Annotated in this window: 54 protein-coding genes, 1 pseudogene and 1 riboswitch (1 of these 56 cut by a window edge); of the genes and pseudogenes, 38 read left to right on the plus strand and 17 right to left on the minus strand. The window is 52.0% G+C overall.

Annotated features, from left to right (window positions below; genetic code table 11):
- From E6C74_RS17320 to hemN, 5 genes are all read left to right on the plus strand, one after another.
- Positions 1 to 149, plus strand: partial view of a c-type cytochrome gene (locus E6C74_RS17320; RefSeq protein ID WP_136487308.1) — the 3' portion only. 469 nt of this gene lie to the left of the window's left edge; 149 of the gene's 618 nt are visible here — the last part of the coding sequence; the start codon falls outside the window, past its left edge; it ends in the stop codon at positions 147 to 149.
- A gap of 724 nt (positions 150 to 873) precedes the next feature.
- The gene (locus E6C74_RS17325) at positions 874 to 1,512 is read left to right on the plus strand and encodes a class I SAM-dependent methyltransferase (protein ID WP_136487309.1); all 639 of its coding nucleotides are present in this window, start codon (positions 874 to 876) and stop codon (positions 1,510 to 1,512) included.
- Positions 1,512 to 2,081: a Der GTPase-activating protein YihI gene (gene yihI, locus E6C74_RS17330; RefSeq protein ID WP_136487310.1), complete on the plus strand. Its 570-nt coding sequence runs from the start codon at positions 1,512 to 1,514 to the stop codon at positions 2,079 to 2,081. The genes E6C74_RS17325 and yihI overlap by 1 nt, the downstream gene beginning before the upstream one ends.
- A gap of 9 nt (positions 2,082 to 2,090) precedes the next feature.
- On the plus strand, positions 2,091 to 2,579 hold the full coding sequence (locus E6C74_RS17335) for a DUF2489 domain-containing protein (protein ID WP_136487311.1): 489 nt from the start codon (positions 2,091 to 2,093) through the stop codon (positions 2,577 to 2,579).
- Between the two features lie 139 nt (positions 2,580 to 2,718).
- On the plus strand, positions 2,719 to 4,107 hold the full coding sequence (hemN, locus tag E6C74_RS17340; protein WP_136487312.1) for an oxygen-independent coproporphyrinogen III oxidase: 1,389 nt from the start codon (positions 2,719 to 2,721) through the stop codon (positions 4,105 to 4,107).
- A gap of 119 nt (positions 4,108 to 4,226) precedes the next feature.
- On the opposite strand, the gene E6C74_RS17345 is transcribed toward hemN, so the two are convergent.
- Genes E6C74_RS17345 through hemC form a run of 4 tightly spaced genes read right to left on the minus strand, consistent with a single transcriptional unit; the run spans position 4,227 to position 8,300 of the window.
- Positions 4,227 to 5,408: a heme biosynthesis HemY N-terminal domain-containing protein gene (locus E6C74_RS17345; protein ID WP_136487313.1), complete on the minus strand. Its 1,182-nt coding sequence runs from the start codon at positions 5,406 to 5,408 to the stop codon at positions 4,227 to 4,229.
- Positions 5,408 to 6,610 carry a uroporphyrinogen-III C-methyltransferase gene (locus E6C74_RS17350; protein WP_136487314.1) on the minus strand — a complete coding sequence of 401 codons (1,203 nt, stop codon included), beginning with the start codon at positions 6,608 to 6,610 and terminating at the stop codon, positions 5,408 to 5,410. The genes E6C74_RS17345 and E6C74_RS17350 overlap by 1 nt, the downstream gene beginning before the upstream one ends.
- A gap of 18 nt (positions 6,611 to 6,628) precedes the next feature.
- Positions 6,629 to 7,357 (minus strand): uroporphyrinogen-III synthase, encoded by a 729-nt coding sequence (locus E6C74_RS17355; protein WP_136487315.1) that lies wholly within the window; start codon positions 7,355 to 7,357, stop codon positions 6,629 to 6,631.
- Positions 7,358 to 7,361: 4 nt separating this feature from the next.
- Positions 7,362 to 8,300, minus strand: coding sequence for a hydroxymethylbilane synthase (gene hemC, locus E6C74_RS17360; RefSeq protein ID WP_136487316.1), 939 nt, complete (start codon positions 8,298 to 8,300; stop codon positions 7,362 to 7,364).
- 352 nt (positions 8,301 to 8,652) lie between these two features.
- Here hemC and E6C74_RS17365 point away from each other — a divergent pair, with 352 nt between their 5' ends.
- Positions 8,653 to 11,181, plus strand: a complete 2,529-nt coding sequence (locus tag E6C74_RS17365) for a class I adenylate cyclase (protein ID WP_136487360.1) — start codon at positions 8,653 to 8,655, stop codon at positions 11,179 to 11,181.
- Positions 11,182 to 11,237: 56 nt separating this feature from the next.
- On the opposite strand, the gene cyaY is transcribed toward E6C74_RS17365, so the two are convergent.
- Positions 11,238 to 11,552 carry an iron donor protein CyaY gene (gene cyaY / locus E6C74_RS17370; protein WP_136487317.1) on the minus strand — a complete coding sequence of 105 codons (315 nt, stop codon included), beginning with the start codon at positions 11,550 to 11,552 and terminating at the stop codon, positions 11,238 to 11,240.
- On the opposite strand from cyaY, the gene E6C74_RS17375 reads away from it, so the two are divergent.
- The 7 genes from E6C74_RS17375 to E6C74_RS17405 all read left to right on the plus strand — a co-directional run bounded on the left by E6C74_RS17375 (position 11,532) and on the right by E6C74_RS17405 (position 18,809).
- Entirely contained in the window at positions 11,532 to 11,744 is a 213-nt protein-coding gene (locus tag E6C74_RS17375; protein ID WP_168797051.1) for a lipoprotein, read from the plus strand. The two genes, cyaY and E6C74_RS17375, sit on opposite strands and share 21 nt — an antisense overlap.
- Positions 11,745 to 11,774: 30 nt before the next feature.
- Entirely contained in the window at positions 11,775 to 13,028 is a 1,254-nt protein-coding gene (gene lysA, locus E6C74_RS17380) for a diaminopimelate decarboxylase (RefSeq protein ID WP_136487319.1), read from the plus strand.
- A gap of 11 nt (positions 13,029 to 13,039) precedes the next feature.
- On the plus strand, positions 13,040 to 13,870 hold the full coding sequence (dapF, locus tag E6C74_RS17385; protein ID WP_136487320.1) for a diaminopimelate epimerase: 831 nt from the start codon (positions 13,040 to 13,042) through the stop codon (positions 13,868 to 13,870).
- Between the two features lie 12 nt (positions 13,871 to 13,882).
- Complete coding sequence (locus E6C74_RS17390) at positions 13,883 to 14,587, plus strand: DUF484 family protein (RefSeq protein WP_136487321.1); 705 nt, start codon at positions 13,883 to 13,885, stop codon at positions 14,585 to 14,587.
- Positions 14,559 to 15,488, plus strand: a complete 930-nt coding sequence (gene xerC / locus E6C74_RS17395) for a tyrosine recombinase XerC (protein WP_136487322.1) — start codon at positions 14,559 to 14,561, stop codon at positions 15,486 to 15,488. Before E6C74_RS17390 ends, xerC begins: the two co-directional genes overlap by 29 nt.
- A gap of 3 nt (positions 15,489 to 15,491) precedes the next feature.
- A complete protein-coding gene (gene yigB, locus E6C74_RS17400; protein ID WP_136487323.1) occupies positions 15,492 to 16,211 on the plus strand; it encodes a 5-amino-6-(5-phospho-D-ribitylamino)uracil phosphatase YigB in 720 nt (239 codons plus the stop codon).
- 108 nt (positions 16,212 to 16,319) lie between these two features.
- Positions 16,320 to 18,809, plus strand: a complete 2,490-nt coding sequence (locus tag E6C74_RS17405; protein ID WP_136487324.1) for an EAL domain-containing protein — start codon at positions 16,320 to 16,322, stop codon at positions 18,807 to 18,809.
- A gap of 78 nt (positions 18,810 to 18,887) precedes the next feature.
- Here E6C74_RS17405 and E6C74_RS17410 read toward each other — a convergent pair whose 3' ends face one another.
- Together E6C74_RS17410 and E6C74_RS17415 are read right to left on the minus strand one after the other, a co-directional pair.
- Positions 18,888 to 19,493 carry a DTW domain-containing protein gene (locus tag E6C74_RS17410; RefSeq protein WP_136487325.1) on the minus strand — a complete coding sequence of 202 codons (606 nt, stop codon included), beginning with the start codon at positions 19,491 to 19,493 and terminating at the stop codon, positions 18,888 to 18,890.
- Complete coding sequence (locus E6C74_RS17415) at positions 19,490 to 21,019, minus strand: hypothetical protein (RefSeq protein WP_136487326.1); 1,530 nt, start codon at positions 21,017 to 21,019, stop codon at positions 19,490 to 19,492. Before E6C74_RS17415 ends, E6C74_RS17410 begins: the two co-directional genes overlap by 4 nt.
- Before the next feature lie 41 nt (positions 21,020 to 21,060).
- On the opposite strand from E6C74_RS17415, the gene E6C74_RS17420 reads away from it, so the two are divergent.
- The gene (locus E6C74_RS17420; RefSeq protein ID WP_136487327.1) at positions 21,061 to 21,525 is read left to right on the plus strand and encodes an EVE domain-containing protein; all 465 of its coding nucleotides are present in this window, start codon (positions 21,061 to 21,063) and stop codon (positions 21,523 to 21,525) included.
- 124 nt (positions 21,526 to 21,649) lie between these two features.
- Here E6C74_RS17420 and E6C74_RS17425 read toward each other — a convergent pair whose 3' ends face one another.
- Both E6C74_RS17425 and E6C74_RS17430 read right to left on the minus strand, forming a co-directional pair.
- The gene (locus E6C74_RS17425) at positions 21,650 to 22,477 is read right to left on the minus strand and encodes a Cof-type HAD-IIB family hydrolase (protein WP_136487328.1); all 828 of its coding nucleotides are present in this window, start codon (positions 22,475 to 22,477) and stop codon (positions 21,650 to 21,652) included.
- A 138-nt stretch (positions 22,478 to 22,615) separates the two neighbouring features.
- The gene (locus E6C74_RS17430) at positions 22,616 to 23,602 is read right to left on the minus strand and encodes an alpha/beta fold hydrolase (protein WP_136487329.1); all 987 of its coding nucleotides are present in this window, start codon (positions 23,600 to 23,602) and stop codon (positions 22,616 to 22,618) included.
- A 260-nt stretch (positions 23,603 to 23,862) separates the two neighbouring features.
- Here E6C74_RS17430 and E6C74_RS17435 point away from each other — a divergent pair, with 260 nt between their 5' ends.
- Both E6C74_RS17435 and E6C74_RS17440 read left to right on the plus strand, forming a co-directional pair.
- Positions 23,863 to 24,198, plus strand: coding sequence for a metalloregulator ArsR/SmtB family transcription factor (locus E6C74_RS17435; RefSeq protein WP_136487330.1), 336 nt, complete (start codon positions 23,863 to 23,865; stop codon positions 24,196 to 24,198).
- A 122-nt stretch (positions 24,199 to 24,320) separates the two neighbouring features.
- A complete protein-coding gene (locus E6C74_RS17440; protein ID WP_136487331.1) occupies positions 24,321 to 24,815 on the plus strand; it encodes a dual specificity protein phosphatase family protein in 495 nt (164 codons plus the stop codon).
- Between the two features lie 238 nt (positions 24,816 to 25,053).
- Here E6C74_RS17440 and E6C74_RS17445 read toward each other — a convergent pair whose 3' ends face one another.
- Positions 25,054 to 25,524, minus strand: a complete 471-nt coding sequence (locus E6C74_RS17445) for a Dps family protein (protein WP_136487332.1) — start codon at positions 25,522 to 25,524, stop codon at positions 25,054 to 25,056.
- A 225-nt stretch (positions 25,525 to 25,749) separates the two neighbouring features.
- Between E6C74_RS17445 and E6C74_RS17450 the strand changes: the two genes are divergently transcribed.
- The 5 genes from E6C74_RS17450 to E6C74_RS17475 all read left to right on the plus strand — a co-directional run bounded on the left by E6C74_RS17450 (position 25,750) and on the right by E6C74_RS17475 (position 29,833).
- Positions 25,750 to 26,763, plus strand: coding sequence for an acyltransferase family protein (locus tag E6C74_RS17450; RefSeq protein ID WP_136487333.1), 1,014 nt, complete (start codon positions 25,750 to 25,752; stop codon positions 26,761 to 26,763).
- A 158-nt stretch (positions 26,764 to 26,921) separates the two neighbouring features.
- Positions 26,922 to 27,290, plus strand: coding sequence for a DUF4145 domain-containing protein (locus E6C74_RS17455; RefSeq protein WP_136487334.1), 369 nt, complete (start codon positions 26,922 to 26,924; stop codon positions 27,288 to 27,290).
- Positions 27,291 to 28,307: 1,017 nt separating this feature from the next.
- Positions 28,308 to 28,847 carry a lysoplasmalogenase gene (locus E6C74_RS17465; RefSeq protein ID WP_136487361.1) on the plus strand — a complete coding sequence of 180 codons (540 nt, stop codon included), beginning with the start codon at positions 28,308 to 28,310 and terminating at the stop codon, positions 28,845 to 28,847.
- Between the two features lie 69 nt (positions 28,848 to 28,916).
- A complete protein-coding gene (locus tag E6C74_RS17470; protein WP_136487335.1) occupies positions 28,917 to 29,153 on the plus strand; it encodes a YecH family metal-binding protein in 237 nt (78 codons plus the stop codon).
- A 92-nt stretch (positions 29,154 to 29,245) separates the two neighbouring features.
- Positions 29,246 to 29,833, plus strand: a complete 588-nt coding sequence (locus E6C74_RS17475; protein WP_136487336.1) for a YhgN family NAAT transporter — start codon at positions 29,246 to 29,248, stop codon at positions 29,831 to 29,833.
- 30 nt (positions 29,834 to 29,863) lie between these two features.
- On the opposite strand, the gene E6C74_RS17480 is transcribed toward E6C74_RS17475, so the two are convergent.
- Positions 29,864 to 30,130: a DUF1145 domain-containing protein gene (locus E6C74_RS17480; protein WP_136487337.1), complete on the minus strand. Its 267-nt coding sequence runs from the start codon at positions 30,128 to 30,130 to the stop codon at positions 29,864 to 29,866.
- On the minus strand, positions 30,127 to 30,726 hold the full coding sequence (gene rsmD, locus E6C74_RS17485; RefSeq protein WP_136487338.1) for a 16S rRNA (guanine(966)-N(2))-methyltransferase RsmD: 600 nt from the start codon (positions 30,724 to 30,726) through the stop codon (positions 30,127 to 30,129). Before rsmD ends, E6C74_RS17480 begins: the two co-directional genes overlap by 4 nt.
- Positions 30,727 to 30,991: 265 nt before the next feature.
- Between rsmD and ftsY the strand changes: the two genes are divergently transcribed.
- From ftsY to glpG, 6 genes are all read left to right on the plus strand, one after another.
- Complete coding sequence (gene ftsY, locus E6C74_RS17490) at positions 30,992 to 32,209, plus strand: signal recognition particle-docking protein FtsY (RefSeq protein WP_136487339.1); 1,218 nt, start codon at positions 30,992 to 30,994, stop codon at positions 32,207 to 32,209.
- A 63-nt stretch (positions 32,210 to 32,272) separates the two neighbouring features.
- Entirely contained in the window at positions 32,273 to 32,947 is a 675-nt protein-coding gene (gene ftsE / locus E6C74_RS17495; protein ID WP_136487340.1) for a cell division ATP-binding protein FtsE, read from the plus strand.
- A complete protein-coding gene (gene ftsX / locus E6C74_RS17500) occupies positions 32,937 to 33,920 on the plus strand; it encodes a permease-like cell division protein FtsX (protein WP_136487341.1) in 984 nt (327 codons plus the stop codon). Before ftsE ends, ftsX begins: the two co-directional genes overlap by 11 nt.
- Positions 33,921 to 34,088: 168 nt before the next feature.
- Positions 34,089 to 34,946 carry an RNA polymerase sigma factor RpoH gene (gene rpoH / locus E6C74_RS17505; RefSeq protein WP_136487342.1) on the plus strand — a complete coding sequence of 286 codons (858 nt, stop codon included), beginning with the start codon at positions 34,089 to 34,091 and terminating at the stop codon, positions 34,944 to 34,946.
- Between the two features lie 392 nt (positions 34,947 to 35,338).
- Positions 35,339 to 35,659, plus strand: a complete 321-nt coding sequence (gene glpE, locus E6C74_RS17515) for a thiosulfate sulfurtransferase GlpE (RefSeq protein WP_136487343.1) — start codon at positions 35,339 to 35,341, stop codon at positions 35,657 to 35,659.
- 3 nt (positions 35,660 to 35,662) lie between these two features.
- Positions 35,663 to 36,508 carry a rhomboid family intramembrane serine protease GlpG gene (glpG, locus tag E6C74_RS17520; RefSeq protein ID WP_136487344.1) on the plus strand — a complete coding sequence of 282 codons (846 nt, stop codon included), beginning with the start codon at positions 35,663 to 35,665 and terminating at the stop codon, positions 36,506 to 36,508.
- A gap of 13 nt (positions 36,509 to 36,521) precedes the next feature.
- Here the strand turns inward: glpG and E6C74_RS17525 are convergent, their stop codons facing one another.
- Positions 36,522 to 36,929, minus strand: a complete 408-nt coding sequence (locus E6C74_RS17525) for a flagellar basal body-associated protein FliL (RefSeq protein WP_136487345.1) — start codon at positions 36,927 to 36,929, stop codon at positions 36,522 to 36,524.
- A gap of 165 nt (positions 36,930 to 37,094) precedes the next feature.
- Between E6C74_RS17525 and E6C74_RS17530 the strand changes: the two genes are divergently transcribed.
- Both E6C74_RS17530 and ubiA read left to right on the plus strand, forming a co-directional pair.
- Positions 37,095 to 37,628, plus strand: a complete 534-nt coding sequence (locus E6C74_RS17530) for a chorismate lyase (protein WP_136487346.1) — start codon at positions 37,095 to 37,097, stop codon at positions 37,626 to 37,628.
- Entirely contained in the window at positions 37,629 to 38,483 is an 855-nt protein-coding gene (gene ubiA, locus E6C74_RS17535) for a 4-hydroxybenzoate octaprenyltransferase (RefSeq protein WP_136487347.1), read from the plus strand.
- Between the two features lie 112 nt (positions 38,484 to 38,595).
- On the opposite strand, the gene plsB is transcribed toward ubiA, so the two are convergent.
- A complete protein-coding gene (gene plsB, locus E6C74_RS17540; RefSeq protein ID WP_136487348.1) occupies positions 38,596 to 41,019 on the minus strand; it encodes a glycerol-3-phosphate 1-O-acyltransferase PlsB in 2,424 nt (807 codons plus the stop codon).
- 217 nt (positions 41,020 to 41,236) lie between these two features.
- Between plsB and E6C74_RS17545 the strand changes: the two genes are divergently transcribed.
- From E6C74_RS17545 to dinF, 4 genes are all read left to right on the plus strand, one after another.
- Entirely contained in the window at positions 41,237 to 41,599 is a 363-nt protein-coding gene (locus E6C74_RS17545) for a diacylglycerol kinase (protein WP_136487349.1), read from the plus strand.
- A 93-nt stretch (positions 41,600 to 41,692) separates the two neighbouring features.
- The gene (gene lexA / locus E6C74_RS17555; RefSeq protein WP_136487350.1) at positions 41,693 to 42,319 is read left to right on the plus strand and encodes a transcriptional repressor LexA; all 627 of its coding nucleotides are present in this window, start codon (positions 41,693 to 41,695) and stop codon (positions 42,317 to 42,319) included.
- Positions 42,320 to 42,398: 79 nt separating this feature from the next.
- Positions 42,399 to 43,217 carry a class I SAM-dependent methyltransferase gene (locus E6C74_RS17560; protein ID WP_168797052.1) on the plus strand — a complete coding sequence of 273 codons (819 nt, stop codon included), beginning with the start codon at positions 42,399 to 42,401 and terminating at the stop codon, positions 43,215 to 43,217.
- Between the two features lie 151 nt (positions 43,218 to 43,368).
- Complete coding sequence (gene dinF, locus E6C74_RS17565) at positions 43,369 to 44,676, plus strand: MATE family efflux transporter DinF (RefSeq protein ID WP_136487363.1); 1,308 nt, start codon at positions 43,369 to 43,371, stop codon at positions 44,674 to 44,676.
- A gap of 74 nt (positions 44,677 to 44,750) precedes the next feature.
- On the opposite strand, the gene sthA is transcribed toward dinF, so the two are convergent.
- Positions 44,751 to 46,151 (minus strand): Si-specific NAD(P)(+) transhydrogenase, encoded by a 1,401-nt coding sequence (gene sthA, locus E6C74_RS17570; RefSeq protein WP_136487352.1) that lies wholly within the window; start codon positions 46,149 to 46,151, stop codon positions 44,751 to 44,753.
- A gap of 287 nt (positions 46,152 to 46,438) precedes the next feature.
- On the opposite strand from sthA, the gene fabR reads away from it, so the two are divergent.
- Together fabR and E6C74_RS17580 are read left to right on the plus strand one after the other, a co-directional pair.
- Positions 46,439 to 47,080 (plus strand): HTH-type transcriptional repressor FabR, encoded by a 642-nt coding sequence (gene fabR / locus E6C74_RS17575; RefSeq protein ID WP_136487353.1) that lies wholly within the window; start codon positions 46,439 to 46,441, stop codon positions 47,078 to 47,080.
- Positions 47,080 to 47,451: a YijD family membrane protein gene (locus E6C74_RS17580; protein WP_136487354.1), complete on the plus strand. Its 372-nt coding sequence runs from the start codon at positions 47,080 to 47,082 to the stop codon at positions 47,449 to 47,451. The genes fabR and E6C74_RS17580 overlap by 1 nt, the downstream gene beginning before the upstream one ends.
- A 72-nt stretch (positions 47,452 to 47,523) precedes the next feature.
- Here the strand turns inward: E6C74_RS17580 and trmA are convergent, their stop codons facing one another.
- The gene (gene trmA / locus E6C74_RS17585) at positions 47,524 to 48,633 is read right to left on the minus strand and encodes a tRNA (uridine(54)-C5)-methyltransferase TrmA (RefSeq protein WP_136487355.1); all 1,110 of its coding nucleotides are present in this window, start codon (positions 48,631 to 48,633) and stop codon (positions 47,524 to 47,526) included.
- A 187-nt stretch (positions 48,634 to 48,820) separates the two neighbouring features.
- A riboswitch (cobalamin riboswitch) is annotated at positions 48,821 to 49,016 on the plus strand.
- Positions 49,017 to 49,064: 48 nt separating this feature from the next.
- On the opposite strand from trmA, the gene E6C74_RS17590 reads away from it, so the two are divergent.
- The 3 genes and pseudogenes from E6C74_RS17590 to murI all read left to right on the plus strand — a co-directional run bounded on the left by E6C74_RS17590 (position 49,065) and on the right by murI (position 52,024).
- Complete coding sequence (locus tag E6C74_RS17590) at positions 49,065 to 50,834, plus strand: TonB-dependent receptor (RefSeq protein ID WP_136487356.1); 1,770 nt, start codon at positions 49,065 to 49,067, stop codon at positions 50,832 to 50,834.
- Between the two features lie 150 nt (positions 50,835 to 50,984).
- A pseudogene (locus E6C74_RS17595) lies at positions 50,985 to 51,167 on the plus strand (hypothetical protein); the annotation flags it as partial.
- A 47-nt stretch (positions 51,168 to 51,214) separates the two neighbouring features.
- Complete coding sequence (gene murI / locus E6C74_RS17600; protein WP_136487358.1) at positions 51,215 to 52,024, plus strand: glutamate racemase; 810 nt, start codon at positions 51,215 to 51,217, stop codon at positions 52,022 to 52,024.
- On the opposite strand, the gene E6C74_RS17605 is transcribed toward murI, so the two are convergent.
- Entirely contained in the window at positions 51,978 to 52,439 is a 462-nt protein-coding gene (locus E6C74_RS17605) for an RNA-binding protein (RefSeq protein ID WP_136487359.1), read from the minus strand. The two genes, murI and E6C74_RS17605, sit on opposite strands and share 47 nt — an antisense overlap.
- Positions 52,440 to 52,929: the final 490 nt, after the last annotated feature.

Below are 52,929 nucleotides of genomic sequence, written 5' to 3' on the forward strand. Positions count from 1 at the left end.
AGCATGCGGACTACGTCAAAGCCCAGCTGCAAAAATTCCGTGATGATCAGCGCGGTAACGACATGAACGCGATGATGCGTGATGTGGCGAAAAAACTGACCGATGCTGATATCGAAACCCTGTCCAAATATGTCGGCGGCCTGCACTAACCTTTTTGTCCTACACCTGTTCGAGCATTGCTGTTGAAATAACCCCGCCTGGCGGGGTTATTTCGTTTAAGACGGATCGGTTTGAGACGAACGCCGGGATAGGCTGAGTTTGCCATGCCGTGTGTAAGACATTGGCTATAGTTGTCATTTTTATCGGGATTGGTTTTAGGTTAATTGTCTGATTTAAAACATAATAATTTTAGAGTCGGGTGAGGTTAGCAAAATTTGCGCTGGCGCACATTGTGCCGGAGTGCGAAGCGGGTAAAGTAGGGTCATCGGCATGACGCTGAACAGGGAATTCAGACCAGGCAGGTCTCCACGGAGCTGGCGAGGAATGCTGGTAAACGGACAGGGAAACGCTTTACAGGAGTGAAGCGCAACAAGGATGGTTAACTGGTCTTAAGGTAAAGACAGTGACAAGGAATCAGGCGCAGGACGCGCCCGGATACAGGAAGTAATCAGGGATTGCCATAACTCATCAGGATGATGACAAACCACACTTTTTGGCACGGAAAGCCCGAAAAACAAACGGACATTTGGTGCACCATCTGGTGCGACCCGATTTCGTCACTTCAGGTGACGATTTGGAAAGCGACAGGGAAACCTGCCGCTTTTTTTATTTGCGCTGGCTTTTTTTACAAAATCGGCGCGATTTTGTACGATCACTCTCCACTCTACAGCCAGTTTCTGGTATGTTTCGCATCCCCGTTTGAAGGATGTCTGTATGCACCCATGCCCTTTATGTCACAGTAACGACACTCACGCTTACTATGAAGACCAGCACCGTGCGTACCTGCAGTGCCAGCTGTGTCAACTGGTGTTTGTCAATCCGGAGCACCGCCTGGACGCCGTGCGTGAAAAAGCCTTTTACGATTTACATGAAAATGACCCGGCTGATGCTGGTTATCGTCGCTTTTTATCCCGTGTCTGTGATCCGATACTGGCCAGGCTGGCGCCTCAATCTAAGGGGTTAGATTTTGGTTGTGGTCCCGGACCGACGTTGTCCCTGATGCTGGAAGAAGCCGGCCATCAGGTGGCGCTGTATGATGTGTTTTATCATCCAGGGCGCCAGGTGCTGGAGACCAGCTATGATTTTATGACTGCCACTGAAGTGATCGAGCATTTGCACGATCCGGCCCAGGTTTGGCAGCAATGGTTAAATTTAGTTAAGCCAGGTGGCTGGATTGGTCTGATGACCAAGATGGTCAAAAATGTGGACGCATTCGCGACATGGCACTATAAAAATGATCTGACCCATGTGATCTTTTTTAGCCGCCACACGTTTGAATTTCTGGCAGAGCGGGATCAGCTCGAACTTGAATTTATAGGCAATGATGTAATTTTACTGAGGAAACCCCAGTAATGACTCGACAAAAAGAATCAATCAGCAAAACCGGTATCAATGGCGATCTGGTTTTTGCTCGTAAACATAACCGTACTTCTGGTGAGCTGGAAGGGCGTCTGCGCAAAAAACTCAAAAAGCGCAAAGGTCTGAAAACCGGCAGCCGTCACTCGGAGGGCTCGCAGGAAGCGCAGCGTAAAGCAGCGCAGCAGAGCGATCCGCGTCTGGGCAGCAAGAAAAAAATTCCGCTGATTGCCGAAGCGCCAAAGAAACTGAACAAGCAGGAGCGTCGCGCCTCTGCTGAGCAGGAACTGGCGATGCTGGAAAATGATGCGCAGCTGAACGTGTTGCTGGACCGGATCGATAACGGTGAGAAGCTGGGGGCCGGTCTGCAGAAATACGTGGACCAGAAGCTGGATCGGATTGAAATCCTGATGAAGCAGCTCGGTCTGTTTGACGACAGCGAAGAGCTGGAACAAGAACAGCCAGTTGAGCCGGTCGCGAAAGCTAAAACCAAAGCTAAGGCGAAAACGGATGACGATCTGCTGTCGCAGTTCGAAAATCTCGATCTGGATGATTACAAAGACTAAGGTGGCACCATGAACGTAACCCTACTAGCGATAGCTGGCGCTGTGATTATTCTGGGCCTTGCGGCCTATGCGGGTTACCTTTTGTTGCAACTGAAAAAGCAAAAGGAGCTGCTGCTGCAGCACCAGGCTCTGGCGATCGAAAAGCGCAACGCGAATATTTTCGATAACGTCAACATTCTCTGTATGGCGGGGATTCAGGGCCAGTGTGATCTGTCGGAAATCAGCATCCGGGTGTATTGCATTATGGATTATGTCCAAGGTGATAACCGGGTTGATTTCGACCGCGAATTTCCGGCAATCGCCGAGCTGTACCATACGGTAAAAGATATGCCGCGTGGTGAAGCTCGTCAGCAAATGGTGAAGAAGGAGCGCATGCAGCACAACCTGATTCGCCAGAAAGCCGAAACCCGTCTCAACGATGCCATTGTTGAAGAGCTGAAGGCTCTGCAAAAACGTGTTCAGCCGCTGAATAATCAAATCGCGATTCAGATGGTATAAATGATACTCACTCGAAAGAGTGAGTGATCATGCTAGCAGTTTCGAATATTTTGTTCACAAATTCTACGTTTGCCACGCTGCACTCTGCTGTCGTGTGGCAAAATAGCTCGTCACAGCAGAAAATGGAAAGAGTCACACTATGTCGTCGTATGTCGTACCCAGCCAGCAGATCGTTTGGGATCAAGCCAGTTTAGACAAGTACAACTATTCAGGGCCACGCTACACCTCATACCCGACCGCGGTAGAGTTTCATGAAGCGTTTACTATTGCTGACTACGACATGGCGTGTACCCAGTATCCGGACCGCCCGTTGTCGCTCTATGTCCATATTCCGTTTTGTCACAAGCTCTGTTACTACTGCGGCTGTAACAAGGTCATTACCCGTCATGCGCATAAAGCGGATGAGTACCTGGACGTGCTTGAGCATGAAATCCTCCAGCGTGCGTCTCTGCTCGGTGGCCGTCACGTCACTCAGCTTCATTTCGGTGGTGGTACGCCCACTTTCCTGAGCAAAAAACAGATCAGCCGGCTGATGACTCTGCTGCGCGAAGAGTTTGATTTTACAGCGGATGCGGAAATCAGTATTGAGATTGACCCGCGTGAAATTGAGCTGGATGTCCTCGACCATCTGTGTGAGGAAGGCTTCAACCGGGTCAGTATCGGGGTGCAGGATTTCAATAAAGAAGTGCAGAAACTGGTCAACCGCGAGCAGGATGAGCAGTTTATTGTTGATCTGGTTGCGCGTGCCAAACAGCTGGGGTTCCGCTCCACTAATCTGGATTTGATTTACGGTTTGCCTAAGCAGACCCTGGCCAGCTTCAGTGCCACACTGCAGCAGGTGCTGACGATGCAGCCGGGCCGTTTGTCGGTCTTCAACTACGCCCATATGCCACAACTGTTTGCCGCGCAGCGTAAGATTAAAGACGCGGATTTGCCGCCCGCCGAAGAGAAGATGGCGATTCTGCAGTACACCATCAACACGCTGACCGAAGCCGGTTATCAGTTCATCGGTATGGACCACTTTGCGTTGCCGGATGACGAACTGGCGGTTGCACAGCGCAACGGTGTACTGCACCGTAATTTCCAGGGTTATACCACGCAGGGCGAATGTGACCTGGTTGGTTTTGGCGTCTCGGCAATTTCGATGATTGGCGATGCTTATGCTCAGAACCAGAAAGAGCTGAAAACATACTACGAGCAGGTCAATGACATGCGTCATGCGCTGTGGAAAGGGGTGGCTCTGGATAGTGACGACTTACTGCGCCGTGAAGTAATTAAGCAGCTGATCTGTAATTTCAGCCTCGATAAGCAGGCGATTGAGCGCGGTTTTAAGGTGCGCTTTGGCGATTATTTCCGTGAGGATCTGGCTCTGCTGCAAAGCTTTATTGATGATGGACTGGTCAGTGTTGATGAGCGTTTTATTCAGGTGACACCGCGTGGCCGCTTACTGATTCGCAATATCTGTATGTGCTTTGATAAATACCTGCGCAGTCGCGCTCGTCAGCAGCAGTTCTCGCGTGTGATTTAATCTCTCACCACGCTCAAAGTGTGGCGCGCTAAAACAGCAACATGATAAAAAACCAGCGTAGCAACGCTGGTTTTTTTGTCTGTACTGTCGCAGCGGGCGGGGTGCCACCTGGCGGCGAATCAGGCCGATTCAAGCAGCGTCAAGGCCTTGCGCGTCACTTCATGCGCCGCTTTGGTCAGATGCTGTTTTTCCAGGGCATCGGCCAGATAAGCGTAATCGGAAATACTTGCGCGTTGTGACAGCGCCGTTTCCAGATGCTGCTGCGCCAGTTGCCACTGTTGCTCACGCAGATAGAGCTGGCCAAGTGCGCTGTGCGCTTCGGCATTGTTACCGTCACGCTGCAAGGCCTCCTGTAGCAGCACAATCGCCGGATGGCGGTCCGCGAGGTTGAGTTCTGCCAGCAGGCTGTACAGCTCCGCTGAGCGGTGCTTATGCAGGTTTTCCTTAATCAGGGTGAAGGCTTCATGGTCGGCTTTACGTTTAATCAGCTGCTGAATAAACGCCAGCACCAGTTGCGGCTCCGCCTGTTGTTTGCGGCTGAGTCCGTTCCAGTGGCTGATCAGCCCTTCGCTGCCTTGCTGGCTGGCAATGCTTTCCAGTAATCCCTGCTGAGCGGTGGTGGTCAGCGCATCGGCTTCCTGCTGGCTGATATGCTTGGTCTTGACCAGTTTCGGCAGCAGATCAAGCAGCGCTTGCCACTCCTTGCGCTGCAGATAGGTCTGCTTGAGCAGATTGAGCAGCACCGTATTATCCGGATATTGTTGTTGCAGCGCACTCAGCGTGCTTTGTGCCGCCTGCAATTCACCGTCACTGATCTGTTGCTTGGCGCGGGTCAGCTCGACCGCCAGAGTGGCATTGTCCTGTTGGGCGGCCAGCTCCAGATAGTGGTCGCGTTTGCTGCGATCACCCATGCCGTTGGCGGCCTCCGATGCCACCAGGTAGCACAGCAGCGGCATGTCATGATGGTTGGCCCAGCGGGTGACTTTCTTCTCTGCCTGCTTCCAGTCGCCTTCCAGCAGCTTGATGATGGCTTCGTTTGTATAACGACGGGAACGCTTCATCTTACGCACACTGAACCAGTTCCAGGTGGATGAGCTGGCGTAAATCAGCTTCTTCACCACATACTCCAGGGCAAACAGACCGGCCAGGGCAGCAATCACTAAGATAACCAGGGTCGTGACGCTCATTTCAATCGTGTGTTCGGCTACTGAAATCAGCACGTAACCCTGCTGACCGGCATACTGGGTGCCGGCAAACAGGCCAGCGCCGAGCACAATGAACAGAAACAGTAATCTGACCATTATTTCTCCTCCGTCGTCATCGAGCTGATGGAGCGGCGCAGACGTTCACTGATCACGTCACTGAGTTGTTTCTGCGTTTCCAGTTTCACCGGATACTCGACCTGGACCTTCTGCTTGCCCAGTTGTTCAAGCGTGCTACTGAACGCCGTTACCTGGCTGTCATCAAGGTTAAAGAATGAGCCGGACCACTGGGCGGCGGTGGACAGAGCGGTGGTGTACATCTCCTGGTTTTCTGCGTATACCGCTTTGATGGCGGTCTCCAGCTTGGCTTTCAGATTTTCTTTGAGGTAAAAGTGCTGCTCCGGTGACAGCAGGGGCACCACATTACCATCGCGGGTGCGGAAAGTGATGAAGTTATCGGCGAAATCTTTCAGCGATGTCATCAGGTTCTGCTGCCAGTTGTTGATGTCTTGCGAGACCGTTGGTGGCTGTTGTTCAGCCGCGTGCGGCAGAATCGCGTTGGCGAGCGGCAGATGGTCAACCTGCTGCTGCAGACTGATCAGGCGCAGCACCAGACCGTCACGGTCCAGCAGCGGAATGGTCTTTAACTTGGTGATGTCGTTTGCCATTGCTTTACGCAGTGGCGTCAGGCTCGGGTCGTTAAGGGCAGCGATACGCTGGTCGGCACTTTCCATCAGCTGAGTGGCGCTTTCCACATCGTGCTCGAGGAACAGTTTACGCCCGGCCAGTTTGACCAGATAGTCGGCTTCGGCCAGCAGCCAGTCATTAGGACGACGGCCTTTCATGTCGGCGACGGCTACCTGCAGGCTTTCGATGGTTTTCTGCTGCTGGGTCAGCACCACTTCGGCGCGGTGAGTGACTTCATTGGCGTGCTCGACCGCTTGCTGCTTCGCATCGGCCAGTTTTTGATCGATGCTGGCGCGGGTCTGGGCCAGCTCGGTTTGCAGTGCTTTAATTTGCGCCTGGTACTGCGCCTGTTGTTGCTGGCTGTGCAGGGTCAGGCCGCCACCAAACAGAATCGCCAGGACAATCGCAATCGTGCCCAGTTTGACGCCGCGTTTGGCCTGTTTCTCGGTCACGCTTGCCTCACTGTCTGCCGGTTTCGCTGCGGCAGCTTCGCCGTCAGCGTTGGCTGCCTTGGCGCCGTTTGCGTCATGGGCTGAGGTTTGCATACTAGAATCAGCAGCAGGTACGGATGACTGTTCAGGTTCCTGCTGTGGATTATCTTTTTTACTTGTCATTGCTAAGAGTCCTGTGTGTTAAGGCTGGAGAGCCGCCACTAAATCTTGGTTCGCCGCACTTCCTGTGGTCACGACATGGCTGAATCCCAGGCGCTGGGCATCGTGGGCGATTCGGTCACTGGGAACCAGTAATTTCAGACTCAGGGCCCAGTTCAGGTCTGCCCCGGTCAGTTGCGAAACAAAAAACATCAGCTGATGACTGCTGGTGATGACCAGCGTGTCAACCTGCGCCTGTTGCCAGCGAGCCACGCTAGTTGGCGCGCTGAACGGCAAGTCTACACGCTGATACACTTCACGGTAACGTACCATGGCGCCACGAGCACACAGAGTGTCGTAAATCAATTCCCGGCCACCGTTGCCGCGCAGAATTTCGATCCGTTGACCTCGGACATGATGCAATTCCGGCAGAGCGAGCAGATGTTCGCTGTCGCTGATGTCCGGGTAGTGTACTGGTTGCGCACAGACTTTGCTTAAAAGCTGTGCAGTTTTTTGACCAACGGCAAGGTATCGGGGGGAGGCGGGCCATTTCAGTTGCTGAGCGTGGAGAAATTGCTGACTCAGTAACACCGCGTGCTGGCTGACTGCCAGCACGTAATCACAGTGCAGCAGGGCCTGTGGCAGTTGAGGTAAATCGGCACCGGCTTCGATCCCGATCAGGGGCTGGTGCAGGGCAGGGATACCGAGCGCTACCAGTTGCTGACACAGCTCCTTGCCCTGAGTGTCAGGGCGTGTCACCAGAACCGCCATCGCGTTACTCGTGCTCGGCGTACAGCTTGGTCAGAATATCGCGTGCGCCGTCGTCCAGCAGCCGGTTAGCAAGCTCGACTCCAAGGCGTTCTGCATCCTGACGCGGACCGCGGATTTCACCGCGCACAATCAGTGAGCCATCCGGTTCGCCGACCAGGGCGCGCAGCCACAGGTCATCGCCGTCAAGCAGAGCATAGCTGCCGATTGGCACCTGACAGCCGCCTTCCAGGGTCAGGTTCATGGCGCGTTCACACAATACACGGTCAGTGGTGTCGGCGTGACTGAGCGGCGTCAGCAGTCTGCGCAGGCGTTCATCATCGAGACGGCATTCAATACCGACCGCGCCCTGGCCGACCGCCGGCAATGATTGCTCCGGCTCTATCAGGCTGCGGATGCGCTGTTCCAGTTTGAGGCGTTTCAGCCCGGCCGCGGCGAGAATAATGGCGTCATATTCACCGGCATCGAGTTTGCCGAGGCGGGTGCCGACATTGCCGCGCAGCTCTTTGATCACCAGATCCGGACGCGCTTCTTTGAGCTGACACTGGCGGCGCAGGCTGCAGGTACCGACCACGGCGCCTTGTGGCAGCTCATCGAGTGATGTGTATTGGTTTGACACGAACGCATCACGCGGGTCTTCACGTTCACAGATGGTGACCAGGCCGAGGCCTTCGGGGAAGTCGACCGGAACATCTTTCATCGAGTGTACGGCGAGATCGGCGCGTCCTTCGAGCATGGCCACTTCCAGCTCTTTGACGAACAACCCTTTACCACCAACTTTGGCCAGTGGGGTATCCAGAATAATGTCGCCGCGAGTCACCATGGTGACCAGTTCCACTTCCAGACCGGGATGGGCCGCCTGCAGTGCATCTTTGACGTAATGGGCTTGCCACAGGGCGAGTGGACTCTGGCGCGTCGCGATTCGGATTGGGGTGGTAGAGGTCATGATATTCCCGTTTGACAGTCAACAATGGCCTCATCCTACCATTTCGGACAGAAATTTCTCACTACAAGATCACCGCCCGGCGGATTTGCTGCGCGCCGCTGTAACAGCGGTACAAAATTGTGTGATTAGGCTCTCGTTTATAAACTGAGCTATTATTACAAAGCACTGCTTAGCGTGGACACTATGCCGACTCTGAATTTGGCGCATTTTGTTTAATACGACTTTAGTGTTAACCACAGAGCAGATGCTTTACCAACACAAATTAAAGTGTTAAATTGATCACGTTTTGTTGGCTGTTTTGCGCAAAACACAATCAAATTGTGCATTTATGTTTCAATCAAGGGAACTGACCTTGCAGGCTTACACCAAGACCTTATTACAGAGATTAGATAAGCTGAACCGGCAACGCACTGAGCGGGCGCTGGCGCTTATGGATTTACAAGGTCAGCGTGTTTTTCATCTGATCCCGGCCCTGCTGCACTACAACCATCCTCTGATCCCCGGCTATTACGCTGACCAGGTACCGTACGGTATTCACCAGTTTTCTCTGAATGACATTCAGCAACAGTTTGTGGACGATACCGAACTGACCCTTGGCCAGCCGCTGCTCAGCGCCGCCCAGCCAGAGATTTTAGGTCTCTATACAATGGGCAGTACTTCATCGATCGGTCAGAGTACCTCGAGCGATCTCGATATCTGGGTGTGTGTGGAGGCGGACATGGATTGCGACGCGCGTGACTGCCTGAGCAATAAATGTTTACTGATCACCGACTGGGCGAAAAGTCAGGGTGTGGAAGCCAACTTCTTTATCATGGATGAAGAGCGCTTTCGTCATAACCAGTCAGATGAGATGACCGGCGAAAACTGCGGTTCGTCCCAGCACTTACTGCTGCTGGATGAGTTCTACCGTTCGGCGGTACGTCTGGCCGGCAAACGCCTGCTGTGGCAAATTGTGCCACCGGAAATGGAAGAGTGCTACGACGAATACGTTAAGCAGCTGTGCAGCAACGATTATATTGATTGCAGCGAATGGATCGACTTTGGTCGCCTTAACCGGATTCCGGCCGAGGAGTACTTTGGTGCCAATTTATGGCAGCTGTATAAGAGTATCGATTCGCCGTATAAATCGGTACTGAAAGCGACTCTGCTTGAGGCGTATTCGTGGGAGTACCCGCATACCCAACTGCTCAGTATTGATACCAAGCGTCGCTTCTTCGCCCATGAGCCGGATCTGTACAGTATGGATGCCTATTATCTGATGCTGGCCAAGGTGACCTGTTACCTGGAGCGGATTGGTGATCACGCCCGTCTCGATTTGGTGCGGCGCTGTTTCTATCTTAAAACCCACGAAAAGCTATCCCGTGAACCGGGTGTCGGCTCGGTAGCCTGGCGCCGAGAAGCGCTGAGCGAGATGGTGCAGCACTGGCACTGGGATAAAGCGACGCTCGAAGAGCTCGACAATCGGCGTAACTGGAAAGTGGAGCAGGTCAAAGGGGTGCACCATGCGCTGCTGGATGCGCTGATGGTCAGTTACCGTAACCTGATTCAGTTTGCACGGCGCAATGATATTACCTCGGCCATCAGTCCGCAGGACATCTCGATTCTGGCGCGTAAGCTGTATGCTGCCTTTGAGGTGTTGCCGGGTAAAGTCACGTTACTCAATCCGCAGATTTCGCCGGACTTACATGAGCCCGACCTGACCTTTATCGAAGTCTGCCCGGACCGGACGAACAAGGCGGGCTGGTATCTGTATAAACAGCCGCTGGTGGCACATCAAATCATCGGTCAGCCCTACCTGGAGCACAATGAATATCTCAGTAAGTTGGTCGCGTGGGCGTTTTTCAACGGCCTGATCACTGAGTCGACCCGTTTGCACTCTGTGGTGCGTGAAGCACATCTCGATATCGACAAGTTCTATCAGATGATGAGTGACTTGCGTAACACTTTCTCGCTGCACAAACGTCGTCCGACCATGGCAGCGCTGGCGAGTCCGTGTGAAATCAGCCAGCTGGCGATGTTCATTAATTTCGAGAATGACCCGACGGTGGAGCTGAGCGGCAAGTCGCTCAAAGTGGATCTGAAGAACGCTGACATCTTCAGTTTTGGTTGTGAGCAGCAGTGCCTGGTGGGCAGTGTTGATCTGGTCTACCGCAATTCGTGGCAGGAAGTGCGTACTCTGCATTTTAAAGGCGAGACCGCGATGCTGGATGCCCTGAAAACTGTGCTGGGCAAAATGCATCAGGATGCTTTGCCACCGGAGTCGGTGGACGTGTTCTGCTACAGCAAAAACCTGCGTGGGGTGATGCGCAATCTGGTTTATCAGTTACTGGCGGAATGTATCGATCTGCGCCTCAAACCGGTCGAGCAGGAAAAACGCCGCCGCTTCAAAGCGCTGCGTATCGGTACTCAGATGTACGGTCTGTTCTTCGAACGGCGCGGCGTGTCGGTGCAACGTCTGGAAAACTCGGTCGATTTCTACCGCAGTATTTCCACCAATAAGCTGAAAGGCTCACCGCTGCTGATGCTGGACAGGGATCAAGATTATCAGCTGCCGGATGTGGTTGACGGTTTTGCCAGTGAGGGGCTGGTGCAGTTCTTCTTTGAAGATACTGAAAAAGGCTTCAACATCTATGTGCTGGATGAAACCAACCGGGTGGAGATATACCACCAGTTCAGCGGTGAGAAAGATGACATGATTGCCAGCGTGAACAGCTTCTATACCTCAGTGCGGGATGATAACCAACTGGCAGCGAAACTGATTAATTTCAACCTGCCGCAGTATTATCAGATAGTGCATCCGGAAGAGGGCGCAAGTTACGTGGCGCCGTATCGTAACGATTCGGCGGTCTATTCCAGACCTTCCAAAGCAGTCAATGTCTGAACGCAGTACAGAAAATTGACGATAAAAAAAGAGCACCTCAGGTGCTCTTTTGCGTTTCATTCCCAGTCGATACTTTCGCCGGCGTGTTTTTCACACTCCTGTTTGACCATGGTGAAAAATTCGCTGCCGGTTTTTGAGCAGATCCACTGTTCATCGTGCCACTGAAAATGAAAACCACCGGATTTGGACGCCAGCCAGATTTCTTTCATCGGTTCCTGACGGTTGATAATGATTTGGCTGCGGTCTTCAAATTCCAGTGTCATCACGTTGCCACTGGTCTCGTAGTCGATGTCCGCGCCGGAATCATCAATGGCTTCTTCAATGATTTGCATTTGGCTGTCCACCAGTTGATGAAATTCAGTCTCGTTCATCCTGTCTATCCTATTGCTTTTCCTGATTGTGGTGCGATTATAGGGGGCATTGATTCAATAAGCACGATATGCAAAATGAAAAAGTCCATCACCGCACTGTTTTTGTTGTCCGTTATGACGCTGGCAGGCTGCGGTCAAACAGGCCCGCTGTACATGCCTGATGATGCTCAAAAGAGCGAACAAAGTCAGTAAATTCAAACAATTAGATTAAGGGAAAGTATTTTGGATTACTTCAATTATCAGGATGATGGCCAACTTTGGGCGGAAAACGTTTCGCTGTCTCAATTGGCTGAGAATTACGGTACACCTCTGTATGTGTATTCTCGCGCGACTCTGGAGCGTCACTGGCACGCCTTTGACAAGTCGGTCGGCGATCATCCCCATCTGGTATGCTACGCAGTGAAAGCCAACTCGAACCTTGGGGTGCTCAACACTCTGGCTCGTCTTGGCTCAGGGTTTGATATCGTATCCGGCGGTGAACTGGAGCGCGTAATCGCAGCAGGTGGCGATCCGGCCAAAGTGGTTTTTTCCGGCGTGGGTAAAACCGCGGCAGAAATGAAGCGAGCGCTGGAGCTTAACATTAAGTGCTTTAATGTTGAGTCGGAGCCGGAGCTGGTTCGTCTTAACGCGGTTGCCGGTGAACTGGGCGTGAAAGCGCCGGTGTCACTGCGTATTAACCCGGACGTGGATGCCAAAACTCACCCTTATATCTCTACCGGTCTGCGTGATAACAAATTTGGTATCACGTTTGATCGCGCTGCGGACGTGTACCGTCTGGCTCAGGGTATGGATAACATCAGCGTGCACGGCATTGATTGCCATATCGGTTCACAGCTGACTGAAATCGACCCGTTTATTGATGCGACGGATCGCCTGCTGGCGCTGATCGACAGCCTGAAAGCGGAAGGTATCCACATTAAACACCTGGATGTCGGTGGTGGCCTCGGGGTTGTGTATCGTAACGAACTGCCACCTCAGCCATCAGAATACGCTAAAGCTCTGCTGGCACGACTGCAAAATCATCAGGATCTGGAACTGATTTTTGAACCGGGCCGGGCGATTGCGGCCAACGCCGGTGTACTGCTGACCCGCGTGGAATTCCTTAAGCATACTGAGCACAAAAACTTCGCTATCATCGATGCAGCCATGAACGATCTGATGCGCCCGGCGCTGTACCAGGCGTGGCAGGATATCGTGCCGGTCGCACCGCGGGAAGGCTCTGCGCTGACCTATGACCTGGTGGGTCCTGTATGCGAAACCGGTGACTTCCTGGGTAAAGATCGTGCGCTGGTGCTTGAGCAGGGCGACCTGCTGGCAGTGCGTTCTGCCGGTGCGTATGGTTTTGTGATGTCGTCTAACTACAACACCCGTACGCGAGCGGCTGAGGTGATGGTGGATGGCGATAAAACCCATTTAGTGCGCCAGCGTGAAGAGCTGTCTAGTCTGTGGGCACTTGAGAGTCTTCTGCCGGAGTAAAGTGACGCATTATGCATTTCCATTTTTCTAAAATGCACGGTTTGGGTAATGACTTTATGGTCGTGGACTGCATTACCCAGAACGTCTTCTTCTCCCCTGATCTGATCCGCCGTCTGGCGGATCGTCATACCGGGGTGGGTTTTGACCAGCTGTTGGTGGTTGAAGCGCCTTATGATCCGGAAACGGATTTTCACTATCGAATTTTCAATGCCGATGGCAGCGAAGTCGAGCAGTGTGGTAACGGCGCGCGTTGTTTTGCCCGCTTTGTACGCATGAAGGGGCTGACCAATAAGTACAGCATCAGCGTCAGTACCAAGAAAGGCAAGATGGTGCTCAATGTCGAAGACGATGACCAGATCACCGTTAACATGGGAGTGCCGGAGTTCGAACCGAATAAGATTCCGTTCCGTGCTAAGCAGACCGAAAAGACCTACATTATGCGCGTTGGTGAGCAGACTCTGTTCTGTGGGGCGGTCAGCATGGGTAACCCGCATGTGGTGACCGTGGTCGATGATGTCAAAACCGCCAATGTGGAAACCCTGGGCCCGCTGCTGGAGTCGCATGAGCGTTTCCCTGAGCGGGTTAATGCCGGTTTTATGCAGGTCGTAAGCCGTAATGCGGTCAATCTGCGTGTCTATGAACGCGGTGCCGGGGAAACCCAGGCCTGTGGCAGCGGCGCTTGTGGCGCGGTTGCGGTCGGCATTGTTCAGGGCCTACTGGATGAAACCGTCACGGTCAGTTTACCGGGCGGCTCTCTGGTGATTAGCTGGAAAGGACCGGGTAAACCGCTGTTTATGACCGGCCCTGCAACCCATGTTTTTGACGGTCAGCTGTCTTGCTAACGAGGATTTGTTTTGTCACAACTGCAAGCCGATGCACTGACGGCTGAAGTCGTTGCTGAGTATCTGAAAGACCATCCCGATTTCTTCCAGCAGCGTCCTGATCTGGTTGATCAAATGGCCCTGCCGCATCAGCAGCTCGGGTCAGTGTCTCTGGTTCATGTTCAACTGGCGCGTCAGCGCCAGCGGATTGAAGAGCTGGAGGAGGAGATCACCACTCTGATGTCGCTGGCTGCGAATAATGATCGCACGTTTCATGAGTTTATGGACCTGCAGGAGCAGATTCTGCAATGTTCTCATCTGCATGCGGTATGCCGGGCGATAGAGACCAAAGCACAGCTGCTGGGGCTGAAAGCTTACGTCCGCCTGCTGGACCACCCTCATCCGCGCTATACTTGGTCTAAAGAGCAGTGGCAGCGTTTTTCTACCAACCATTTCAACGGCAAAAGCGCCTATCTGGGCCGCTTGCGTCAGGCTGATCGCCAGCTGCTGTTTGGTGAAGACACGTCCGCTCCCGAGATGGGGTCGTATGTCGTGTTGCCTTTGGTGCAGCGCAGTGCGCAGGGGGTACTGGCGTTTGCCAGCGAAGATGGCGGCCACTTCCAGCCTTGTATGGATACCTTGTTCCTGCGTCATCTGGCGCTGGTGCTGTCCCATCTGATCGAAATTTTACCCTGGCAGGTGAACGAGCATGACCGAATCAGTCACCCCACTGCCTGATAGTCTGATCAGGCCGCTGGAACGATTCTACGAATATTTGCGCAGCGAGAAAGGCCTCAGCCTGCACACGCAGCGCAATTATAAACAGCAACTTGGTGCCATGGCTGAGCATTTGTGCCAGTTGGGTGTCCGTCACTGGCAGCAGGTCGATGCCGGCTGGGTACGCCAGCTGGCCAGTAAAGGGATGCGTGATGGCATGAAAGCCAGCAGCCTGGCGACCCGCCTCTCTTCCCTGCGCAGTTTTTTCGACTTTCTCATCCTGCGTGGTGAGCTGAGTGCCAATCCGGCCAAAGGCGTATCGGCGCCGCGTAAGCAGCGTCCGCTGCCGAAAAATCTTGATGTCGATGAAATGGCGCAGCTGCTGGAAGTCGACGAAGATGACCCGTTGTCCATCCGTGACCGTGCGATGATGGAGCTGATGTACGGCGCCGGTTTGCGTCTGGCGGAACTGGTGGCGATTGATGTGCGCGATATCAGCCTGCGCAGCGGTGAAATCCGGGTGCTGGGTAAAGGCAACAAAGAGCGTAAAGTCCCGTTTGCCGGCCAGGCCAAAGAGTGGGTTGGCCGATGGCTTAAAGTACGCAGCGCGCTGCTCAAAGGTCCGGAACCGGCTCTGTTTATCTCCAAACTTGGGGGGCGGATTTCCCATCGCAGTGTGCAGAAACGTATGGCGGAGTGGGGGCAGAAACAATCGGTCGCCAGCCATATCAGCCCGCATAAACTGCGCCACTCGTTTGCCACTCATATGCTCGAATCGAGTAATAATCTGCGTGCCGTACAGGAGTTGCTCGGCCACGAAAATATTTCCACCACCCAGATCTATACCCACCTCGACTTTCAACATCTGGCTCAGGTATACGATCAGGCTCACCCACGCGCCCACAAAAAATCCAAGGAGTAACGGATGCTGATTTACCGCACACTGTCGCCGATTCAGGCAATGACCTTTGACCTCGATGATACGCTGTATGATAACCGTCCGGTTATCCGCCATCTGGAGCAGCAGGTGACCTTGTGGTTAGCGCGTGAACATCCGGTAACGGTGACGCGCAGTGCCGACTGGTGGCAGGCGGTGAAGCGTAAAGTGGTTGAACAGGATGCCTGGCTGAAAAATGACGTGTCATTATGGCGTTTGGTGCAGATCCGCACCGCATTGATGGAGCTGGGGTATCAGCGCCCAGCTGCGCAGCAGGCAGCCGAAGCCGCAATGGCTGAGGTGTTGCGGCTGCGCAATCTGGTGGATGTCCCGGCTGAAACTCACCAAGTGCTGAGCGAACTTGCCGCACGCATGCCGCTGGTGGCGATTACTAATGGTAACGTGGATGCGGAAAAAATCGGTTTGAGCGGCTATTTTAAACAAGTACTGCGTGCCGGTCCTGACGGATATGCTAAACCGCATGCGGATATGTTTAATCAGGCGCGGGAGTGTCTGGATTTACCGGCCAGAGCGATTTTGCACGTCGGTGACCATCCGGTGACGGATGTGCAGGGCGCGCGCCTCAATGGCTTTCAGGCCTGTTGGTATAACGATCAAGGTCTCAACCCGCGTGTAACGCCGAAAACAAAACTGTTACCGGATGTCGAAATCCATGCTTTGTCTCAACTAAAACAGTTAATTATCTGAATAAACATTGTTTTTTGTAAGTGTGATAATTAACTTATTTAGCAGTATCGATTATTGTTATGGGTTTGTGGGCTCACCTTTGTTCTCGTGATGAGTTAGTTGGATGATATGTTAACCGCGTCGCTTTTTATCCCTTTAGATCAGTCTCCGGATCAGAGGCTGGCTGATTTTTCATTCTCGGCGCAAGGTTCATTACTTATTCAGTTGTTTTCCTGCGAAAGCCCGAGCCAGGTTGAGTGCCTGGCACAACAGCTCAAGCGCAAGTTTCCTCAGGCCACCATTATTGGCTTCAGTAGTGGTCAGGTGATCGAACAGGGAGACATTCATCACCAGGGCACTTTGCTGCTGTTTACCGATTTCCATTCCACCCGCCTCAGCTGCGCCCTGACACGTTATTCCGATAATCCCTCCGGTGATACGCAAGTGCTGCTGGAACGCATCGCAATAGAAGCGGATACGTGCGCCATTTTGTGCTTCGCTGCTTATCTGGAAATGGGGCAGCGTTCCGAGCGGGTACGGGCATTTAATCATCTGGCTCCGGGCCTCACTGTTGCTGGTGGTGCGGCCAGTGAAACCGAACGCGGACGTTGGGTGTTACTCGATACCGAGACTTATCAGAACAGTATGGTGGCGGTGGCGCTGCACAGTTCGCAGCTGGAGCTGATCACGCAGGCTTACATCGAGTGGAACCCGATCGGGCGTCATTTCCGCGTCACCGAAGCGCAGGGGAATACTGTCTATCGTCTTAACGGCGAGCCAATCCAGGCAATCTACAACCGCTATCTCGGTGATGGTCAGTCAGTAGCGCTGGAAATGCTGCATAATTTTCCGTTGATTAAAGGCGATCTTGAGCAGCAGGATGTGTATGTGCCGCTCTATGAGCAGGACTCGGGTCTGGTGTTCAGTAAGCCGCTCGCGGTCGGGGATGAAGTACGGTTTAGTTTCGATCACCCGTCGATGACGCTGGAGCAGGTTTATCTCGGCGCGCAGCAGTTACGCAGTTTCCAGCCACAGCAAATCTGGGTTTACAACTGTATCTCACGGCTCGATTTTATCGAGGATAATCAGGAACTGTTACCACTGCAGGCGGTGGCTGAGACCCATGGCAGCTACTGCATGGGTGAGCTGTGGCATGATGGTCAGTTGCTGCGTTCGATGAGTCACAGTCTGACTTACATCGCGCTGCGGGAAGGAGCTAAGCCTGCCGCCGAGCCTGAACCATTTAGCTTCGGCCATCATGACGTGATTGCACCGTTGTTCAGTCTGATCCGTAATTCGCTCAGTGATTTGGATGAGGTTAACCACAACTTATCGCAAAAAATCCAGCGTCAGGCGACGATGATGACCGCCAGCTACCGGATGGATCCGCGTACCGGTTTGCCGAACCGGGTGGTCCTGCGTGAGAAATTACTGCGTATGAGCGACGGCGATCATCTGCTGGTGCTCAAACTGACCAACTTTAATCAAATCAACGAGAAGTATGGTTACCGGGTTGGTGACAAACTGCTGCAGGATCTGAGCAGTCACTTTCAGCATTATTTGCAGCAGCATCTGCCGGGGCGCAGCGAGCTGTTTGCGATCGGGGTCGGCGAGTGGGCCACGATATTCGCCAGTGCCGCCGATGCCGACTTTATTCATCTGACTTTTTCAAAGTTTGTTGATCAGCTTGAGCATGTCAACTTCGAACCGTTCGGCCTGCCGGAAGTGGATTATGTTTCCGTATCCCTGTGTGCTGGCCTGGTCAGCCGGCGCGATTTTGCTGACAAAACCGCTGATGATCTGCTATTGCGCGCGATAGAAGCTCGCCGCGATGCATATAAGCACAATCGCCATTTCTGTAATGCCAACCGCCTGCGGGCACAGGATGAAGTCCGCCAGGAACGGCTGGGATGGCTGTCCTGTGTCAGCCGCGCAGTGTTGAATGACAATGTGCTGGTGTATGCGCAGCCACTCTACCATGCTCACAGTCATCAGCTGGCTTCTTATGAGTGTCTGGTGCGGATTGAAGATGAAGGTGAAGTGATTTTACCGGGGCGCTTTTTACCGATTATCGAGGGTACCCACCTCTATAACCGTCTCAGCCGGCAGATGATTAGTCGTACTTTTGAGCTGATGCGTCATCGCAGTGAAGGATTTTCGATCAACCTGTCTCCGCAGGACTTCATGAGTGAACGCACCCTTATCCATCTGGAAGAGGCGATCAAATCGCTGCCCAATCCACAGCGGGTCGGACTGGAAGTGCTGGAAACCGAACAGATTACCGACTACGGTCATATGATTGATGTCTGTAATCAGTTCCGTGCCCTGGGCGCCAGTATCATTGTTGATGATTTCGGTTCCGGTTATTCCAATATCGATGAAATCGTTAAGCTTGAGCCGCAGGTGATTAAGCTCGACGGTAGCCTGATCCGCAACATTGACCAGGATGTGAAACAGCGCCGTATCGCCCAGCAGCTGGTTAAGTTGTGCCAGGTGCTGAATGCCAAAACTGTGGCTGAGTTTGTTCACAACCAGGACGTGTGTCGTATCAGTGAAGAGATGGGCGTCGACTTTCTGCAGGGCTTCTATCTGGGAGCGCCCGAGCGGCTGAAGAAATAGGTGCCTGAGCGGTACTGTCTGCTGACCTGGGCGCAAGAGCGGCAAGAGAAGCCGCTCATCCTGCGATGCAACCCTGGATTAATTCCCGCCGCCTGACCAGCGGTGGCCGCTTTTGTCGGCCTGAAACACCTGCATAAACTCAGTGAAAAAGCGCATCAGCTGAGCGGCATTGTCCGCTTCATCCAGCAGCTGCAGCAACTCACAGCCCACTTCCAGTGTACACAGATGTCCGTCACTTTGATTGCGACGCAGCTGATAAGCCGACTGCTGCTGCGGCATCAGCTGCATGCGCGGCAGAGTGTCCAGCCACGGACTTTTCCGCACCATTTTTTTCGCTTCCTGCCAGGTGCCGTCCAGCACAATAAAGTGGGGCTGCTGTGCGGCGCGGCGCGCCTGATGCAATACCTGCTGCGGGCTCAGACTCTGTTCATCCGGGTAAACCAGCACTGAATACAGGTTCGGATCAGCGATTCTTTGCTGCAGGCCGGACGAAGGTTCGACCCGGCTCCAGCCAAAGTCCTGGCAGCCGGGGACGGCCGCTCGTAACCAACGTCCGGTATTGGTATCACGCTGGTACTCACTCTCGTGCATCAGCAGTGATAAATGCAACTGGCTGCGCAGTTGCGGAATGCGATCGCAGAGACATTGATGCCGCAGTCCGCAGTTGGTGCAGGCACCGCTCACAACGCCACACCGGACTGATGTGGCGACAGACCGTCAGCAAACAGGGTGACACTGCTGCTGTCTTTGCTGTTGGCCGGCTGGGCGGCACTCGGGTTGAGCGGATAGCTGATGCCATTGTACTGCAGGCGGTGTACTGCGGCGTTAGCGCCGCCGCCGCGCACCGGCAGCAATAGATCTTGCCAGCCATGAGAACTGCTGTCGGCGACCTGGAACGGGGTATTGATCAGGGTAATACGGCTGTTAAAACGCCATTCCTGCTGTTGGTACTCAAATACCAGCAGGGTACAACCGCCGGAGCCGCACCAGTCCAGCTGAACCAGCAGTTCGGGCTTGGCATCACCGTTTAAGTCGTATTTCAGCCAGCGATAGTGACTGCCTTCGGTCGCGGTGTCATGCAGGGCGAAGTAGCGTCTTACGGCCTGGTCGACGTCCTCTTCAAAGCGGTCACTGGATACCAGTTGCGTAGTGTGGTCAATGACCTGCTTATCGGATCGCAGTGAAGCGTTATCTGCGGAGTACAGCACCAGGCCGCCATCGTTGATCGGATAAACCAGACTACCGACTTGTTCATGGGTGGCGGTGAGACGGTTCCCTTCGCGGGTGAAAATCCGTTGTGACAACAGATACTGCTGCTGGTGGCGGGTCATCACGACCTGGACCTGCTGGCCGCTCAGTTGCTGCCAGTAGCCGCTTTCAACCGTATCGGCACTGCCGTCAGAGTAGTGGTAGCGCGTGGTGGCGCTGTGGTCGCCATTGAGGTTGAGTGTCACACTGAATCCGTTACTGTGTGTCGCGCTGGCAAAATAGGTGCCGGTCCAGCCCAGTGTGGCATCCTGGTTGCCAAGGGTAGCGCAGCCACGGTACTCACCGCCGTTCAGTTCCAGTTCGGCCTGCCAGCTATACAGGGTATCGCTCATATTATCTGAACAGGTGCCCCGGGTCAGACTGAGCTCACCGCCGTCAAACTGGTAATGACGGACTTGTTCGCTGATATCACGCTCTTCAATCGTAAAGGTCTGTTTTTCTCCGCCGACAGGCTGGAAGGTTAGCCCCTGGCTGCTGAAACTCATCGACCAGAAAGGTTCCGTGCCGAAGGCGCGGGTCGGGGTGGAGACCAAATCGCAGCGATCCGGGTTTTCTGCACTGAGGCGGTTTATCTGCTGCACGACAAAGCGCGCGGTGTAATCGCCGTTGTAACCGGTCTGGCTGGGGGGCGCCAGGTAACCAATCATTTCCCCATACATGATCTGATACGGCGACTGATTGAGCGCCATGGCTTGCTGACTCATCTCCTCGGGTAGATCAAGCCACAGTTGCTGCTGGCTGCCGCACGGGGTGAAGGAGCGCACCTGATGACCGAGTACGACCTGGCCGCGCAGCACAAAACGCTGCGGATGAATAGAGTCGGGCCGGGTCAGGCTGGCCTGCGGTGCCGGCTTGTCAGCCGGTTGGCCGGAAGGTGTGCCGGCACAGGCTTGCAGCAGGGCGGCGGTCAGGATTGCGGCTGGGATTGTCAGCGCCTTCATGTTATATCTTCCTTGTGACAGAACATTAAACGGATTTCATTATGGCATACTGGCTATTCAAAACAGAACCAGACACGTTTTCTATTGACACTCTGCGGACACAAAAGGTTTCCTGCTGGGACGGTGTGCGCAATTACCAGGCACGGAATATGTTGCGTGATGAGGTTAAAATCGGTGATTTGGTGCTGATTTATCATTCATCGTGCAAGAATGTCGGCGTGGTCGGGATAGCCAGAGTGGTGCGTGAAGCGTATCCGGACCATTTTGCATTTGACCCGGAGAGTGACGGTTTTGACCCCAAATCTTCACCAGATAACCCGCGCTGGGTGATGGTGGATATTGAGTTTGTGCGTAAAACCGAGCGCCTTATCTCACTGGCCGTGCTTAAGGCGATGCCTGAACTGAGCGAATTACCGCTGGTTAAGCGTGGTAATCGCTTATCGGTGATGCCGGTCAGTGAGTCTGAGTGGCAGGCGATTTTAACCAAAGAGGCCTGGCCCAAATAGACATTTCCCCCCCAGGAATGACCCGGTTAAGCGACGCCGTTAAAGCAAAACAGGCAGCCCGGGCTGCCTGTTGATGTGGAATAACTGGTCGCGGGTCATACCGCCTTGGGTTCAGCGGCCGTGGTTACAGCAGATGCTGCTGCAGGTAGTGCGCCACGGCATCATCGGCATGGCTGCCAATCACTTCATTGTCAGGCAGAGCGCGGAAGACTTTTTCATGCGCCGTACCCATCACCAGACCTTTGCCTGCCATGGCCAGCATTTCGGCATCATTCATACCGTCGCCGAATGCGATGCAGTGGTCCAGGGTCAGCCCCAGAGATTCAGCCACTGCCTGCAGTGCATGGCCCTTAGACACACCGGCAGACATCACTTCCAGACACCAAGGCGTTGAAAAAGCTACATTGAGCTCATCACCAAATTGCTGATTGATGAGTGTTTCGAATCGAGTCAGCAGTTCATGATCGCGTTCTTCATGGGTGAAGAAGATTTTGGCAATGCCGTCGGTCGGTGCGTTATCGGCATCAAACTGTTGCGACGCAAAGCCCGATTCTTCGTGGAACTGACGCAGCAGTTCATTCTCACGACTCAGCAGCCAGTCATCGTTGCGGTACAGGTGGATATACAGTCCCGGCTCGTTTTTCACCAGGTTGATGATCGCCTGCACCCGCTGCGGCGGGACATTCTTGCTGTACATTTCACGGTTGTCCTGGTCGTGAACCCGGGCACCGTTCGAAGTAATCATGTAGGCCGGGATACCGGCGATCTCGCGGATTCCAGCGACATCAATGTGGTGACGACCAGTGGCAAAAATGAACGTGTAGCCTTGCTGATGAAGCTGTTGCAGGGTCTGCTTGGCAAACGGGCTCAGCTGGTGGTTCGGTGCCAGCAGCGTGCCATCCAGATCGGAAGCGACGATGCGAAACGGGGATGGATTACGTTCAGTAGTCATATAACTCTCTTGATCACAGTGGAAACAGGTCGAAGACGGTGCGCGCTTCTGGTCATCCAGTTTACGCGATGCGAAAGAGGAAAAAGAGGGTAAAACTAAGCGGACAAAATTTCCTCTATTTGTCCGCTCCTGTCGCTGCTAACCAGCGTGTGTCTGTTCGGCTTTGGCGAAATGAGCCAGCATGGCATCGAGAGCCTGATTGCGATACGGGTCTCGTTCAAACAGCACTTCATGCCGGGCTCCGGCGATGACCTCAATGCTGCTGGCCGGATTGGTGCGCGCCAGTTTGGTGATAAAACGGACCTGGGCTGCATTGCTGACAATCGTGTCTGCTTCGGCTTGCAGTACTAAGGTCGGGATGCGGATCTGCCGCGTCAGCTGGATACACTGTTTGGCGGCCATCAGACCCTGCCATACCCAGCGTGTGCTCGGGCCGCCCAGCTTAAGTTCGGGTTTTTGTTCGTACAGCTCGCGAAACCAGCGATAGCGTACCTCACTTTGGGTCAGCGGGTTGATTTCAAAAGGTTTCGCATAGTAGGCGCTGTAGCCCGGCGCATAAGTCGGCTTACGGTAGAGAGCGGTCATGAACTGGGTCAGCGGCATGGCGACCGGGCGCAGTTGCCACGGCATGCTGACACCAAACATCGGAGCACTCAGTGCCATGGCACTGAAATCATGATGGGGATGCGTCTGGACGTAGCGGGTAACCACGGCGCCCCCCATTGAATGCCCCAACAGAAAACGCTGCTGGTAACGGCGCAGATCCCACATGGCCACTAATCCGGACAAATCCTGCACATAGTCATCAAACTCGCCGACAAAGCCCATTTCCCGCTCTTCAATCAGGCGGTCCGACAGCCCCTGGCCACGATGGTCATAGGCATAAATGTCGTAACCCAGCTGAAACAGATCATAAAACAGCTCCTGATACTTCCAGGCTGACTCGATACGCCCATTTACGACGACAATCACTTTATCGTGTGCGGGATCGGTCAGTGAACACCAGAAGAGTCGGGTGTTATCAAACGAGCGGTAGTAACCTTCATTGCGTGTTTGCCATAAATCAGCGACAGGGTGGTGGATTGCATACTCAAAGTTTGACTCTTGCGTATAGGTTGAGGCCATAACACTTGCTCAGTTACATCTTCTGGTTGGTGGGCGGAAACAGGTTTTACTGCGGTTAGAATAAGCGAGTTGCGAGGAAATGCAATGGCTATACAATCCGGGGTGGAGCAGAGAGCGTAGGCCCGTTGATCGCGGCACGCCAGTCATGCCCTCCACCGTTCCGATTAAATGAATTTTTTGTGATGAGCAGGTGACGCGCATTGACGCGTGTTTTTTTATACTTAGGATATGCGGATATTCGCATGTATTTGAGGTGAGTGATGCTACCGCACCAATTTTTTAAACTGCTGGCCGATGAGACCCGTCTGCGCTGCCTGTTGCTGATCGCACGTGAGCGGCGCTTGTGCGTCTGTGAACTGACTTATGCGCTGCAGGAAAGTCAGCCTAAAATTTCCCGCCACCTGGCTCAGTTGCGGCAAAGTGGGGTTCTGCTGGATGAACGTCAGGGACAATGGGTGTTTTACCGTTTGTCACCGGCGCTGCCAGCCTGGTTGCAGACAGTGATTGACGGTTTGCAGCAGGCCGACAATCTGCAGCAGCAATATGTACGAGACAGTGAACGGCTGCAGGATATGGCGGAGCGTCCTTGCTGTTAATCAGTTTAGAATAATAAGTCGTTGGTAAGGTTAGGGAGAACAATAATGAACCAGACAGGGAAAAAGCCCCCGCTCGCACAGTCGGGATATGGCGTGTTGGCGCCGTTTGCGGAGGGGCGAGTATGACCCATCCAATCTGGGAGCTGGCGGTGGAAAAGGCGGCGTTGGTGCTGATGCCGTGCCCGGGCACCCGGCAGGTCACCTTATTAGATAGCCTGAAACAGCTTAAACAAAGTGGTGTGACCGTGATCGTCAGTGCGATAACCCGTGAAGAAATGACCGCAAAACAGGTCGAATCGCTGGGTCAGACCGCGCAGGGTTTAGGGCTGGGCTGGATCCATTTGCCGATTGAAGACAACAGTGTGCCCAGCGCGTTGTTTACTGAACATTGGCCGACGGTGAGCGTGCAGCTGCGTGCTGCACTCAAACGAGGCAATAAAGTGGCGTTGCACTGTATGGGAGGCTCCGGCCGCACCGGACTGCTGGCGGCGCATGTCTTACTCGATTGTGGTTGGCCGCTGACACAGTGTATCAGTGACATTCAGGCGCTACGCCCCGCTGCCTTTTCAAGTGCACAGCAGCGAGCGTACATTGAGCAGGTGGCGACAAGTCGTTAATCGGGTTTTAGGGTTACCATGATCCAAAAGCTAGTCAGGCAGTACCAAGGTAAAGGGACTGCCTGACTTTCGGGCGGCAAACATAGGTTCTGGCGGCAAACATAGGTTGTTCAGGCCATATCAGGCGACTGGCCACCCGTCTTTGGGTGTCTTGGGCTTGAGCAGGGTGGCCAGCCTTAATCGTCACCTCACTGCCTGCCTGAGGCGGTGAGTGGTGCCGGTGCGTTATCGGACGTGATTACTGTAGCCAGGCGTTAAGCATCCAGAGTAGTTTTTCCTGCTCGCGGATATAGTCACTCATCAGCGCCGCTGTCCCTTCGTCTTCGTTTTCCGCCGCCAGCGCTAACACATGGCGTTGCTGGCTGATAAGGCTGGAAAAGCCTGCGACCAGACCCGTCATCGTGCTGACACCATCTGTCGCATTAGTGTGTTCGCGAATATCACTCGCGGCCAGGTAGTCGCTGAAACTGTGCATCGGCTGTGAGCCGAGGGTCAGTACCCGTTCTGCCAGTTCATCGATCTTGACCTGCAGGTCGCTGTAAATCTCTTCAAATTTAGCGTGCAGTTCAAAGAACTCTTTACCCTTGATATTCCAGTGATAACCGCGGGTATTCATGTAGAACACCTGGTAGTTGGCCAGCAGGTGATTGAGCGCCTGCGCCAGTTGCTGACTTTGGGTGTTATTCAGGCCAATAAGAGTCGTCGTCATAACGCTTACCTCGTCTGGTTAAATGCATGGGATGTCTGTGACACCGTTGGAAAAAGAGTACCGCTCTGGTGGCGAAAAGAACAACCGGTTGTGTGCATCGTTGCAATAGGTACAGGCTATTGACTGAGTGCTCTTTTCATCACTTAACCGAGAAACAACACCAGGCTTACAATTGGCGGGTCATTCGTTTTATAGTGGTGGCTTAATTTATGAAGAGCATTGCGTATGACCAAACGAGTGATTTTTTTCGATTTATTGCGCTGCGTGGCCGCAGCGGCGGTAATCGCGATTCATGTTCTGGCGCCTTATCGCTTTGAACTGGGTGAGATTCCGTTTTCACAGTGGGCGACGGCGATCAGTGTTAACGGCATGACCCGTTGGGCTGTTCCGGTGTTTATTTTGATCTCCGGTGCCTTGTTGCTGAGTGATGCCCGACCTTTTGAGCTTAGTTACTATGTACGGCGTCGTTTAGGAAAAGTGCTGGTTCCGTTTTTGATCTGGTCGCTGTTCTATGCCTGGTTATCGGGCTGGAGTGCGACCGGTTTTGATGGCAGTACGGCCTGGGAGGTGTTGCAACACAGCCCGCAGCATGAAACCTACTACCATTTGGGCTTCTTCTATTATTTCATCCCGCTGTATCTGCTGATTCCATTGTTACAGTGGCTGGTGAAACGCGTTGATGATGTGGCCATTTATGCGCTGGTCGCGGTGTGGATGTTTACCTCAGTGCTGTTCCTGTATGGTTTCGATGGTGCATGGAGTAATCAGTACTGGTTATACAGTGGCTATCTGCCACTCGGTTACCTGCTGTATAAAAAGCTGCCGATCAATCGCTATGTCGTGCTGGGGGCTGTGGTGCTCGGTGTTGCGGCATTGTATATGACGGTGTCGACCGTGATTTCTGAAAGCCTGCACTATCAGGCTTATACGATTTGGCGTTGGTTCTCGTATAAAACCCTCAATACCATACTCGCGGCCAGCATGATCTTTATTCTGTGCCGGGCTTATGCTGACCGGCTCTCCGCCGGAGCACAGCGCGTGGTGGGCTTTATCAGCCAGCACAGCCTGGGGATCTATCTGCTCCATCCGCTGTTTTTGTGGCCAATGAAGGCATTTGGTTGGCATCAGGGGCATCCGGGTTGGGTGATCCCGCTGTGGGTAGTGGTTGCCGGGGCTGCATCTCTAGCACTGAGCTGGTTGTTATCACGCAGTGCCAAGACCCGTTGGTTACTGCCCTGAATGGTGGAATGTGACGACATTTTACGCCTGGCGTCACATTTCCTTATCAGGAATGCAGATGAAGCTGGAAGTGCGGGTAAGCCCGCCTTATCTATAACTTAACGGGATTGTCAGCCGCAGCACGTCCTGCCGCTATCGATGGAGTAAGGGAGTTACTGATGTCCGATGTTGAACAGGTTGTAGTACGTACGCGTAAACTTGAGGAGCTGTTGCGTCAGCAATACCATGCTCATGGTGATGGGTTACATCAGTTGATCAGCAGTTGTGAAGAACGTTTGCCGCACGACGTGATTGTCAAATTACGTTATGTTGCCACGGTGGAGGACAAAGCCGATGGCGAGGCTGGGTTTCAGTTGCAAGATCGCAAAGCATTTCTTGCGGTATGTCGCGAGTGTGAAAAAGAACTGACTCCGCGCAGCGGGCGTTTTATCTGGCGCGTGGCATTGATGCTGATGATGCTGATGACTCTGGCCGCGTTGGTGGTGTATTACATCCACTGGGAGGAGCTGTCACAGCATTTGCGCTGAACGCTTATCCGCTATATTGCTTTTTGCAATCAAACGGCTTGTTTTTACAATGAAAAAAGGACGCTTGCGCGTCCTTTTTTGTTTCTGTTCAGATGATCAGTACATCATCGGCAGTGTCATCAAACCAATGATTACTGCGATCATTACTAATCCCTGTTTTTGAGATGAAGAAATCATAACACTGCTCCTTTCGCCGTTGTCTCATCTTGTGTAATCAGAATAACACTAGTTTGTCGGCTTGATCAATACCATTTGTATAAACATCTTAAAATTACCAATCTTGTTCGCAAATACTGCCCATAAATGGTGAGTTTTATGTGTTGTTTTGGTGCGTTCATCAATTAATCGATGTGGGTGTTGGTTGTGCAAGTTTTTATTTAAATATATGTTTTTATTGGTTTTAATATTTCATTGATATGGGTGTTAATATGACTTTGTCATGTTTTTGCTGGTTAGGGGTGTGGTGCTTGTAAAATTTTAGCTAATTATCATTTTATAAGAATAATATTTTATCTGATGAGAGTTAATCTCATTTGATTCTGGTTTGTCCAGTGATTTGTTGTCATCAAGTTGGTGAACTGATAAAAAAGTTAGTCTGGTTTGGTGTAACAGCTTTTAATCTTGTTTTTTAATATAACTCATTGTTTTTTATTTTAATGTTTGTTTATTTTTTCTTTATATCTATGAGTATTTGGCTGTTATTGGTTTTATTTCGAGGTTTAAAACAATGTTTTTATTATCTGGAGGTGGCTGGCTCGGTTTTCTCGCGCTTGTTGAACGATAACTAGACAGCTCCCCGTGAGTGGTTGCGTAACCCTGCTGGCAGCGTGATGTGAATCGCTATCAAGATCGAACTTTTGTGGTTCGCTTCTGGACATCAACTCTGACATGCCTACACTTGGCGGCAGAATGAAAATCAGGTCTGGCATGCAGCGTCAGGAGGCTGGGTGTTAACGGGGGGTTATTCGTATTTCTGCATTGGAAAACAACAAATTAAAGCATGCTTTACTGCTGAGAATGCTAAGTCTGACCTTGCTGTTATTGATTACTCTCGAGCAGTATTCAGGGTTGAATACGCCTCTGGCCTGGGTCGTGACCGGTTTGGCTGCGGCTGTGGCGGCCGATGGTTTGCGTCTGATGGCAGCGAAACCACGAGCCAGCTTTATTGCTTTTCTTCTCGCTCAGCTGTGCTACAGCGCAGCTTTCTGGGTGCAGAATAGCGCAGCAATGGTGTGGTGGCTGCCTGCGTTGCTGATCGCGGCAGCGATTGTCGGATTCTTTCTTGTTCTGCCGCAACTGGAGCGACGAATTGTGCCGGTCAGTCTGATGGGGCTGACGTTACTGCAGCTGATCTGGGCGGGCGGACAAATCTGGCTGACTACACATACTTTAGCCTCCCTGGTCGGGGTGTTAGCCAGTCTGACCATGGCGGCTTCTGCCGTGCTACTGGCCATTAATACCTATCGCCGGATGTTGCCCGGCGGCCAGCCTCTGGTTTCGCTGACCTGCCTGCTGTCCCAGGCGCTGATTGTCGTCTCTGTGCTGCTGTTGCCCTGAGCCAAATCAAAGTACTCTCTCGCCGGGCGAGTTAAAGTTAAGGCTTTACTGATGACGATGAGAGACACCATGAGTACAGAGATTCACGCCCATAAAGTGCTGGAGTTAATCAAACAGCAGCCAATGACCGAACCGGAATTGCGTGCCGCGGCGTTACGCGCATTTGGCGCCCAGGCTCAGTTTCGAACCTGTAAACGCAGTGGTTTTGATCTCGACAGCTTACTGTTCTTTTTTCAGCAGCAGCAAAAAGTGTTGGTGACCGATGGAGTGTGGTATTTCAACCCGGCGCGTATTTGTCAGCATTAATCCTGGTTCGGGATTAGATTGACCCCGATATGCATCGAAATCGATAAGCGGCGCTGATATACTGCGCAAAATTTTCGATTGATTGAGGTGTTATGGAAATTCTATCGGCTGCAACCATGCTGTTTTTGATCATGGATCCGCTGGGCAATTTACCCGTTGTTTTGTCTATTCTTAAACACCTCGAACCCAAACGCCGCCGCATTGTATTGATTCGTGAATTGCTGTTTGCGTTGGTGATTCTGATGCTGTTCCTGTTTGCCGGCAAATCCATCCTCACTTTTCTGCATGTCGAACCGGAAACGCTGAGTATTTCCGGTGGCGTGATCCTGTTTATCATTGCGATAAAAATGATTTTTCCCAGCGCGGGCAGTATTACCGGCCTGGCTGCCGGGGAAGAGCCGTTCATTGTTCCTATGGCAATCCCTATGATTGCTGGTCCGTCGGTGATTGCGGCGCTGCTGCTGCTGTCGACTCAGTATCCGCATCAGTTGATGGAGCTGTCTGCCGCGGTGCTGATTGCCTGGTCCGGGACGTTTCTGGTCCTGATGTTCTACGGATTCTTCCACCGGGTATTGGGCGAGCGCGGCCTCAAAGCGGTGGAACGCCTGATGGGGTTACTGCTGGTGATGGTGTCGACTCAGATGTTCCTCAACGGCATCAAAAGCTACATGGAAATGTAAGCATAAAAAAACCGCCTGACGGCGGTTTTTTTACATCATGTGTTTGCGGCGAATATCGAGCAGGGCGAAAATGCCAAACACCAGGATTGACCATTTTTCTCCGCGGCTCATGTTGATCTTGTCGCCGAAGGCTCCGATAAAGATCAGCGCTTGCAGGCCATGCATCATCAGCAGGAAAGCCGTCATGATGTACAGGGCAATGGCAGCTTTGCCCGGAAACGGCATCACGATGTTGATCAGCAGAATCAGCCAGACAAAGCCGATGGCCATTTTGGCCAGCGTCAGTAAGATTTTCATGCATTCGTCCTTTCAAACAGGCGGTAGCAGACCTGGCCGGCGGTTTTTTCCCGGTACAGTTCCCAGTTGGGCGGCAGATCCGCCATCGCTAACTCTTTTTCACACTCAATATAAATCATCGCGTTGTCGGCAAGCCATCCATTTTGCTCCAGTAATGCCACGCTTTCTTGTAACAAACCTTGACGGAACGGCGGATCGATAAACACCACATCATAGGCCCGGCCGCTCTGACGCAAAAAGGCCAGTGAGTCGGTGTGAATCGCTTCAATGTTGGTCGCTTTCAGGCTGGCGATGTTGGTTTTGAGCTGGCTAAACGCCTGGCTATTCATCTCCAGCATGGTGACTTTGTCGGCCTGACGTGAGGCAGATTCAAACCCCAGTCCGCCCGAACCGGCAAACAGGTCGAGACATTTGGCATGAGGGATGTCCTGAGCCAGCCAGTTAAACAGGGTTTCTTTGACCCTGTCTGTGGTCGGGCGCAGGCCTTCTGCGTCATGGACCGGAAGTTTTCTCCCGCGCCACAGGCCGCTGATGATTCGCACTTGACCACTTGGGGCCTGTTTTTGTGATGGGTTTTGCTGACGACGTCTTGGCATAGATTTTTTGACCGCGAATTAAGTGTTACTATAGCCAGTCTGTATGCGTTTTTACTGGCATCACAGAGGATTGGCTCTCAGAATCAGGGCAAAGTGTAGCAAGCAAGCGTAAAAGTTTTCACTGCTTTGTCACTTTTCTTTGCCGAAAAGAGCAAATTAGTAGTCTCAGCTCAGTATACCCAAGTGACCTTGCCTGGCCTGGCGCACAGGTGGTGCGTGAGATGACTTAGGTATGATTTGTTAAATAAATCCAGGATAACCCCAGATGACGGAAAAGAAGAAGCGTGGCTTACTGTCATGGCTTGGCTTTGGTGATGAAGAACCAGGGCAGAAACCAGCAACCGAAAACGAACTTGAGCAGCAACCCGATGTAGAGCCATCCCAGCCGGAGGTTGAAGAGCCGCCGCAAGAGCCACAGGCTACGCGAGCAGAAGCAGAAGCAGAAGCAGAAGCAGACGCAGAAGAAACATCTGAGCTGCCGGCTGAGCAAGAGATTGAACCTGAGATTGAACCTGAACCTGAGATTGTACAACCGGCTGTGGTTGAACAAGAAAAGCCGACCGAAAGCTTTTTCGCCCGCCTGAAACGCAGTCTGAGCCGCACCAAAGCCAACATAGGTGCAGGTTTCTTCGGTCTGTTTAAAGGCAAGAAGATTGACGACGATCTGTTTGAAGAGCTGGAAGAGCAACTGCTGGTGGCCGATGTCGGTATGGACACCACCTTGAAGATCATCCAGAACCTGACCGAGAAATCGACCCGTCAGCAGCTGCGTGATGGTGAAGCCCTGTACGGACTGCTGAAAGAAGAGATGGGTGAAATCCTGTCTCAGGTTGAGCAGCCGCTGCAAGTCGACAGTTCAAAAACGCCGTACGTGATCCTGATGGTCGGTGTAAATGGCGTGGGTAAAACCACCACCATTGGTAAGCTGGCCAAACAGTTTCAGTCAGAAGGCAAGAAAGTCATGCTGGCTGCCGGCGATACTTTCCGCGCTGCTGCGGTTGAGCAGCTGCAGGTCTGGGGTCAGCGTAACAATGTGCCGGTGATTGCGCAGCATACGGGTGCCGACAGTGCGTCGGTTATCTACGATGCGATTGAAGCGGCCAAAGCGCGCGGTGTTGATGTGGTGATTGCTGATACGGCCGGGCGTCTGCAGAACAAAGCCAATCTGATGGAAGAGCTGCGTAAGATTGTCCGCGTGATGAAGAAGATTGATGAGTCGGCACCGCATGAAATCATGCTGACGCTGGATGCTGGTACCGGCCAGAACGCGATCAGCCAGGCCAAACTGTTCAGTGACGTGGCACCATTGACCGGGATTACTCTGACCAAACTGGATGGCACAGCGAAAGGTGGTGTGATCTTTGCGCTTGCGGATCAGTTCCAGATCCCGATCCGCTACATTGGTGTGGGCGAGGGCATCGACGATTTACGTCCGTTTGCCAGCCAGGAATTTATTGACGCGCTGTTCAGCCGCGAAGAGTAAACCGAATGGAGCGCAGCGCCCGTGTTACTGGCACTGCGCTCTGTATTCACAGGGGAAGGATGCGTGATTAAGTTTCAACAAGTAAGTAAAGCCTACCGTGGCGGACGTCAGGCGCTGCAGAAAGTCGATTTTCATTTGCGCCGGGGCGAAATGGCCTTTCTCGGTGGACATTCCGGAGCGGGGAAAAGCACGCTGCTCAAGCTGATTTGTGCGATTGAGCGGCCGAATGACGGCAAAATCAGTTTCAACGGACACGATATTACCCGTATTCCCAGCAAAGACATTCCTTTCCTGCGCCGCAATATCGGTATTGTGTTTCAGGAGCATCGTTTGCTGATGGATCGCAGTGTCTATGAAAACGTGGCGCTGCCGATGCGGATAGAATCGATCGCGGAAAGTGAGATTAAACGCCGGGTTAATGCGGCGCTGGATAAAACCGGCCTGCTGGATAAAGCTCGCAGCCTGCCGACTCAGCTGTCCGGTGGTGAACAGCAGCGGGTGGGCATTGCCCGAGCGGTGGTTAACCGTCCGACCTTACTGCTGGCTGATGAGCCAACCGGTAACCTGGATCCGGAGCTATCCAACCGTATCCTGCGTCTGTTCGAAGAGTTCAACCGCGCCGGAGTGACGATTCTGTTGGCGACGCACGATATTAATCTGGTCAATTCCCGGCCTCAGTATCGTCATCTGGAGCTTAACCAGGGCTTTTTGAGCGAGGTAGAAGATTATGGCCATTAAGCCAAAGGGTAACACTGCTAATGCGCGCAAGCCTGCGGTCGGACGGGATAAGAAACGCGCCAAAACCGATAGCTTTTTTACGGTACATCGTAAACAGGCCAAAGCCTCGTTTTCGGCGTTATGGCAGCGTCCGCTTGGTAATCTGCTTACCCTGGCAGTGATCTCAATGGCATTAGCGCTGCCGGCCAGCCTCTATTTACTCAGCAAGAACATCGCGTCGGTGGCGGATAACGTTGCCAGTCCGTCACAAATCAGTATCTATTTACGTGAGAGCACGCCGGAAGCGCGCATCATGGTGCTCAAAGATCAGGTGGAAAGCCGTACTGATGTGGCCAAGGTTGATTATATCTCTTCACAGCAAGGGCTGGATGAGCTCAGCCAGTATGCCGGATTCGATCAGGCGATCAGCCTGCTGGATGAATATGCGCTGCCTGGTGTGCTGGTGATTACCCCGGCGGTAGAAGACAAAGCGCGCATTACGGCGATTGCCCGTTCACTGCATGGTGAAGAAGACGTGACCGATGTTCGTCTGGATGAAGACTGGCTGACCCGTCTGGATGCGATTCGGAATCTGACCACGATCGTCGTGGTTTGCTTGTCGCTGCTGATGCTGGCTTCGGTATTTCTCATCGTCGGCAACACGCTGCGCTTTAATGTCCAGGCCAATAAAGATGAAATCCAGACCATGAAGCTGATTGGTGCGACCGACAGCTATATCTTGCGTCCTTATCTGTATTCCGGGATGTGGTTCGGTTTCCTCGGTGCAATGACCGCCTGGCTGATGACGGCGCTGATCACCATTTTACTCAATGGTGCGGTGGAAGAGTTAGCCCGTCTGTATGACAGTCGTTTTCGTCTGATCGGCCTGAGCTGGGATGAATCTTTGCTGCTGCTGATGCTGGGTACACTGCTCGGTTGTGTGGCTGCGCGGGTATCTGCGCGTCGCCATTTACGCGAGATTGAACCAGTTTAATTGCCGGCGGTCATATTACTGCAAAGTTGTTTTGTCACCCTGGGGGAGTCACTTGTCACTCTCGGCAGTTTGTGCATAATGACCAATCGACCCTTGATCCTTGTTCATTTTGAGTTCAATATTGACGGGTTAAACTGTATTCCAGATCAGAGATTGATGAGGATTTGAATGACTAACCAAGCGTATCCAATGGCTCTCGTTTCACAGGACAGCTTAGACAGCTACATTCGTTCCGTAAACAGCTATCCAATGCTGACGGCTGACGAAGAGCGTGAAATGGCTGAGCGTTTACACTACTCCGGTGAGATCGAAGCGGCGAAAGGGCTGATCCTGTCGCATCTTCGCTTTGTTGTTCATGTTGCTCGCGGCTACTCCGGTTATGGTCTGCCAATGGCAGACCTGGTACAGGAAGGTAATATCGGCCTGATGAAAGCGGTTAAACGCTTTAACCCGGAAATGGGCGTCAGACTGGTCTCCTTTGCGGTGCACTGGATTAAAGCGGAAATTCACGAATACGTCCTGCGTAACTGGCGTATCGTCAAAATTGCCACCACCAAAGCGCAGCGTAAGTTGTTCTTCAATTTACGTAAGTCGAAAAAACGCCTTGGCTGGTTTAATAACGGCGAAGTCGAAACAGTAGCTAAAGAGCTGGGTGTCGATCCGGCTGAAGTGCGTGAGATGGAATCCCGTCTGGCGGCACAAGATGCCACGTTTGAAATGTCCGCTGATGATGATGACAATCCGAATGCTTACACTGCGCCGGTGTTGTATCTTGAGGACAAGCAGTCGGATCTGGCTGACAATGTCGAAGCGCAGAACTGGGAAGCCCACACCACGCAACGCCTGACACAGGCGATGTCGACCCTTGATGAGCGCAGCCAGCACATTGTGCGCTCGCGCTGGCTGGACGATCAGAAAGCCACGCTGCAGGAGCTGGCAGAAATGTATAACGTTTCTGCCGAACGTATCCGCCAGCTGGAAAAGAATGCGATGAAAAAGCTTAAAGACGCCGTGGGTGAGTTCTAAACCTCACGACGGCCTGACAGTCAAAACCGAGATCTCCGGATCTCGGTTTTTTTATGCCTGATCGAAAAGTAAGATCGCCTTGGTTTACTTACCTTGTGGATAACTCTGTGACAAAATTATTTACTGACTGTCATCAAGCAGGGTAAATCAAGGCCTGAACGCTGTTTTATATTTGGGGATATGTTTATCTTTACACACAGAAAAATAAGGATCATCACAAGATGTTGTGGATCGAACTTTCTCAAACCACTTTATCAACGCAATCCACAGAATTATCCACAAATGACGAATATTTGATCACTGGTGGATAACCTTACTGGTGTCGTGTACTTGTTGAGCACTGGATAGGTTACAATGTGTGCCGGTAAATAATGCTCAACAGAGAACTTAACATGGACCAATTTCAGCACATCGACGTTGCTGGCGCCCAGGCGCTGATCGAACAACACAATGCCAAGCTTCTGGACATTCGTGATCCCCAGTCATTTGCCGTCGCGCATGCCAAAGATGCCTATCACCTGACCAACGACACTATCGTTGCCTTTATGGATCAGACCGAGTTTGATGAACCTGTCTTAGTGATGTGCTATCACGGCATCAGCAGTCAGGGCGCGGCTCAATACCTGGTTAACCAGGGATTCGAACAGGTGTATAGTGTAGACGGCGGTTTTGAGGCCTGGCACCGGGCTAACCTTCCTATCGAAGCGAGCTGATTTATGATTAAACTGATCTCCCTGAACAATCCGCGCATGGCGCAGGCTTTTATTGATTACATGGCATCGCGCCACATTGATATTCAGATGATGCCAGAGGAGGGAGGCCAGTTTGCGCTGTGGCTGACAGATGAACAGCACCTGATAGAGGCGGAAGCAGAACTGCAACATTTCCTGCACAACCCCAATCACAGTAAATATCAGGCGGCATCCTGGGCGCTGGCCGAATCACGCCAGTCCCGCTTTGTTTATCGCTCGCCTAGCATGCTCACCATGCTGCGCTCTAAAGCCGGTCCGGTTACTTTAGGTACCATGCTGTTGTGTGCTGCGATTTTCGCGCTGTCACTGCTGGGAATGGGAAATCAGATCTTTGCGGCACTGCACTTTCCTGCTCACGGCGGACAGCAGTGGCAGCTCTGGCGCTGGTTCAGTCATGCATTGCTGCATTTCTCGGTACTGCACATTGCCTTTAACCTGCTGTGGTGGTGGCAACTGGGTGGTGACATTGAAAAGCGGCTCGGCAGTGGCAAGCTAGTGCAGATATTTCTGCTGTCGGCGGCCCTGTCCGGAGCCGGGCAATACTGGGTGGAGGGGGCGAACTTCGGTGGTTTGTCCGGAGTGGTGTACGCATTGGTCGGCTATCTTTGGATGCTGAGCGTACGGGCGCCGCATCTCGGACTGACGATGCCCAAAGCGCTGATCGGCTTTATGCTGGTCTGGCTGGTGCTGGGCTTCGTACAGCCTTTTATGGCTATCGCTAATTCTGCCCATCTGGCAGGCCTGGTTACCGGCGTCATTCTTGGTTTACATGATGCCGGACGTTTGCAATCTAAAGGTGCGGATGCCTGAGCTGCCGCCCGGATTACTGATAAATATACTTAGTGAACAGCAGATCAGCGATCAGCTTGCGACCGGTTTCCGGTAGCAGCACACTGTTGAGGTCGTCGACCAGGGTTTTACGCAGATCTTCGCGTCCCGCCAGAGATTTAATCGTGTCTTCACTCTGTTTACCCAGCAGCTCGACGACCGCGTCGCGGATCAGCGGCTGATGGCGTTCAACCAGCGGCAGGTCGGCACTGTTGGCCACCATAATATCGATGCGTACCTGGATATAGCCGAGCTTTTTACCCTGAGTAAAAAAGTTGGTGGTCAGATCCGGCTCAAGCGTGAAGTAAGCCAGTTTGGGCGCCTCTTCATCACTGGCATAAACTGCACCAGGTAAGACAAGGCTGGCGGCCAGTATGGCGTGGACTAGGTAACGTTTAAGCATATTTGTGCCTGTTCTTTCTTCTGTTCCTGATACTCGAAGCGCCAGACTCTTGTTACAATAGCGCATCATTAGACAACAAATGCTGCATAGGGTCGGACTGGTTTGGGAATGAGCTTGCATTCGATCTCTATTGTATGACGAATAAGCGTCATATTGAATACTAGTATGAATCAAACAACTGCGTTTTATCTGGCCGCATTGCGCCAGGTCAGCTGGCAACAGCCTGAACAATTTACTTATCCTGACGAGAATGCCAAAACCTGGTTACTTGAGCTGGGCTCGTTGTCACATCTGATGGCAGCACACTGTGAGCATTTCAGCGTCAAATTACTCCACAACCAGTTTACTGCTGCCGCTGAGTTGCATGCCGATGAAGTGCAGCTCTTGAGTGAAGAGCAGTGTCTGCTGCGTCAGGTGGTGTTACAGGGCGATGCGGTGCCATGGGCTCTGGGCAGTACGTTAATTCCACTTTCCTCCATGCAGCAACGTGACTGGCAGCAGCAGGGCGATACTCCGCTCGGCGAGACGATATTCAGTTGTGAAACTGTGAAACGAGATGCTTTGCAGGTCGGATGGGCCGAGACATCCCGTGGTAAATTACTCGCGCGCCGCTCCCGTTTATGGATGCAGCATAAACCCATGTTAGTGGCAGAACTGTTTTTGCCCGATTCACCGATTTACTCCAAGGAGAGAGTGTAAATGAATGCAGAAAAAGCCCGCGCATTGTGGCAGTTAATGCGTATGGATCGTCCGATTGGCTCATTGCTGCTGATGTGGCCGACGATTTGGGCACTGATTCTGGCCGCGCGCGGTATGCCGGATTGGAACGTATTGCTGGTGTTTGTTATCGGAGTATTTGCGATGCGCTCGGCTGGCTGTGTGATCAATGATTTTGCTGACCGTAAGGTAGACGGACACGTTAAACGTACCGCCTCGCGTCCGTTGCCATCCGGCAAAGTGACCGCCCGGGAGGCGATGATCCTGTTCATTTCCCTGTCTGTGCTCTCGTTTCTGCTGGTTCTGACCATGAATCCGCTGACGATTAAGCTCTCGTTTGCCGGGCTGGTGCTGGCTTTCATCTATCCGTTTATGAAGCGTTATACCCATTTACCGCAGTTCTTTTTGGGGCTGGCTTTCAGTTGGTCGATTCCGATGGCTTGGGCCGCGCAGGCGAATGAACTGCCACCTGTGGTGTGGTTTGTGTTTGTTATTAATCTGCTGTGGACGGTGGCTTATGATACTCAGTACGCCATGGTGGATCGCGATGATGATCTGCTGATCGGAATTAAGTCGACCGCTATTTTGTTTGGTCGTTTTGACAAGCTGATTATCGGGGTATTGCAACTGCTGACCGTCGCTATGCTGATTGCGTTGGGGATCAGTGAGCAACTGGGTGGCAGCTACTACTGGGGCGTTTTGATTGCCAGTGGGCTGTTTGCTTACCAGCAGCGTTTGATTCGCCACCGTGAGCGGATGCCGTGCTTTCAGGCGTTCCTCAACAACAACTATGTCGGCATGGCGATAGCGGTCGCGATCTTTATTTCACTGATGTAACCCGATAAAAAAGGCATCCATGCGGATGCCTTTTTTATACCCTGTTCCCGTCCCCTCTGTCCTGTATGGGAACAGGGGGCGGGAAGGGGTGAATAGGACGGCTGCTGCGTCGTTACTCTGCCTGACAGATACTTTCCGAAATAGTTAAGCGTACTTCAGAGTGCAGCATCGCATTGACCATACGTGACAGATGACGAATCTGCTCCTGATTGTTGTTACCCTCGGCATCGACATAGCCTTGTTGCTTGAGGGTGACAAACAGCGCGGCAAACACACCTTTGTCGAAAAATTCCGGCGCATTGATCCCGTGCAGACGGCCCAGACGCTGTGCGATCTCCTGACTCTTGGCCTCCAGATCAGCTTTGGCCAGATGCGGGCATGCAACCAGCAGGTTGAGCGCAATCGCATAGCGCTGCAGGGTTTCCGAGATGGTGCGTCCCAGCAGCATCAGTACCTGAGTGTTAGCCTGATTAATGGTTGCAACCCCATCTTCTACCGTCAGTAACTGCTGGCTTTCCAGCTCGGCCAGATACTGATCTACCCTTTCATCCAGCTGATCAGCGGCAATACTCAGGAACAGCTCCTGTTGCAAAAACGGATACACCTTGGCGACACAGGTCTTGATCTGGCTGACCGGCATCTGCTGCTGGCGAATCAGCATCTGCGCAATCAGCGACGGCAATGCCAGCAGATGAATGATGTTATTGCGGTAGTAGGTCATTAAAATCGACTGGTTACGATCCAGGGAAACAATGTCGCCCATGGTATCGCTTTCGACCACAAACTTATCCAGTGACTCAGCATGCTCGACCAGACTCTGGGCACTTTCATCCGGAATGGTGAAGGTGGCCGAGTAGGGCACATTGCGCAGCAGAGACAGGTAGCAGTCAATCTGTTTGATCAGCTTGTCACGCGCCAGCGCGCGCTGACGTGAGGCCAGCAGTGCCGTCGCGCACAGGGTCATGGCATTGGCCGCCGCGGCATCGTTGATATGGGTCATCATCTTAGTGGCCAGCGTATTGACCACCGGATTCATCCATTGCGGCTTGCTGCTGCCCATGGGGTCGATGTCCTGGGTCCACTGCGGTACCTGTTCATTAAGAAAGGCATTCAGCGGAATCGGTTCACCGAAGTTAACGTAACCCTGGCCGAAATTGCGTAGTTTGCGGATGGTACGCAGCACCAGGCTGGCATTCTCTTTCTCTTTGCGTTTGCCGCGCAGCTCTTTGGCGTAAGTGCCTACTTCCATCACATGTTCGTAGCCGATGTAGACCGGAACCAGAGTGACCGGACGATTGAGACCGCGCAGCATGGCCTGAATGGTCATCGCCAGCATGCCGGTTTTAGCCTGCAGCAGGCGACCGGTACGCGAGCGTCCGCCTTCGCTGAAGTACTCGACCGAGTAGCCTTTACTGAACAGCTCGGCCAGATACTCGCGGAAAATGGTTGAATATAGCTTATTGCCTTTAAAGCTGCGGCGGATAAAGAACGCACCGCCACGGCGGAAAATTGGCCCAGCCGGGAAGAAATTGAGGTTGATACCGGCGGCAATGTGCGGCGGAACCAGACCTTCATGATAGAGCACGTACGACAGCAGCAAATAATCCATATGGCTGCGATGACAAGGGACATAGACAATTTCGTGCCCGTCCTGTGCCAGGCGGCGCACGGTCGCGGCGTTGTTGATATTCAGCCCCTGATAGATGCGATTCCACAGCCAGCCCAGCAGACGATCGCCTTTTTTCACCAGTGAGTAGGAGAAATCCGCGGCAATTTCATCCAGAATCGCGTGGGCTTCTTTACGCGCTTTTTCCAGCGAAATATTTTTCGCCGCCGCTTCATCATGGATCGCTTTTTCGATCGCCGGTGAATCCATCAGGCGCTCAAACAGCCGCTGACGTTGTGGCAGGTTAGGGCCTGAGGCCGCCAGTTTCTGGCGTGAGAAGTGAATGCGGGCAACCCGGGCCAGCTTGTGAGCAATCGACGCGTCGGTGCCGTGTTCGTCTGCCATATAGCGCAGTGAGACGACCGGGCTGAAGCGCAGCAGGCAGTCGCGGCCTGAGCTGAGTACGGCTTTGGCTTTCTGGGCACCATTCAGAGCCAGCAGATAAGGGCGTTCACGACCTTCCTGACCGGGTTTCCGCCCCCACAATACACTGGCCGGAATGACCTGAACATCCAGTTGTTGATCGCTGTGGTGCAACTTAAGCAGTTCCGAGAAGGTATCAATCGAGTCGCTCGGCACGTGGTTATCATCCTGCAGCAGCGCCGGACGTGATGAGATGAACACGTAGCGGTTCAGGGTCTGGCCGTTGATCTCCAGCGGCTGCAGCGGATCGGGTAAACCGGCTTTCAGTGCGAGGGTCTGCAGAGTCAGCAAATCGACATTGGAGCGAAATGGTAGTGCGTAGACAATCGGCTTGTTAATATCTATATCCAGATCCTCAATCGGATTGGATGGAATGGCGGTTCCTTTAACCAGCATCGAGAGCGGCAGTTTTAACAGGGAACGCGATAACGAGTGTCCAGAAGACATAAGGTTCAGAGCCTCAAATATGGATACATGACCAGAGTATCAAGCTGTACTTCGCGCTGTGATTCATTGAAATGAAACAAGATGCGCAGACAGTAAAATACGTTGCAGTCGGTGTCTTTTTTGAGCTGCAAGAATACCAGAAACTGGTCAAACCTTTTAATATAATTGGGCTTATTTACGTCATTTCTGAGTGAAATGTTGGGAACAGGAACATAAAGTGCAAAAAAAGAATCCGCAGGGATTAAAACGTATCCTCAAGGCCAGTCGCTATTCATACCAGGGAATTGGGGCCGCGTTTAAAAATGAAGCGGCCTTTCGTGAAGAGATTATTCTGGCGTGTGTCTTGATTCCGCTTGCGGTGTGGCTCGATGTCAGCCAACTGGAACGGGTACTGATGATCGCCACAGTGTTATTGGTCATGGTGGTTGAGTTGCTCAACAGTGCGATTGAAGCTGTGGTGGACCGCATCGGCCCCGAACACCATGAACTGGCGGGACGCGCCAAAGACATGGGATCGGCCGCGGTATTTATCACCATGCTGCTCTGTGGCTATGTCTGGATAGAGGCCCTGTTTATCTGAACAGCGCTTTATCTAAAAAACAAGCAATTGGCTTTCCATTTCACCAATTACTGGATATACTCACAGTCAACTGTATAAAAAGACAGGTGACTTATGAAGCCGTTAACGCCACGCCAACAAGAAGTGTTTGATCTGATTAAAAGTAAGATCGAAGAAACCGGAATGCCACCTACTCGGGCGGAAATCGCTCGTGAACTGGGTTTTCGCTCAGCTAATGCAGCCGAAGAACACCTCAAAGCACTGGCACGCAAGCAAGTGATTGAGATCGTTCCGGGTGCCTCACGCGGCATTCGTATTCTGCTTGGAGCGGCCAACGATGAAGCCGATGAAATCGGATTACCGCTGATTGGCCGTGTTGCCGCGGGTGAACCGATTCTGGCTCAGGAGCATGTAGAGACTCATTATCAGGTCGATCCTGGCATGTTCCGTCCGCAGGCTGACTTTCTGCTGCGGGTGCAAGGCGAAAGCATGAAGAACATCGGTATTATGGATGGTGATCTGCTGGCAGTGCATAAAACTCAGGACGTGCGTAATGGTCAGGTCGTGGTGGCGCGGGTCGAAGAGGATGTAACGGTAAAACGTCTTGAGCGTAACGGCGCGAAAGTGCTATTGCACGCAGAAAACGAAGCGTTTGCCCCAATCGAAGTCGACCTCACCTGTCAGGAAATGACTATCGAAGGTATCGCAGTCGGTATTATCCGCAATACTGACTGGATGTGAGGTTAGTTGAGATTTATTCTCAATAACTTGCCAATCTAATTGATATTCATTATCATCTTTCTTGTGTCACACAAGGAAGATGATAATGCGCCCGAATCAATCCCCTGCAACACGACGCTACCCGATACCGGCTAACCTGATGCAACCGCTGTGGTTACGTAGCCGTGAGAGCCTGGTCGATAATGGTCTGGTTTATGACCCGATTGCCGCGTCCGCCTGTCAGCGCTGTCAGCTGGCGCCGGAATGTTTATCCGGCGATATCGATCAAAAACAGTTACTGCATGCCACGCTGACCCAATTGTGCGATCAGCAGGTACGAGCTTTCCTGCAATCTCATCCTGATGGCTGGATTGTCAATGTCGGTGCCGGCCTGGACACCCGTTTTTATCGGGTGGATAACGGGCGCTGCCACTGGATTGAACTCGATGTGACGGAGAATCTGCTCTGGCGACAAAAACTGTTTCACCGTAGCGAGCGCTACCAGCATGACTGCGGCAGTGTCAGCGATCTCTCCTGGCTCGATTGTCTGCCAGTCCCCGAATATGCCCCGATTCTGATAGTGTGTGAACATGCGTTGCTGGATTGTCAGGCCGATCAGGTTGCGCGTTTTATCCGCGCCCTGGGGCTTAACTTTGTTAATGCCAGTGCTTGTTTGGTGCTGGCCGGCGATAAAGCCGCCAGCCGGTTGGGGCAGAGCATGGGAGCCGGCCAATATCAGCATGGTTTCAGCGATGCCGCCCATGCGGTACTCAACTGTTTACCCTGGGCACGCAGCGTGCGGTTGTATTCCCCCCTGGATCAGCACTGCGGGCGCTGGAAGTTCTGGCAGCGGGTGGTGAGTAAGCTGGGCGGTTATAAGCACAGATTTACTCCGATTGTCACTTCGCTCCGCTGGTAATTGATTTCGTTAAGCACGGGTAACTGGCCTGGCTGAGCACGCAATCGGGCGGTTGGCGTAGCCGCTGCCGGTTAACTCAGATACACTTTGCGTTCTATTGTCAGAGGGTAAAGTGGTGCAATCTTTTTTTCATATCTTAGCCAATCCGGCCATGCACCGTAAGGTGCTGTGGCTGGCGATTCCTATGGTGCTTTCCAATATTACCATTCCATTGCTTGGCCTGGTCGATGCGGCCGTGATCGGTCATCTTCAGCATGCCTGGTATCTGGGCGGTGTTGCTCTGGGCAGTACGGTTATCAGTGTCTGTTTCTGGTTACTCGGTTTTTTGCGGATGTCGACCACAGGTCTGACGGCTCAGGCGCTGGGGGCCGATAATGGCTTTAACCTCGCCCGGGTGTGGCTGCAGGGTATGCTGATGGCGCTGGGTTTTGCTTTGGTGTTCTTGTTAGGGCACCGCTATCTGGCTGAGCTGGTGTTCGGCCTGAGTAGTGCCAGTGAGCAGGTTAAGCAGGCCGCTCAGGACTACTTTGTGGTGCGTGCCTGGAGTGCGCCGGCGTCTCTGGCTAACTATGTGCTGCTTGGCTGGTTGCTCGGCACCCAGAATGCACGCGCACCGATGTGGATGGTGATCATCACCAACACGGTTAATATTGTACTCGACCTGCTGTTTGTGATCGGATTTGGCTGGCAGGTGCAGGGGGCGGCGCTGGCGTCAGTGATCGCAGATTACAGTGGCATGTTGTTCGGCCTGTGGTGTGTGTGGCGCTACTGGCTGCGTGAGCAACTGCCGGCGTTAGCGGAGGTATTGCGTGTCTCTACTCAGGATCTTGGCCGCTTTGTGCGCCTGAACCGCGATATTTTCCTGCGTTCACTCTGTCTGCAAGCGGCTTTTAGTTTTATGACCTTTCAGGGGGCCGCATTTGGCGATCAGACCGTGGCCGCTAATGCGGTGCTGATGAGTTTTGTCATGATCATCTCTTACGGTATGGACGGCTTCGCTTATGCGATGGAAGCCATGGTCGGTAAAGCGATGGGAGCTAAGAGTGAGCAGCAGCTCAAGGCGGCCATGGTCGGCAGTGCATTCTGGAGTGTGATCATCTGTGTCGTCCTGACGCTGGTTTTTGCTTACAGCGGTTCAACCCTGATCGGTTTAATTACCGATATACCAGCAGTACAGGCGACCGCGTATCAATATTTACCCTGGTTAGTCGCCATGCCGCTGACATCCATGTGGTGTTTTCTGCTGGATGGCGTGTTTATCGGCGCGACCAAAGGGCGCGAGATGCGCAACTGTATGTTTGTGGCCGGCTTGACCTATTTTGTTCTGTTTTTTGCGTTTTCAGACTGGGGCAATCATGCTTTATGGCTGGCGATGCTGGGTTTTATGGCGATGCGCGGTGTGTCTCTTGGTGTACTGTTGGTGAAGCAATGGCGTAGCGGGACTTTCCTGGCGGCCTGAATCCGGGATGAATGCTCTGAACAAAAAACGCAGCACGAGGCTGCGTTTTTTATGTCGGATTGATTTAAGCCCATTCAGAACAGGCGATTCAAACCATTCAACGCGGCGACCCGGTAAGCTTCCGCCATGGTCGGGTAGTTGAAGGTAGTGTTAACGAAATACTCAATGGTATTGGCTTCACCTTTCTGCTCCATGATCGCCTGACCGATATGGATGATTTCCGCGGCACGTTCACCAAAGCAGTGAATGCCGAGAATTTCTCTGGTTTCACGATGGAACAGGATTTTCAGACTGCCCACATCCATGCCGGCAATTTGTGCGCGTGCCAGATGTTTAAACGAGGAGCGGCCGACTTCATACGGGACTTTGGCGGCGGTCAGTTCCTGCTCGGTACGACCCACTGAGCTGATTTCCGGAATGGTGTAAATACCGGTCGGAATATCCTCAATCAGTTTGTTGGTTGCGCTGCCCTGGGTAATCGCCTGGGCGGTAAAGCGGCCCTGATCGTAGGCGGCACTGGCCAGGCTAGGGTAGCCGATAACATCACCGACCGCATAGATATGGTCGACGTCAGTCTGGTAGTTGCCGTTAACTTTCAACTGGCCGCGCGAGTCCGGACTCAGGCCGACTACTTCCAGGTTCAGTTTGTCGGTATTACCGGTGCGACCATTGGCATACAGGATACAGTCAGCTTTCATCTTCTTGCCCGACTTGAGATGGACAATCACGCCATCTTCGGTACCTTCAATTTTCTCATAGGTTTCATCGTTGCGGATGATCACACCGCTGTTCCAGAAGTGATAGGACAGAGCATCGGAGATTTCATTGTCGAGGAAAGCCAGAAGTCGGTCTCGGGTATTAATTAAGTCGGTTTTCACCCCCAACCCGCGAAAAATTGAGGCATACTCACAACCAATCACACCGGCTCCATATATGATGATGTGTCTTGGGTCATGTTTCAGGCTCAGAATCGAATCGCTGTCGTAAATACGCGAGTGATCGAAATCAACATCAGCCGGGCGATAAGGACGTGAACCGGTGGCGATAATAAACTTATCGGCAGTGTAAAGGTCAACCGTGTTGTCACTCTTGGTCACTGCGACGGTATGAGCATCGACAAAATGGGCGCTACCAAAAATCAGTGAGCACTCATTGCGGTCATAAAAGCCCTGGCGCAGACGGGTCTGTTTATCAATCACGGATTTTGCATGGCCAAGAATATTGGAGAAGGTCGCATGCAGGCTGGTGTTGTTTTTGCAAAAGAGCGGGTTACTGTTGAATTCAATGATCCGGCTAACCGCATGACGTAACGCCTTGGAAGGTATGGTTCCCCAGTGGGTACATCCGCCGCCGACACCGTTTTCTTTCTCTATGATGGCGACATTCATTCCCGCTTTGGTGAGCCCCATAGCGGCCCCTTCACCGCCCGGGCCGCTACCGATTACAATGACGTCAAAGTGGTTAGGTTGTGCCATAGGATTTCCTTGTTATATTCACTTAACATTGCTGTAGCGATATTTTAACTGATTCTGTCGTGTGGTAAATCGCGTTCCCATCACAGAGTGCAGAGGATCACGCTATAAACGGCAAAAATTTAGGTGATTAACTCTAGAGTGATGGATAACGGCCAGCGCTTAGCGTGATGACGCAGTCGCGAAATTGTCTGTTGCTTCAAACAGACGCATTTTGCCCCTTAGACAAGTTTCACATTCGCGTTATAGTATGAGCCAACATTTCGGGTCAGGCAGAGAACTAACGCAGTATGAAATCCACGGGTATTCGTGCACAGCAAAAAGAGAAAACGCGTCGTTCACTGATAGATGCTGCATTCAGCCAACTGAGTGCGGATCGGAGTTTTTCCAATCTGAGCTTACGGGAAGTTGCCCGCGAAGCCGGGATTGCTCCGACGTCCTTTTATCGCCATTTTAAAGATATGGATGAGCTCGGGCTCACCATGGTGGATGAAGGTGGTTTATTGCTGCGGCAGTTGATGCGTCAGGCGCGTCAGCGGATCGTCAAAGAAGGCAGCGTAATCCGTACCTCGGTAGAGACCTTTATGGAATTCATTGAAAGCAGCCCGAACGTGTTTCGTTTATTACTCCGCGAACGTTCCGGCACGTCATTTGAATTTCGTGCCGCAGTGGCTCGAGAAATTGAGCACTTTTCTGCGGAATTAACTGAATATCTGGTGAATACTGGTATGAACAGGGAAGAGGCCACAACTCAGGCCGAAGCTTCTGTGACTCTGGTATTCAGCTCCGGTGCTCAGGCGCTGGATTTAGACCGGCGCTCACGCGATGAATTGGCGGAGCGCCTTATCATGCAGTTGCGAATGATTGCCAAGGGTGCATTCTGGTATCGCAAAGAACGTGAACGTAATCGACTGAAAGGCGGGATAGATTAATGTCGAAGGATAGCAGCAAAACCAAACAAGGTTCAGAACGGAAAACTCTGGTATTGGCGGTCGTGGCCGGTATGTGCGGAGACGCACTTTTGTCCTGGTTGACCATGAGTGAAATTTCTTTTTCTATTTTTCCGGTGATTGCACTGGTGTTGTCAGTACAGGCGTTGTACCAGGAGTACCTCAGCCACCCGGTGTCAGAGGATATTCCTCTGGTCGGCCTGGCGTGTTTCTTTGTCGGTGCATTTGGTCATAATGCGTTTGTCAAAGCGCAGTACCCGGATTCTGGCTCTAACTTCTTTGCCATTATTGTGGCGTTGTTACTGCTGGTGTGGATTGGCAGAAAACTGGGTTACCTGGGCCGCGCTTCTTAACCGGAATTCCGGTTGCACAAGATCGAAAGTAAAAAACGAGCCATGTGGCTCGTTTTTTGTTGGCAGTAAGGCTTACGCTTTGCGCTCAAGCAGTACGCCCGCTTCCATATGGTGGGTGTAAGGAAACTGGTCAAACAGGGCAAAACGGGTCACGTTGTGGGTTTGACCGAGGATATCCAAGTTCTCTTTCAGTGTTTCCGGATTGCAGGAGATGTACAGGATACGTTGGTAGCCTTGCACCATTTTACAGGTATCGACATCCATACCAGAGCGTGGCGGGTCGACAAAAATGGTGTTGCAGTTGTAGCTTTTCAGGTCCACACCGGCATCTTTCAGGCGGTTGAACTCACGTTTGCCTTCCATCGCCTGGGTAAAGTCTTCCGCCGACATGCGAATGATCTGCACGTTGTCGATGTGGTTGGCGGCAATGTTGTATTGTGCCGATTCAACAGACGGCTTGGCCAGCTCGGTTGCCAGAACACGCTCGAAGTTCTGCGCCAGAGCCAGGGAGAAGTTACCGTTACCACAGTACAGCTCCAGCAGATCACCCTGACTGTCCTGAGTACAGTCGACCGCCCATTCCAGCATTTTTTCTGCCACTTTACCGTTAGGCTGGGTAAAGCTGTTCTCTACCTGCTGATAAATGTATGGCTGGCCGTTGACGTGCAGTTTCTCCACCACATAGTCACGGTCCATCACGATTTTCATCTTACGCGCACGGCCAATCAGGTTAAGATTAAAGCCTTCATCATTCAGGCGCTGTTTCAGCTTGTCAGCCGCTGCTTTCCACTCTTCATCCAACTGACGGTGGTAAAGCAGTGAGACCAGTACTTCGCCGCTCAGGGTTGAGAGGAAATCCACCTGGAACAGTTTACGGCGCAGGGTGTCATTGTCTTTCATCGCATCAATCAGTAACGGCATCAAATCGTTAATCAGACGACTGGCGGCCGGGAACTGGTCAACGCGGTATTTTTCGCGCGTTTCCTGGTTGAACATGATGTAGTACATGTCGTCGCCTTCGTGCCAGACGCGGAATTCTGCACGCATACGGTAATGCTGCTGCGGAGACTCGAACACTTCCAATTCCGGCACCTGGTAAGCCTGGAACATATCGGTCAGGCGCGAGACCTTTTCTTCCAGCTGTGCTTGGTATTGGTTCGGGTTTACATCAAGAGTCGCCATGGTTTTACCTTTTTGTGGTGCAGTGAAATAGAAAGTACTTTCAATAAAAGAGCGCAGATTTTATTCAATCCCGCGCGCTTGTCCAGTCTTGTCCCCGATTCGTTGTGTTTTGCTCTCATCACAACATCGGAATGGTTAAAAATATAGTTGAAGATAATCTCAGCTAGACAATTCATTGATGGGTGCATACTATCACGCCCAAGCTGGTGTTTTTAGCAACCTAGACGTCTAAAAACTGAAAAGGGAATCTGGTGCGAATCCAGAACTGACGCGCAGCGGTAAGAGAGAACGAAAACTCAAAGGACACTGCATAAGTGGGAAGTCGAGTAAGTAGGTGACAGTGCTCTCAAGTCCGAAGACCTGCCAGCAACTGAGCGAAGTAGTGGAATCCAGTGATGCTCAGTCGGTTTAACGCGATTTAGGACAATATAATGAATAAATCCCTTCTGGCGATGGCAGTTGCATCGCTGCTTCCTTACGCCCCTGTGTCTTTGGCGCAGGACACTGCTGCAGATGAAACTGTCGTCGTGACGGCAAACCGTTTTGCACAGACTCTGCAATCAACCACCTCACCAATTGAAGTGGTGACTCGTCAGGATATCGAACGCATTCAGGCCAACAATTTGTTGGAAGTGTTGCGAACCCTGCCTGGTGTTCAGGTTGCAGCCAACGGTGGCTATGGTCAGACACAAAGTTTGTTTGTACGCGGTACAAACTCCAGTCATGTTCTGGTTTTGATTGATGGCGTGCGTTTTGGTAGTGCGACTACAGGTACCGCTTCAATCTCAGCGATTCCATTAGTGGGTGTTGAACGTATTGAGTTTTTGCGTGGCAGCCGAGCTGCACTGTATGGCTCAGATGCGATTGGTGGTGTGATTAATATTATTACCGCCACTCAGGGCTCTGAACATCAAATCTCAGCCACAGCTGGCAGCGACAACTATTATTCAGGTCAACTGTTGACTTCTGGACAGGTAACGGACGATCTGCATATGTCATTGGGTTTATCAGGCGTTGATACTGACGGCTATTCAGTGCAAACCAGTGATCCTGATGATGATGGTTATCGCGCGAAAAGTGTTACTGCTAACGCCAACTACACCATTAGCAATAACTGGGATGTCGGCTTATTGGTGATGGCGGAAGAGGGCGATGTAGAATTTGACGGCTATTATGTGCGTGGTGATGAGACCTTGTACAACATTGTGACACGTCTTAACTACCATGATGAGATATTGCAATCCCGACTGACCGCGAGCACTAATCAGGATAAGTCAAATAGCTTTACTGCTGCCTCAGATAAAAGCCTGTACCAGACCGATCGTCACGAATTCTCTTTTGATAACCAATATGCTTTGAGCAACGCGCTATCTGTCGGAGTAGGGATTAACTGGTTTAAAGATGATGTTTCTCAATCGACGGTAGGTTATGACGAAAGCTCACGTACCAACTTGGGTGTCTACCTATCATCTTTGTATCAGGCTGAACAATACAATGTTGAAGCCGCTGTGCGCAGTGACGACAACCAGCGTTATGGTCAGAATACTACCTGGCAACTGGGTGCTGGTTATAAAATCAACGACGTGTATCGGGTGACGGCAAACGCGGGGACGGCTTTTAAAGCGCCGACATTTAACCAACTTTATTACCCAGGTTATGGCAATCCAGATATTAAACCTGAAAAATCAAAGAACTATGAAGTGGGTATGACGGCCCAATACGAGTTCGCAGATTTTCGCTTCAATATATACCGTAATGAACTGACTGATATGATTGGTTCATCACCGTTGCAGAACTATGGTGAAGTGACGATTAATGGTCTTGAAGTCGGAGCGTCGTTTGAAACTGGCCCGTTACAGCACAAACTTTCGTATGATTTAACTGATGCGGAAGATAAAGAAACAGGTAACGAGTTGGCCCGTCGTGCCAAGCACAGCGCTAAGTGGAATCTGTTTTATGAGTTAGACCAGTGGTCATTCAATATGGATTACCTATTCCAAGGTAAACGTTTTGATGATTCCTCAAACGAAGATAAGCTAGCTGCTTACTCGCTAGTCGATATCTCTACCGCTTATCGATTCACGAATGGTGTTACTCTTTCCGGAAAAGTGGGTAACTTATTCGATAAAGAGTATGAGACCGCGGCCGGTTATCTGACTCCAGAGCGTAAATACTACGCGACTGTCGCGTACCAGTTCTAACCAAGTGAAGCCGCCTTCGGGCGGTTTTTGCTTTCTTGGGGATGAGCAAAATGCTGGAGCCATCATGAAAAATGTCGTGCTGAGCTGGTCAGCGGGTAAAGATTACACCTTAACTCTGCTCAGATTACAGGAGAGTGCCGAACCTGAGCTATTGCCCCTTGTGGTGAGAACGGTGAATTTCATATCCTCGTGACCTGGGCTCCGGTCTTTCGCGGCCGGATTGAGCTCACGCTCACTTCTGTGCTGTGTGGTGAGCGTTTTTGTCATCAGCGTTATCTGGCGCGCATTTACCTGGATGGGCAGGAGTTGCCTAATCCGGAAGAGGGAGTATGATCAGGGCGTTTATTATCTTCCTAATGATGTGACCATCAGGGTACCACGTGTCTGATCATCCCCAATACAAAGCACTTATATTTGATTCCGGTGTCGGCGGTTTGTCGGTCTACCGTGAAATACAGGCGCGTCTGCCTCAACTCAGTTATACCTACCTGTTTGATAATGCCGCATACCCATATGGTGAACTGGCGCAGGATACACTTCTGCATCGGGTGGAAGCTTTGGTGACTGGGTTAGTCGATCAGCAGGGGTTCGATATTGTCATTATTGCCTGTAATACCGCGAGCACCATTGTATTACCTGTTCTTCGGTCCAGATTGAATATTCCTGTGGTCGGTGTGGTACCAGCGATAAAGCCGGCATCTGTACTGGCGCATAAGGCCGTGGGCTTAATCGCAACGCCTGCGACTATTACCCGCCAGTATACTCACGATCTGATCCGTGATTTTGCATTGAATAAAAGTGTCGAGCTTTTGGGATCAACCCGGCTGGTGGATATGGCTGAAGAAAAGTTGCGAGGTCAACCTGTCGATTTGGAGGAGTTGGCCACAATCTTGAGTCCGCTTCATAATCAGATTGATGTAGCGGTATTGGGATGCACTCATTTCCCACTTATCAAGGCAGAGATCCAGACAGTGTTGGGAGAGGAGGTCATCTTGGTGGACTCCGGCCAAGCGATCGCTCGTCGGGTAGAAGAGTTATTGGAGATTAGTGCTGGTGAGCAGCAGGAGAGTGCGCACAACATCTTCTCCAGCGCACCTCCCTGGCAGGAAGATGCGTTGAATCGAACGCTGGCGCAACTCGGCTTTAGTCCTGTTCGCCCATACCCTCTTCAGGGTGTTTTGGATCATTAGCAATTCGTACTTTCAGAGTACGCTGCATATAATCCTTTTCGTTTAAAGCATCAATGGCGGTTTGCGCATGGCCAGCTGCCATTACCACAAAACCAAATCCGCGACGCTTACCTGTTCGTTTGTCTTTCATCAGACGAACTGCGAACACTTCACCATGTTGAGCAAACAGATCACGGACGTGAGATTCGTTTGCTTTATATGGCAGATTACCTACATACAAAGTTTTGGTTGCCGTTGAAGATTCATCCTGAGATTTGAATGGCGACGATGTGGAAGTAAAAAGTTTAAAGATAATTGCTGCTGCCACAACACCAAGCACAAAGCTCACGGAAGGGTGAGTTGATACCTGAGAGAAAATGATAGCGCCTAAAACAATAAGGACGACTATCCATAACATCGATTTTTTTGAGTTCATATTGGAATACTACTTTTCAGCATAAAAATAAGATGCGTGCCTAGATTAACAAAATAGACACATGAATCTTACGTATATGCTTCGTTTTTTTCCAACCAATTGCTGTGACCCCCCTCAAATGTTGGAATTTTATTCGATAAACAGCCATTTGGTGGCTTTTTAAGCGAACGGGAAATTATTTGCAAAAAGTGCTTGTCATAATTCCAGACCTCCCTATAATGCCGCCTCACCGACACGGAGTGAGACAAATATCACAAAGTGGTTAGCGGTAAAGAGTTAAGAAAGTTTGAAAATAACGATTGACTCTAAAAAAGTTTAGCGTATTATACGCACCCCTAGCAACGGCGCTTAAAGCGAAGGTTTTGCTGGTGGAAATGCTCTTTAACAATATAAACCTATCAATCTGTGTGGGCACTCGTTGATGATAATCGAAGATGATTCTAAAGAATCAACTTAGGTATCAATGAACTGAGTGACCAATTTGAATGAG

The sequence above is a fragment of the Vibrio sp. H11 genome, assembly GCF_004804295.1.
GTDB lineage: Bacteria > Pseudomonadota > Gammaproteobacteria > Enterobacterales > Vibrionaceae > Vibrio > Vibrio ostreae.

What these genes read in the sequence shown, in the direction of transcription:
- E6C74_RS17325 (WP_136487309.1), top strand. Translation starts at nt 874, where the DNA reads ATGCACCCATGCCCTTTATGTCACAGTAACGACACTCACGCTTACTAT.
- yihI (WP_136487310.1), top strand. Translation starts at nt 1,512, where the DNA reads ATGACTCGACAAAAAGAATCAATCAGCAAAACCGGTATCAATGGCGAT.
- E6C74_RS17335 (WP_136487311.1), top strand. Translation starts at nt 2,091, where the DNA reads ATGAACGTAACCCTACTAGCGATAGCTGGCGCTGTGATTATTCTGGGC.
- hemN (WP_136487312.1), top strand. Translation starts at nt 2,719, where the DNA reads ATGTCGTCGTATGTCGTACCCAGCCAGCAGATCGTTTGGGATCAAGCC.
- E6C74_RS17345 (WP_136487313.1), bottom strand. Translation starts at nt 5,408, where the DNA reads ATGGTCAGATTACTGTTTCTGTTCATTGTGCTCGGCGCTGGCCTGTTT.
- E6C74_RS17350 (WP_136487314.1), bottom strand. Translation starts at nt 6,610, where the DNA reads ATGACAAGTAAAAAAGATAATCCACAGCAGGAACCTGAACAGTCATCC.
- E6C74_RS17355 (WP_136487315.1), bottom strand. Translation starts at nt 7,357, where the DNA reads ATGGCGGTTCTGGTGACACGCCCTGACACTCAGGGCAAGGAGCTGTGT.
- hemC (WP_136487316.1), bottom strand. Translation starts at nt 8,300, where the DNA reads ATGACCTCTACCACCCCAATCCGAATCGCGACGCGCCAGAGTCCACTC.
- E6C74_RS17375 (WP_168797051.1), top strand. Translation starts at nt 11,532, where the DNA reads ATGAAATTCAGTCTCGTTCATCCTGTCTATCCTATTGCTTTTCCTGAT.
- cyaY (WP_136487317.1), bottom strand. Translation starts at nt 11,552, where the DNA reads ATGAACGAGACTGAATTTCATCAACTGGTGGACAGCCAAATGCAAATC.
- dapF (WP_136487320.1), top strand. Translation starts at nt 13,040, where the DNA reads ATGCATTTCCATTTTTCTAAAATGCACGGTTTGGGTAATGACTTTATG.
- xerC (WP_136487322.1), top strand. Translation starts at nt 14,559, where the DNA reads ATGACCGAATCAGTCACCCCACTGCCTGATAGTCTGATCAGGCCGCTG.
- yigB (WP_136487323.1), top strand. Translation starts at nt 15,492, where the DNA reads ATGCTGATTTACCGCACACTGTCGCCGATTCAGGCAATGACCTTTGAC.
- E6C74_RS17405 (WP_136487324.1), top strand. Translation starts at nt 16,320, where the DNA reads ATGTTAACCGCGTCGCTTTTTATCCCTTTAGATCAGTCTCCGGATCAG.
- E6C74_RS17415 (WP_136487326.1), bottom strand. Translation starts at nt 21,019, where the DNA reads ATGAAGGCGCTGACAATCCCAGCCGCAATCCTGACCGCCGCCCTGCTG.
- E6C74_RS17420 (WP_136487327.1), top strand. Translation starts at nt 21,061, where the DNA reads ATGGCATACTGGCTATTCAAAACAGAACCAGACACGTTTTCTATTGAC.
- E6C74_RS17425 (WP_136487328.1), bottom strand. Translation starts at nt 22,477, where the DNA reads ATGACTACTGAACGTAATCCATCCCCGTTTCGCATCGTCGCTTCCGAT.
- E6C74_RS17430 (WP_136487329.1), bottom strand. Translation starts at nt 23,602, where the DNA reads ATGGCCTCAACCTATACGCAAGAGTCAAACTTTGAGTATGCAATCCAC.
- E6C74_RS17435 (WP_136487330.1), top strand. Translation starts at nt 23,863, where the DNA reads ATGCTACCGCACCAATTTTTTAAACTGCTGGCCGATGAGACCCGTCTG.
- E6C74_RS17440 (WP_136487331.1), top strand. Translation starts at nt 24,321, where the DNA reads ATGACCCATCCAATCTGGGAGCTGGCGGTGGAAAAGGCGGCGTTGGTG.
- E6C74_RS17445 (WP_136487332.1), bottom strand. Translation starts at nt 25,524, where the DNA reads ATGACGACGACTCTTATTGGCCTGAATAACACCCAAAGTCAGCAACTG.
- E6C74_RS17450 (WP_136487333.1), top strand. Translation starts at nt 25,750, where the DNA reads ATGACCAAACGAGTGATTTTTTTCGATTTATTGCGCTGCGTGGCCGCA.
- E6C74_RS17455 (WP_136487334.1), top strand. Translation starts at nt 26,922, where the DNA reads ATGTCCGATGTTGAACAGGTTGTAGTACGTACGCGTAAACTTGAGGAG.
- E6C74_RS17465 (WP_136487361.1), top strand. Translation starts at nt 28,308, where the DNA reads ATGCTAAGTCTGACCTTGCTGTTATTGATTACTCTCGAGCAGTATTCA.
- E6C74_RS17470 (WP_136487335.1), top strand. Translation starts at nt 28,917, where the DNA reads ATGAGTACAGAGATTCACGCCCATAAAGTGCTGGAGTTAATCAAACAG.
- E6C74_RS17475 (WP_136487336.1), top strand. Translation starts at nt 29,246, where the DNA reads ATGGAAATTCTATCGGCTGCAACCATGCTGTTTTTGATCATGGATCCG.
- E6C74_RS17480 (WP_136487337.1), bottom strand. Translation starts at nt 30,130, where the DNA reads ATGAAAATCTTACTGACGCTGGCCAAAATGGCCATCGGCTTTGTCTGG.
- rsmD (WP_136487338.1), bottom strand. Translation starts at nt 30,726, where the DNA reads ATGCCAAGACGTCGTCAGCAAAACCCATCACAAAAACAGGCCCCAAGT.
- ftsY (WP_136487339.1), top strand. Translation starts at nt 30,992, where the DNA reads ATGACGGAAAAGAAGAAGCGTGGCTTACTGTCATGGCTTGGCTTTGGT.
- ftsX (WP_136487341.1), top strand. Translation starts at nt 32,937, where the DNA reads ATGGCCATTAAGCCAAAGGGTAACACTGCTAATGCGCGCAAGCCTGCG.
- rpoH (WP_136487342.1), top strand. Translation starts at nt 34,089, where the DNA reads ATGACTAACCAAGCGTATCCAATGGCTCTCGTTTCACAGGACAGCTTA.
- glpE (WP_136487343.1), top strand. Translation starts at nt 35,339, where the DNA reads ATGGACCAATTTCAGCACATCGACGTTGCTGGCGCCCAGGCGCTGATC.
- glpG (WP_136487344.1), top strand. Translation starts at nt 35,663, where the DNA reads ATGATTAAACTGATCTCCCTGAACAATCCGCGCATGGCGCAGGCTTTT.
- E6C74_RS17525 (WP_136487345.1), bottom strand. Translation starts at nt 36,929, where the DNA reads ATGCTTAAACGTTACCTAGTCCACGCCATACTGGCCGCCAGCCTTGTC.
- E6C74_RS17530 (WP_136487346.1), top strand. Translation starts at nt 37,095, where the DNA reads ATGAATCAAACAACTGCGTTTTATCTGGCCGCATTGCGCCAGGTCAGC.
- ubiA (WP_136487347.1), top strand. Translation starts at nt 37,629, where the DNA reads ATGAATGCAGAAAAAGCCCGCGCATTGTGGCAGTTAATGCGTATGGAT.
- plsB (WP_136487348.1), bottom strand. Translation starts at nt 41,019, where the DNA reads ATGTCTTCTGGACACTCGTTATCGCGTTCCCTGTTAAAACTGCCGCTC.
- lexA (WP_136487350.1), top strand. Translation starts at nt 41,693, where the DNA reads ATGAAGCCGTTAACGCCACGCCAACAAGAAGTGTTTGATCTGATTAAA.
- E6C74_RS17560 (WP_168797052.1), top strand. Translation starts at nt 42,399, where the DNA reads ATGATAATGCGCCCGAATCAATCCCCTGCAACACGACGCTACCCGATA.
- dinF (WP_136487363.1), top strand. Translation starts at nt 43,369, where the DNA reads ATGCACCGTAAGGTGCTGTGGCTGGCGATTCCTATGGTGCTTTCCAAT.
- sthA (WP_136487352.1), bottom strand. Translation starts at nt 46,151, where the DNA reads ATGGCACAACCTAACCACTTTGACGTCATTGTAATCGGTAGCGGCCCG.
- fabR (WP_136487353.1), top strand. Translation starts at nt 46,439, where the DNA reads ATGAAATCCACGGGTATTCGTGCACAGCAAAAAGAGAAAACGCGTCGT.
- E6C74_RS17580 (WP_136487354.1), top strand. Translation starts at nt 47,080, where the DNA reads ATGTCGAAGGATAGCAGCAAAACCAAACAAGGTTCAGAACGGAAAACT.
- trmA (WP_136487355.1), bottom strand. Translation starts at nt 48,633, where the DNA reads ATGGCGACTCTTGATGTAAACCCGAACCAATACCAAGCACAGCTGGAA.
- E6C74_RS17590 (WP_136487356.1), top strand. Translation starts at nt 49,065, where the DNA reads ATGAATAAATCCCTTCTGGCGATGGCAGTTGCATCGCTGCTTCCTTAC.
- E6C74_RS17605 (WP_136487359.1), bottom strand. Translation starts at nt 52,439, where the DNA reads ATGAACTCAAAAAAATCGATGTTATGGATAGTCGTCCTTATTGTTTTA.